Here is a 55,157-nt window from a genome sequence, read left to right on the forward strand (position 1 = left end):
TGAGGGGCGGCGCGGACCCGCGAGGAAAGCATGTTCACTCCCCTGCCGCCGGCTGCGACAGCGGCGCGTTGAGAACACCCGGCAGCGGCGAGGTGTCGCCATCCTTGGCCGCCTTCAGCGCCAGATGCACCAGCACGCCGAGATAGGCGATCAGCAACAGCAGGTAGAGAATGAGATAGATGGCGAGCGTCAGCGCGACATGGCTGCCCGCCACCGGGCCGACGGCGTCGGCGGTCTTCAGCACACCCGTCACCAGCCAGGGCTGGCGGCCGATCTCGGTCGTGTACCAGCCGGCCAGCGTCGCCAGCCAGCCCGACAGCGCCATCGGCACCATCAGCAGGGCGAGCGGCTTCGGCAAGCGGTGCCGGCGCTTGAGGAAGAAGGCCGCCGACCAGGAAACGGCAAGCATCAGAAGGCCGGTTCCGACCATGATGCGGAAACTCCAAAAGATGGGGAAGACCGGCGGATGGTTGCCCGGAAAATCGTTCAGCCCCGGCACGACGCCACTGGCGCTGTGCCGCAGGATCAAGCTTGCCCCGTCGGGAATGGTCACCTCGAACCTGTTCTCCTTCGCCGCCTCGTCGGGCAGGGCGAAGAGCACCAGCGGCACGTTGGGGCCGGTGTTCCAGTTGGCCTCCATGGCGGCGATCTTCTGCGGCTGGTGCTCCAGCGTGTTCAGCCCGTGCTGGTCGCCGGCCAAGATCTGGATCGGGATCAGGATCGCGGCGGTGAAGACGCCGGTGCGCAGCGCCTTCCCCATCGATTCCGAGCGGTCGCCATTGAGATAGCGCAGCGCCGACAGTCCCGCGATCAGGAACGAAACCGTCAGGCCTGAGGCGAGCAGCATGTGGACCAGGCGATAGGGCATCGAGGGGTTGAAGACGACGGCCCACCAGTCGACGGCATGCGCCTTGCCGTCGATCATCACGAAGCCGGCCGGCGTCTGCATCCAGGAATTCAGCGCGATGATCCAGAAGGCCGAGACCGTGGTGCCGCCGGCCACCAGCACGGTGGCCAGCGTGTGGATGCGGTTCGACACGCGGCGGAAACCGAACAGCATGATGCCGAGGAAGGCCGCCTCGAGGAAGAAGGCGGTCAGGATCTCGTAGGCGAGCAGCGGCCCGGCGATGTTGCCGACATGCTCCATGTAGCCCGGCCAGTTGGTGCCGAACTGGAAGCTCATGGTGACACCCGAGACCACGCCCATGGCGAAGGACAGAGCGAACACCTTCACCCAGGTGAAATAGGCACGCATCCAAGCGGAATCGTTGGTCGCGTTGTAGCGCAGCTTGAAGAACAGCAGCACCCAACCCAGCGCAATGGTGATCGTCGGAAACAATATATGGAACGAAATATTCGCGCCGAACTGCATGCGCGAAAGTATGAGCGGGTCCATGATGGGCTCCGGCTGCTGCAAGTATTCGCGAAGGATAGGCCCGAAGCGGGTTCAGGTCAAAGCGGCGTCCTGCCGCGAGGCCGAACGCCACAGGACAATTTTGCCGGTTGCAAGTGGCGCATTTTCGGCCGGTCCCCAAGCCTCGATGTCGAGAACTGTCAGCAGCGCCATTGACTTCCGGTTGCATGCGACGACAACAGGCCTATATCAGGGGACCTCTTTCAGGCAGCCGTTTCAGCCATGCCCTCCATCCTGTCCATTTCCGGGGTCTCCAAGACCTACGCCACCGGTTTCACGGCACTCAAGCAAGTCAATCTCGACATCCAGCGCGGCGAGATCTTCGCGCTGCTCGGTCCCAACGGCGCCGGCAAGACGACGCTGATCTCGATCGTCTGCGGCATCGTCAACCGCTCGTCGGGCACCGTCACCGTCGACGGCCACGACATCGGCCGCGATTATCGCGCCGCGCGCAGCCTGATCGGGCTGGTGCCGCAGGAGCTGACCATCGATGCCTTCGAGACGGTCTGGGCAACGGTCAACTACAGCCGCGGCCTGTTCGGCAAGCCGGCCAACCCGGCCTTTGTCGAGAAGGTGCTGCGCGACCTGTCGCTGTGGGACAAGAAGGACGCCAAGGCGATCACCCTGTCGGGCGGCATGAAGCGGCGGCTGATGATCGCCAAGGCGCTGTCGCATGAGCCGCGCATCCTGTTCCTCGACGAGCCGACCGCCGGCGTCGACGTCGAGCTGCGCCAGGACATGTGGGCGATGGTGCGGCGGCTGCGCGAGGACGGCGTCACCATCATCCTCACCACCCACTACATCGAGGAAGCCGAGGCGATGGCCGACCGCGTCGGCGTCATCAATCGCGGCGAGATCATCCTGGTCGAGGGCAAGGCCGAACTGATGCGCAAGCTCGGCCGCAAGCAGATGACGCTGGAGCTACGCGCGCCGCTGGACAGTGTGCCCGACGGGCTCTCGCACTATGCGCTGGAGCTGGCTCCGGACGGCAACCAGCTCACCTATACCTATGACAACCAGAGCGACCGGCCGGGCGTCGCCTCGCTGATCCGCGATCTCGAGGCCGCGGGGGTCCAGTTCCGCGATCTGGACACCAAGAACAGCTCGCTGGAAGAGATCTTCGTCAATCTTCTGAGGCAAGAGCCATGAACCTGCGCGCTGCCATGAACCTTCGTGCGGCCCCCAATTTTCGTGCTGTCTGGGCGATCTACCGGGTGGAGATGGCGCGTGCCTTCCGCACCGTGCTGCAGAGCATCATCTCGCCGGTCATTTCGACATCGCTCTATTTCGTCGTCTTCGGCTCGGCCATCGGCTCACGCATCACCGAGATCGACGGCATCAGCTACGGCGCCTTCATCGTGCCGGGCCTGATGATGCTGTCGCTCCTGACGCAATCGATCTCGAATGCGTCGTTTGCCATCTACTTCCCGAAATTCGTCGGCTCGATCTATGAATTGTTGTCGGCGCCGGTCTCCTATCTGGAGATCATCATCGCCTATGTCGGGGGTGCTGCGACCAAGTCGATCCTGCTCGGCCTGATCATCCTGGCGACTGCGGCGCTGTTCGTGCCGCTCAGGATCGAGCATCCGTTCTGGATGGTCGCTTTCCTGGTGCTGACCGCGGTGACCTTCAGCCTGTTCGGCTTCATCATCGGCATCTGGGCCAAGACCTTCGAACAGCTGCAGCTGGTGCCGCTTCTGATCGTCACGCCGCTGACCTTCCTGGGCGGCAGCTTCTATTCGATCCACATGCTGCCCGGCATCTGGAAGACGATCACGCTGTTCAACCCGGTCGTGTACCTGATCAGCGGCTTCCGCTGGAGTTTCTACGGCAAGGCCGACGTCTCCGTCGGCGTCAGCCTGGGCATGACGCTGGTCTTCCTGGCCGTCTGCATCGCCATCGTCGCCTGGATCTTCCGGACCGGTTACCGGCTGCGGAACTGACGCGGCTTCGCAGAATCCAGCTTCAAATGGCCTTGACCAGCCGCAGCAACCCCAGCATCTCGATATATGTCCCCTTACGGAAGGCGATGTAGACCGGCTCTTCCGCGCCATGGAAGCGGCGCTTGAACGCCGCCTGGCCCTGCAGGTTGAACCTGCGGCGGTTGATCCAGGGCGACTCGTAGGCGCGCTGAAAGATGTTTCGCCAGAACGCGCTTTCGGCAAATCCACCTTGGCCTATGTCGACCAGTGGCGACAGGCCAAGCGTGACCACGGAAACACCCTCTTCGCGAAACCGGTCGACGGCGAATTTGGTCAGCCCGATCTCGGCATGCGGCGAGGCGTCGACATGCTTGCGCTTGAAGGCGGTGGTGTAGCCAATCACCTTGCCGTCGGCGAACAGCGGGTCGAAGTCGAGCAGCGCGATCAGTTCGCCATCGGGACCATGCAGGACGAACCGGCGCATGTCGGTGCCGAGCTGATCGTTGAAGGGGCGGTTGAGGAAGCCCATCTCCCAGCGCTTGACGATGCGGTCGCCGCGCCAATTCTGCGAGAGCCGGGCGATCTCGTCGAGAAAGATGGTGCGTTTGTCCTCGTCGAAGGAAAACCCCTTCTTCAACAGCCAACGCTCGGAATAGCGCACCGTTTCGTTGCGCTTGCCGGAAAAGTCATGATGGGGTAGCGGCAGGCGGGTGTCGATGCCCAGCCGATTGATCTTGTAACCGAGCCCGGCCAGCACGCGTGCGGTCTCCCCGCCGATCTGCACGAACCATGGGTCGCCGGCGGTCTCGACAAAGCGCCTGATGTAGTCGGGCCGCTTGGCCGGAGCCGCCACCGGGTCGCCAAGCGCGAAGTGATGCCTCATCTTGGTGCCGAAGGCGATGTAGCCGTCGGCGTCGCCGAAATAGGAAAGCTTGCCCTGCACGGCGGTGGAATAGGCGAGCGAGAAGTCGCCATGGCGGCGAACCATTGCCAGCCGTTCGACATGCGTCAGCGCCTGGCGCTCGACCTTCGGCGAGGCACCCTCGAGGATATTGTCGAAATAGATCCGCAAGGAGGGCATTGTCGAGATTCCGCGTGCCGCCTGTGGTTCGACGCGCCTGCCGACACACCACGGCGCCTTGATTTTCGCGGGAAACCGAAATCGGTTGCGGGTTTCGAATTCCTGCGTCGGTAACAAGATCCGCCAGCCCCCCGGCCTCGAATCAATCAATTTGCCGCGACCTGATTATCGCCGATGCCGCCGATATGCCATATAGGACTGCATGTATTCGGACAGAAGCGGGCAATCCGCTCCATGTCGTTGTTTTGGCCGCATTTTCGCAACCCCAGTCGTTTCAGCTTGGCGGCGGAACGCTCTGGAGCGCAAGCGCGGCTCGGCGCAGGACCTCGGCAATCGGCTCCGATCTGCCACGGAGGGTCTGCGCGCGATCAAACGGTTACAGCACCCTGCAATGCGTTGCGGGGTGCCGTGGCGGTTGAATGGGACGAGAGAGTGAATGGCTGATACGACGACCAGGGCGATGGTGGAGCAGTTGGCGGCGATCGAGCCGGCGATCGTCATTGGCGCCGGCGCCGCCGGACTGGCCGTCGCCCAGGCTTTGATCAAGGCCGGCGTGCCGACCGCGATCCTCGAAAAGGAGAGCCGGCTGGCCGAGCCCTGGCACCGGCGCCACCAGCAGCTGCATCTCAACACCCATCGCGATCTGTCGGCGCTGCCCGGCCTTGCCTTTCCCAAGGGTACCCCCGCCTTCCCTCCCAGGAATGTCGTTATCCGCCATATGAACGATTTCCGTGAGGCGAACCGGCTGCCGGTGGAGTTTGGCGTCGCCGTCGAGACCATCATGTTCATGGGCGACCACTGGGCGGTCCGCACCAGCACCGGCTCGCGCCTCGCGCGTCATGTCATTGTCGCCACCGGCCGCGACAGGGAGCCTTTCACGCCGCGGTGGACGGGCATGCAGGCGTTCACGGGCCGGATCATCCATTCGGCGGATTTTGGCGACGCCAACACCTATGCCGGCAAGAAGGTGCTGGTCGTCGGCGCCGGCAATTCGGGCTTCGACGCCCTCAATCATCTGGCGGGCGTGGATACGGCGGCTCTGTGGCTGTCGGCCCGCAACGGCCCCGCCCTTCTGCCCAAGCGGATCGGCAAGATCGCCGTGCACCGGCTCTCGCCGCTCATGGCGCGCTTGCCGCTGCGCGTCGCCGATGCGGTGATGGCGCTGACGCAGCGCCTGGTTTTCGGCGACCTCACCAAATTCGGCATGCCGCCCGCGCCGGCGGGCGGCGCCAGCCGCCTGACCTCGGACTACACCGCGATCGCCGCGGACGACGGCGCCGTCGGCGCCATCAAATCGGGCAAGATCGTCGTGGTGCCCCCGATACGGGAGTTCACCCGTGACGGCGTGGTCCTGGCCAATGGCAGCCTGGTCGATCCCGACATCGTCATCGCCGCGACGGGCTACCGCACCGGGCTGGAGCGCATGGTCGGCAGTCTTGACGTGCTCGACGGCAAGGGCGTTCCGCTCTTCAACGGCGGCGACGCCGACCCGAAACTGCCGGGCCTGTGGTTCACCGGCATGCGGCCGAGCATTCGCGGCTGCTTCGCCAATGCCGCCATATTGGCCAAGGCGATCGCCGGCCGGATCGCCGGTTCCCACCCTCCATCCGGCGCGTCGCGCTGATCCCGGCTCGAGGAGCCGGCAATCATGCGTCTACAGGCATGCCGGATTTGAACGACGCAGCGATCGGACTCCATGCGAAAAGGAGGGGCCTCGGGTCCCGAAACCCCTCCTTCAGAGTTTTCACCTGAACTCAGACGGCGATCTTGCCGCCGCCCTGTTTGGTGATGGCGACGACCGCCGGCCGCACCGGCATGTCGGGCTTGAAATCGGGCCAGCGTGTCGACGGATCCTCATAGTAGGAGGGGCGGCCAAAGGCTTCCCAGTCTTCGCCGCCGTCGCCCGGATGCTGGACGGCGACGAAGGCGGTCTGGTCGTCGGGCGAAAACAGCGGACCGCACATTTCAGCGCCGATCGGCACGCGGAAGAACAGTTTCGAGGTCGCGCGCGCCGCGCCTTCGGTGTCGACCGCCCACAGGCCGTCGGTGCGGCCGGTGGCCTCCGGCCCCTGGCCGTCGGTGGCGACCCACAGGCGTCCGGCCGAATCGACCGCGCAATTGTCGGGCATGCCGAACCAGCCGTTGGCCGTCGTGGCGGTCGAGAAGGTGGCGCCGACATCGGCGACGGAATGATCGCCGCATTTCAGCAGCACTTCCCACTTGCCCTTCGTGGCGGCGAAGTCGCCGTCGCTCTCCGATATCTCGATGATGTGGCCAAAGGCGTTCGCGGCGCGCGGGTTGGCGGCATCGACCTGGTCGCCCTTGCGCTTGGAATTGTTGGTCAGCATGACATAGACCTTGCCGTTGACGGCATTGGGCTGGATGTCTTCCGGCCGGTCCATCTTGGTTGCGCCGAGCAGGTCTGCCGCGCGGCGCGTCTCGATCAGCACGTCGGCCTGGCCGGCAAAGCCGTTTTCGGCCGTCAGCGGGCCCTGGCCGAAGACGATCGGCAGCCATTCCACCGTGCCGTCCTCGGCGAATTTGGCGACATGCAGCGTGCCGTCGTCGAGCAGGTCCTTGTTGGCCAAGCGGTCGCTGGCGTTGAAGGTCCCCTTGGTGACGAATTTGTAGACATAGTCGAAGCGCTCGTCGTCGCCGAGATAAAAGACCACGCGGCCGTCCTTGGCGACGATCGATTCGGCGCCCTCATGCTTGAAGCGGCCCATGGCGGTGCGCTTCTTCGGGGTCGAATTCGGATCGTCGACGTCGACCTCGACGATCCAGCCGAAACGGTTCGGTTCGTTCGGCTCCTTGGCGAGGTTGAAGCGGTCGTAATGCGCGCCCCACTCATAGGCGCCTTCCGGGATGCCGAGGCGCTTGTAGTTGGCCGATTCCTGGTGGCCCTCCGGCAGTTCGCCGGAGAAGTAGCCGTGGATGTTCTCCTCGGCCATCACATAGGTGCCCCAGGGCGTGACGCCGCCGGCGCAGTTGTTGACGGTGCCGAGAACCTTCGTGCCGGATGGGTCGGCATTGGTCTTGACGCGGTCATGACCGGCGACCGGTCCGGACAGCGCCATTTCGGTGTTGGAGGTGATGCGGCGGTTCAGCTTGCCGTCGCGCACCACTTGCCATTTGCCCGACACCTTGCGGATCTCGACGATCGTGCCGCCATGCGCCGCCATCTCGACATCGACCTGCTCCTTGCTCAGCGGTGCGACCTCGGCTGCCTTCTTGCCGTCCTTCTCGACGATCTTGACGATGCCGGGGAACATCAGATGCGGGTTGGTGTATTCGTGGTTGACCACCAGCAGACCATGCTCGGCGGAGCCCTGGATCGGGATATAGCCGACATAGTCGTTGTTGTAGCCGAACTGTTTTGCCTGGGCCTCGGCCGACTGTTTGGTCGGATCGAATTCCGGCGAATCGGCGAACAGCGGGTCGCCCCAGCGCAGCAGCACGTCGGCGTCATAGCCTGGCGCGACATGGTGCTTGTCGTCGATGCCGGCCTCGAGCTCGTCGAATTTGAAGGCGGAGCCTTCGGCGGCGCGGGCGTCGTCCGCGGCGATCATGGCCAGCGGGCTGACGGTGGCGGCGATCGCCGAGACCGCGAGCGATCCCTTCAGGAAACCCCGGCGCGAGAACCGCGCGGCAATGATCTCGCCCATGGTGCGGTTGTCGGTGGGGTTGATGGCCGGTCCTTCGTTTTCCTCAAGCAGGCTGGTGCGGAATCGGGCGTCGGAGGAACGCTGTTCGGTCATGGGGCTTGCCTCTGGCTGTTGGAGTTGCTGGAGCTTGGGTACCTGTTCAATCCCGTACAGTCGGCTGATCACATTTTCGTGACATTATGCCTGTTCTGTTGCTTGCATGGTGCAGGTTGCTCACCCGGAATCTCGGACTTTGGTCCAAGCTTGCGCTTGCAAAGGTCCTGGAGGACAAACGCAACGGTCGGAGGCCGCTTCCGGCTACTACGTCTTTCGGCGATGTTGGCTGCAACGTTGAGGGTGGGCGCGCCGGCTCAATCGACGGAGACTAGGATGCGAAGATCGATCACGACCCGTTGTTTCCGGTTGGCGCTCGGATCGGCATCCGCGCTGGCGCTGACCGTCGCTCCCTACCACATTGCCTTTCATGGCTTCGCTCCAGGCCTCTACGCTGCCAGCGCACAGGCCGGCAAGGGCGGCGGGAACAGTGGCGGCGGAAATAGCGGGAACGGCGGCGGCAACAGCAGCGGCGGAAATAGCGGGAATGGCGGCGGCAACAGCGGCGGCGGAAATAGCGGGAACGGCAACGGCAACAATCCAGGAACGGGTAGTGGTGACGACGGCAGCGGCAACCCGGGATCCAGCCCGGGCCAGAACAACAGCGGCGCCAGCAGTCACGTCAACGTGGCGACCGGCGACAAGGTCGAAGTGGATGGCAAGAAGATCACGGTCCAGCATCCGGACGGCCTGACGGAAAAGATCGAGAACGGTCGTTTCAGGATGGAGGATGCCCTCGGTCGCACGATCATCGACCGTCGGGTTACGCCGGCCGATATCAGCCGTCTCAAGGCCTTGTGAAGCTGGCCAACAGGCAACGGTCAGTTTCGCATGTCACCTCCGCCGCCCCCGGCGGAGGTGACCTCTTTTTTGACCGCGCCGCGCGGCTTCCCGCATCGCGATCGCTATGGACGGTTCCTGTCACGGTCGCGAAACTCGCGCATCATGAGGGCCGCTTCCGTGCGGTTTCGCACGTTGAGTTTCGACAGCACCCCGGTCATGTGGTGTTTGACTGTCTTTTCCTGCAGGTCCAGCCGCAAGGCGACTTCCTTGTTGCTGAGCCCCTCGGCCACCAGCCGCAGGATTTCCGTCTGCCTCCCGGTGAGTTGCCGCAGGCGGTCCGTCGTGCCGTCGGCCGGCTGCAGGGACTGGAGATCGGAAAGCAGCCGGGCCGACAGCGTCGGCGAAAGATAGCTCTCGCCGGCCGCAACATTGCGCAGGATATCGGCGAGCGCGCGCGATCCGATACCTTTGAGGACATAGCCGCGCACCCCCGCGTTCAGCGCCGTGGTCACATCGGCATTGGCCTCTGAGACGGTCAGCATGACGATCTTCTGGGCAGGATGGTCGGCGAGGATGTTTGCAACCGCCGCCAGCCCGCCGCCCGGCATGGAGATGTCGAGCAGCAATATGTCGGGCCGCACCGTCGAAGCGAGGCGTTCCGCATCCTGCGCGGTCGCGCCCTCGCCGACCATTTCGAAGCCTCCGATCTCCGACAGGCTGCGCGTCACACCTTCGCGAAAAAGCGGATGATCATCGACAATGGCAATGCGAATAGCGCCAATCATGCTTGCTCCTCGACAGACAAACTGATCACCAACCGCGTGCCTTGCGGCCCGCTCAAGGTCTCGAACTGGCCGCCAATGCTCTCGACCCGTTCCCGCAGGCCGGCGAGCCCTAGCCCCTCCGCCCGTGCCGGATCGAAGCCTGGTCCGCCATCCGAAACTTCCACGAAAAGCCTGCCATTTTTCATCTCGGCACGCACCACCTGATCTTTGCCCTGTCCGTGGCGATAGGCGTTGTTCAGCCCTTCCTGCACGAAACGGTAGATGCTGATCTTCTCAGAGGCGCCGGGCTCGGGCAAATGTCCAGGCAATGTGAGCGTCACCGAGGTTCCCGTCCGGCGCTCGTGTTCGTTGACGGCCAGCCGCAATATATCCGTGGTGGCGGCCGTTTCTATCTGCGGCAGCACGAGGCCGGTGCAGATGCCGCGTATTTCGCGCATCGCATCTTCCAGCGTCTTGCGTATCATCGCGACCTCGGTCGAGCGGCTTTCGCCCCAGTGGCCGTCGCCGGAAAACACCGGGCTGTCCATGCGCAGCGCCGCCAGGGCCACGAGCTGGGCCGGACCGTCATGGAGGTCGGCGCCGATCCGGCGCAGATATCTTTCGTTGAGTGCGGTCGCGCGGCGCGACGCCCGCTGCACGCGGTGGCGCAAGGCGCTGTTCTGCGCCACCAGGCCTTGCAGCTCCGACACCTGGCGGCGCAGCGCTCCGCGCTGATCGTCGATGGTGCGGCTGCCGCGCAGGACGATGCCCGACAACAGCAGGAATGCCGTCAAGGTGGTGCCGGCCACGACAAGCCAGCTCGACAGCAGGGCCGAAGCCAGCGTGGCTTTGAAATCGCCGGCGACCTCGAAGAATTCGGTGACGGCCACCACGTCGCCGGACCAGGGTTCGCGCACCGGATTGTAGATCTCCAGCAGCGGTACGCCGACAGCCTGCTCCTTGCTTTCATTGCCGTCGAACGTGTCGAGTTGGGCGGTGACGCTGCCTTGGAATGCGGAACGCAGATTGTCGCTCAGATCGAAGCGGCGGCCGATCAAGGCCGCGTCCTTCGCATAGAGCACGGTGCCGTCGTGCCGCCAGAGCCTGAACGACACAAGGCGTTTGCCGAGCGCGCCCTGGCCAAGCGTCTCGTCGAGCGCCTGTTTGACGGACTCGCTCAGCTCCTCGCTCTTGCGCAGGTCCGGCAGCAGTGGTGCAATCACGCTGTCGACATAAAGTGCGGTCGTGGCGGCCGAATTGCGGATGACGCCGTCCCTGATCTGCATCGTCACCCAGAAGCCTACCACCAGCATGATGGCCAGAAGGCCAAAGCCGCCGGCAACGAGGAATTGCACGGCAAGGGAAAGCTCGCTCCAGCGCCGCGTCAAGTTCTGAAGAATACGAATCATCGGCTCCTGGCCAACCCCCTCTGTCAACAGGCCGGGCGGTGGCTGCACATTGAGCTTCAGTCTTGCCCTTGCCAAGACCTTCGTTCGAACGACGTCGCTTGACGTCCCGGCGTGCTTCGGAAACAAGAGCCGCGACACACATGGCGGGCACCGCTTCGAGGGGGATGGGACGTGAGCTTTTCGGGACTGCTCCAGCTTGGCTTTTCAACGGTGATCTTCCTTTTGGCGGCAACCGCCGCCAAGCAATGGGGATTGGCGCCGAGCCTGGGCAAGATCCTGCTGACCCTCGCGCTCTATTCGCTAGGCAACCTGATCATGCTGCGGCTGATCCGCGAATTCGGCATGTCGGTGTCGTTCAGCCTGTCGGCCGTCATCCAGCTGGTCTCGGTCAACGTCGTGGCGCTGCTGTTCTTTGGCGAGCGCGTCAACGCGTTGCAGGCGACCGGCATCGTGCTGGCGGTCGCCGCCGTGGCGCTGATCACGCTCGGGCCCTATCTGCAGGGGCGATAATCGAGATGAAGACTGCGACACCGGCCCGATGAAAGATACCGCCAACACCCTGCTCAACCGAATCGAATTCCCGGTCCTCCTGGCCGGCCTTGTCATCGCCGGTGGGCTGTGGGGCTTCGTGGAGTTGATGGAGGTGGCGCGGGCGACCGCGCCGCACGGCTTCGACACGGAAATCCTGCTTGCTTTCCGCCAGGCGGGCCAGCCCGGCGTTCCGGTCGGTCCGCCGTGGCTGGAAGGGGCGATGCGCGACATAACCAGCCTTGGCAGCCCCAGCGTGTTGGTGCTGATCACCACGGCGGCGATCATCTACCTGCTGTTGATCCGCAGGCCGGGAACCGCACTTCTCATTTTCGTCGCCGTGGCGGGGGGACAGGTTCTGTCGAGCCTTTTGAAGGTCGGCGTCGACCGGCCGCGGCCCGAGCTCGTCTCGCATCTGGTCAGCGAAACGTCGCTTTCCTTCCCCAGTGGCCACGCCTTGCTGTCGGCGGTGACCTACCTCACGCTCGGTTCGCTCGCGGCGCGTTTCCTGCATGGCCGCGCGACGAAGGTCTATGTCCTGGCACTCGCCGTGCTGACGACGGTGCTGGTCGGCGTCAGCCGCGTCTATCTCGGCGTCCACTGGCCGTCGGATGTGCTGGCAGGCTGGTGCGCGGGCTTCGCCTGGGCGATGTTGTGCTGGTTGGCCGCGCGGCTCCTGCAGCGGCGCAGTGTGGTCGGCGAAAGCGAGTGATTTCATATGTTTGAACCATGCCTGATGATGCTTGAAACGTCAGAATGATAGTATTATACGTTATGTCTGCAGACTCAGACATGGGTTCCGGCCGATGATCACTGCCGCGCAGATGCGTGCCGCAAGGGCGTTGGCCGGCATCGACCAGAAGACACTCGCCGAGCGCGCCGGCGTCTCGCTTCCGACCATCCAGCGCATGGAAGCGAGCGACGGCGTGGTCAGGGGCGTGGTCGATACGCTGATGAAGGTCATCCAGGCTCTCGACGAGGCCGGGGTGGAGTTGATCGGCGAGAACCAGGCCAGCGAACGCGGCGGCAGGGGCGTGCGCCTCAAGCCCGCCGTGCCGCCAGGTCCCAAGGCTGAGCCGGCATAAGTCGCGACGGCGACCGCCGACAGTCCTGCCGACGATCCCGCCGCCTTTCAGGTGCGGAAGGCAGTCCATGGATCAGATACGGCGGGCAGGGCATCAATCGGCCCATAAGGCGGCCCATAGGCCGGCAAAGCCGACATTTTCCGAATTGTTCACGCCGAAACTCGTGACGGTCTGGCGGGAGGGTTACCACCTGCCGCAATTCAAGGCCGACTTCATGTCCGGCCTGACGGTCGCCATCGTTGCGCTGCCGCTGTCGATGGCAATCGCGATCGCATCGGGCGTGACGCCGGAGCGTGGCCTCTACACCTCCATCGTCGGCGGCTTCATCATCTCGGCATTGGGCGGCAGCCGCTTCCAGATCGGTGGGCCGGCCGGCGCTTTCATCGTGCTGGTGGCGGCCACGGTTGCCCGCGTCGGCGTTGACGGCCTGCTGCTGGCGACGATGATGGCCGGTGTGTTCCTGCTCGCCATCGGCTACCTCCGGCTCGGCACCTACATCAAGTTCATCCCCTATCCGGTCACCGTCGGCTTCACTGCCGGCATTGCCGTCATCATCTTCTCCGGCCAGATCGTCGAACTGTTCGGATTGACCCTGCCGGGCAAGGAGCCCGGACCGTTCGTGCCAAAACTGATCGCGCTTGGCGAGGCGGCCAGCACGATCAACCCCGCCGCGACCTTCGTGGCGGTGCTGACCATCGCGACCATCGCCTTGCTGAAGCGCTGGCGGCCGAAATGGCCGGCCATGCTGATCGCCATCGGGCTCGCCTCGCTCGTCGTGGCGCTGCTTGCGCTGCCGGCCGAGACGATCGGCACGCGCTATGGCGGCATCCCGCGCAGCCTGCAATGGCCGGCCCTGCCGCCGGTCGGCCTCGGCAGGATGATAGAGGTCCTGCCGGACGCCATCGCCTTCGCGCTGCTCGGCGCCATCGAGTCGCTGCTGTCGGCCGTCGTCGCCGACGGCATGACGGGCCGGCGGCACCGGTCGAATTGCGAGCTGGTGGCGCAGGGCTTCGCCAACATCGCCTCTGCCCTGTTCGGCGGCATCTGCGCCACCGGCACCATCGCCCGCACCGCCACCAATGTGCGGGCCGGCGCGCACGGGCCGTTCTCGGGAATGGTGCATTCGGCGATCCTGCTCGTGCTGATGCTGGTGGCGGCGCCGCTCGCCAGCTACATCCCGCTCTCGGCCCTTGCCGGCGTGCTGGCGGTGGTCTGCTGGAACATGTTCGAAAAACAGGCCTTCGCCACGCTGCTGCGCGCGTCGCGCGGCGATGCGCTGGTGCTGATGGCGACCTTTCTCATCGTCGTCTTCCGCGACCTGACCGAAGGCATCGTCGTCGGCTTCGCGCTCGGCTCGATCCTGTTCATCGACCGCATGGCCAAGTCGGTCGCGGTCGAGGCGGATCTGGTGCAGGACGACGTCGCCGACCGCATCAATGGCGCCGGCGCCTATGATTCCAGCGAGGCGAGCGACGCCGACACCGTCGTCTACCGTATCTCGGGCGCTTTCTTCTTCGGCGCCGCCTCCACCGTCGGCAGCGTGCTCGACCGCATCGCCGATCAGCGTCGCAACTTCATCCTCGACTGTTCCGCCGTGCCGCTCTTCGATTCGACGGCGGCCAATGTCATCGAAAGCGCGGCCCACAAGGCCAGGCGCGCCGGTGTGCGCTTCATCATATCAGGTGCGTCGCCGCAGATACGGCGCATGCTGATCAACCACGGCGTCAAGCGGCCGCTGGTGACCTACGCCGCCTCGATCCGCGACGCGCGGGCACAGCTGGCGGGAGAACGAGAGGCACAGTAGCTCTCGCTCGAGGCGCGGCGTCGGCCGACTCCTATCTGTTCAGCGATCCCGGACCGCTGACGAAGGGGCTGCCCCTGAGATAGAATCGCAGCAGGCGGTCGGCATCCTTCGAAATGCCGATCCTGGTGCTCTGCCCGATTTCGCCGGGCTCGTGGTCATCGCTTGCCAGCCATAGAGGGCCTTCCCGGCACAGGTCGAGGCCATCGAGCGACCGGTCGACCCGTAACGCCGCGGCCAGCCGTCCCGGCCCACGCGTCAGGTCACGCAAGCGCTCTGTGCCCCGGTTCAGCCGCATGATCGCGATACCTTCCAGCGGCTCGAGGGCCCGGATCAGCACGCCGGTACCGATCCCCGGCATGTCGCTCGAGACATTTAGCATGTAGGAGACGCCATAGGCGAGATAGACATAGGCGTGCCCCCGCTCGAGGAACAGCGAGCGGTTGCGCGGGGTCATCCCCCGATAGCCGTGCCCGGCGGCATCGCCGGCGACATAGGCTTCGGTCTCGACGATGCGGCCGCTGACCCTGCCTTCCGGCAAGTCGCGCACCACCACCTTGCCGATGAGAGTACGGGCGAGGGACACGGTATCGTTCGGCAAGTCCTCGCGGCCGATCGGCCGGTGACTATCCCTGTGCTTCACGGTCGCCACAACCCGACGGATCGAAGTCCTTCCGCAGTCAACCCGCGGCGGCCAAATCCTCCGGCGACGGAGCGCCGGCAAGATCGTCGCGCGCCTTGCGGGCTAGTTTCTTCGTCGAGTGCTTGGGGCTGTCGCCAAACAGTTCGGTGGCCTCGGCGAGACAGGTTTTCCTCAGGCTCTTTTCCGAACGCTTCAGCAGCTTGCTAAGAAGCTTTGTATCCGACGGCGGCCCAAGCGGCTCGCCGTCGGTCTCGAGCAGTGCGCGCATGACGAACACATCATGCAACTCGCCGAGCCGCTCGCCCAGCGTATCGACGGCCTTGCGCCGCGCCTTGATCGGCGCCGGCCAAAGCCTGCCCAGCAGCGAGAGATGCATGCCATGTGTCTTGGCCGCCTTGCGCAGGTCGTGGAAGTCGTCGGCTTCGCCGCGCGAGCCGGCCTTGTCGAGCGCCTTCCTGGCGCGGCGCAAGATGGCACGGGCGCCTTCGGCAAGCACGTCGGCGGCCTGTTCCGGCTGGTCGGGCAAGGCAAGACTTTCGATCCGCTTCATGCCGTCCTCGCAGGCCGCGGTCGCCGCGCCGATTGCTGCCCGAAGGCCGGCGCCCTCAAGCAGATCATGCTGGCGGGCGACCAGCCTGTCGCGTACGGCATCAAGCCCGCCATCGGCGCTTTCCTTGCGAAAATCCGCCGCCAGCCGGTCGATGGTCTCGATCAGCGCCGTCGCCTCACGGGGGCCGGCAAGCAGCGCCGCCACATTCCTGTAGCAATGGTTCTCGGTCGTGCAGAATGTATCGTCTCCGGAATGAACCAGCCGCAGCAAGGCGCGCGCGCTCTTGAGCCGCTTGCGGCACTTATGCACTCCCTGTTCCGGCCGGCTGCGCGCCGTGTCCAGATGCTGGAGGGCCTTGCCAATTTCCTCGGCAAGGATGCGCCTGACCTCACCGGTCAACGGCAGGCGCGGGTCGATGCGAAAGCTCATGCGGCGATCTCCGGAATCCCCCCGAGGGCGAGCGACGCGTTGTAAAACTTCTGCTCGCCGGTGACTTCTCGGCCGAGCCAGTCTGGCAGCATTTCGTCCGGCACGTCCTCCGGCGTCTCGAGTTCGGCCACCACAAGTCCCGCGAGCCCGCCGCCAAAAACGTCGACTTCATAGAGATAGCCGCGATGCCTAACATGGTGACGTGTCTTCTCGATGACACGTCCGATGGCGAAGGCCAGCATCTCCAGAGCGTCGGCCAACGGGATCGGGTATTCGAATTCGTCACGCTCACGCGCCGCGTGCCCGAATTTGAGCGTCAGCTTGGCGGCGGCGCCGTCACTGATGCGGATGCGGACGGTTCGCCCAGGCGCGGTGGCGAGGTAGAACTGGAGAATGCGGATATCCGCCTCGACCAGTTCCCGCCACGCGGTGCTGGAGACCAGGAACTTGCGCTCGACTTCCTTGCCCATGGCCGCGCACTAAAGCGTCTGCCGCGGGCGATGGCAAGACGGCTATGTCCACAAGTTGACTTTAATCAATCGATTGATTAAAGTTCGGCATGACCAGATCGCCAATCACGGGAACTCCGCGCCGCCAACCAGCCCCGGCGGAGCTGACGCGCGCCGCGCTTGTTCGCGCGGCGTTGAAACTGTTCGGCCGGCAGGGTTTCGATGGCACCTCGACCCGCGAGATCGCGGCGGAAGCGCAAGCCAATATCGGCTCGATCGCCTATCATTTCGGCGGCAAGGAAGGCCTTCGCACTGCCGCCGCCGACTATATCGTCGAAACCATCCAGACGATCGCCGGCCAGGCGCTCGGCAGCGGCCAGCCGGGAGCGGCAAGCGATCCGGAAGCGGCGCGCGCGCAGCTTTTCGTGGCGTTGGAGCGGATGGTCGGTTTCATCGTGGCGCAGCCGCAGGCCGGCGAGATCGTGCAATTCGTTCTGCGTGAGCTGTCGCATCCGACGGCGGCGCTCGACCGCATCTATGATGGCGTCTTCGAGCCGACGCATCGCCGGCTGTGCGTGATCTGGGAGCAGGCGACCGGCGAGCCGGCTGAAAGCGAACGGACCCGGCTGACCGTGTTCACGCTGATCGGCCAGGTCATCTATTTCCGCATCGGCCGCGAAGCGGTGATGCGCCGCATGGGCTGGCATGACATCGGCGCCGCCGAGGCCGCCAAGGTCGTTGCGGTCACCACGGACAACCTCAGCGCCATACTGGCCGCCAGAAAAGGGACGGGGATGAAGGGGCAAAGACCATGAGCTTGCTGTGTTCGCTGCCGCTCGCCGCGCAGCTTTTCGGGGCCTGTGCGCCCACCGCCCCGCTGGCCGTCGGCTATGTCGAAGGCGACTATGTGCTGCTGGCGCCGATCGAGGTGGCGCAGGTCGAGGCAGTTGCCGTGAAGCGCGGCGATCGCGTCACGCCCGGCACGACGGTGGTGACGCTGGAAAGCGCCGACGCAAAGATCGCGGTGGCGCAGGCCGAGGCAAGCCTCGCCCAGGCGCAGGCACAGCTTGCCGACCTGCAGGTCGGCAAGCGGCCGGAGGAAATCGCCGCGCTCAAGGCTCAGGTCGACATGGCCAAGGCGCAGGCCGATGACGCAAAGCGAAAATACGACCGCGCCGCCGATCTGTTCAAGCGCGGCACCGGCACCCAGGCCGATTACGACACGGCTTCGGCGACGCTGGAGACCGCCAACGCCCAGGTCGGGCAGGCTGAGGCCAATCTCGCCGTCGGCGGCCTGCCGGCGCGCGCCGAGACGATCAAGGCCGCCGACAATCAGGTCAAGCAGGCGCGGGCCGCGTTGCAGCAGGCCGAGTGGCGGCTGTCGAAACGGGTGCTGGCGGCGCCGTCGCCCGGCCGCGTCAACGATGTCATTCGCAATCCAGGCGATACAGCCGGGCCGACGGCGCCTGTCATCTCCATGCTGCCCGACGGCGCGGTCAAGCTCACCGTCTATATACCGGAAACCGCCTTCGCTTCCGTCAAGGTGGGCAGCCTGCTCAAAGTTCGTTGCGACGGTTGCGGCCCGGACGTGAAGGCGCGCGTCAGCTATGTCTCGCCCGACCCCGAATTCACGCCGCCGGTGATCTATTCGCTCGAGAACCGGCAGAAGCTGGTCTATCTCGTCGAGGCGCGGCCGGAGGGCGATGCGGGTCTGCTGCAGCCCGGCCAGATTGTCGACGTCGATCTCGCGGAAACGGCGAAATGAACGTCATCGACGTTCATGGCCTGGTCAAGCGGTTCGGCGACAAGACCGTCGTCGACCATGTGACGATGGCGGTCGCCGAAGGCGAGATCGTCGGCTTCCTCGGCCCCAATGGTTCGGGCAAGACCACCACCATCCGCATCATGTGCGGCCTGCTGACGCCGGATGAGGGCGAAGGCACGGTGCTGGGGTTCAACATCCGCACCGACTCGCTCCGGATCAAGCGCGAAGTCGGCTACATGACGCAGAAATTCTCGTTCTACGAGGATCTGACGATCGGCGAGAACCTCGAATTCGTGGCGCGGCTCTACCAATTGAAGCCGGTCGAAGAGTACGTGGCCAAGACACTCGATGAGCTTGGGCTGGCCAGCCGCCGCAACCAGTTGGCCGGCACCTTGTCCGGCGGCTGGAAGCAGCGGCTGGCGCTGGCCGCCTGCATCATGCACAAGCCGAGGCTGCTTTTGCTCGACGAGCCGACGGCCGGCGTCGACCCGAAGGCGCGGCGCGAATTCTGGGACGAGATCCATCACCTCGCCAGCGGCGGTCTCACCGTGCTGGTCTCCACCCACTACATGGATGAAGCCGAGCGTTGCCACCGCATCAGCTACATCTCCTACGGCAAGATGCTGGCCACCGGCACCGTCGCCGAGGTGGTGCAGAATGCCGGGCTGACCACGTTCGTTGTCCAGGGCCCACGTCTCGACAAGCTGGCCGAAACGCTGCAGGGCCGCCCCGGCGTCGACCAGGTGGCGCCGTTCGGCGCGACGCTGCATGTCGTCGGCTCCGACAAGAAGAAGCTCGAAACGGCCCTCGCCGATGTCGAGAAGCAATACAAGGGCGTGACGGTGGCACCAGGTGAGACCAGCCTCGAGGACGTCTTCATCCAGTTCATGTCGGGTTCGAAGGACAACATGGCATGAGCAGCGTCTTTTCCTTTGCCCGGCTCGGCGCGCTGCTGATCAAGGAATTCATCCAGATGCGGCGCGACCGCATCACCTTCGCCATGATGCTCGGCGTGCCCCTGGTGCAGCTGGTGCTGTTCGGCTTCGCCATCAACAATGATCCGAAGGGCTTGCCGACGGCCCTGGTGGCGATGAGCAACGACCAGTATACGCGCGCCATGGTCTCCGCGCTGCAGGTGACGGGCTACTATCGTTTCGACCATGTGGCCCAGAGCGCCGAAGAGGCGGAGTTCCTGATGGCGCGCGGCGACGTGTCCTTCGTCGTCACGATCCCGGCCGACTTCGCCAGGCGCGTCGAGCGCGGCGACAATCCGCGGATCCTGATCGAGGCGGACGCGACCGATCCCTCGGCCGCGAGCGGCGCCATTTCCACGCTGAGCACGATCGCCGGCCAGGCGCTGCTGCGCGCCCAGGGCATGCAGGCCGCCGCCGCCGAGAACGCCAGACAGCAGCTCCAGGTGGTGGTGCATCAGCGCTACAATCCGGAAGGCATCTCGCAGTACAACATCGTGCCCGGCCTGCTCGGCGTCATCCTGCAGATGACCATGGTGATGATGACGGCCATGGCGCTGACCCGCGAAACCGAGCGCGGCACGATGGAAAACCTGCTCGCCATGCCGTCGAGCCCCGCCGAGATCATGCTGGGCAAGGTGCTGCCCTTCCTTGTCGTCGGCGCGGTGCAGGTTGCGGTGGTGCTGGTGGCGGCGAAGCTCCTGTTCGATATCCCGTTCGTCGGCAGCCTGACACTGCTCTTGTCGTCGGTGCTTGTCTTCGTGCTTTCGCTGGTGCTGCTCGGCTATACCATCTCGACCATGGCCCGCTCGCAGATGCAGGCGATGCAGCTCACCTTCTTTTTCTTCCTGCCCTCGCTGCTGCTGTCGGGCTTCATGTTCCCCTACCGCGGCATGCCGGGCTGGGCCCAGGCGCTGGGCGAAATCTTCCCGCTGACGCATTTCCTGCGCATCACCCGGTCGGTCATGCTCAAGGGGGCCGATTTCCATGCAATCGCGGTCGAGATCGGCTGGCTCGCCGTGTTCGTGCTGGTGTTCGCGGGCACTGCGCTGTTGCGGTTCAGGCGCACGCTGGATTAAAGTTGATTGGAATACAACGCTCGGAAGAAACTATCCCCGTATCGGCTGAACTTGACCTTGGCCCAAGCAGCGATAGCGATCTCTTCGTCCGTGACCGCTCGCCTGTATTCCATTGTTATCCTCATGCCTCCGCCCTCTAAGCCATTGTCAATTATGGTCATTCTCGGGCTTCCATCCGAGAAATAGATATACCAATATGCAAAAAGGACGAGATATCGCTTGCCGATGGAGGTTGCGTAACTCTCGATGGCCTGAACTGCCGCCTGAACGGCGTCAAAAGATTTCGAGCGCAGTGCTCGCTCAAGCGTGACGAACAGTAGGAATAGATCTTTGTCGATAAGGATGGGGTTGCCATCCCCTGTATTCTTTACGCCACGGAGTGTCAGTTTCCGCCTCGTGGCAAGGTAGATCGAAAGGGCCATAATTACTCGAAAACCGTGTTCGCTGCGCTGAACATCGCAGCAATTCTAGCACCTGCCAAAGTAATCGAGCGCCCTCAGCTTGTCCAATCGCAGATGAAGCCGACTTACGCGGCGGCCATGATTTCGGCATAGGTGCCAAAATCGACATTGCCGCCGGACAGCACCACGGCGACGCATTTGCCCGCGAGTTCGATCCCGCCCGAAGACAGCGCCGCCAGTCCGACACAGCCGCCCGGTTCGACCACCAGCTTGAGATGGGCCATCGCGTCACGCATCGCCTGTGCCGTCGCCTTGTCGGAAACGGCGATGGCGCCGGCGAGGTTCCTGCGGTTGATCTCGAAAGTGATGGCGCCCGGCTCGGCGGTGAGGATCGCGTCGCAGATCGAGCTGTAGCCGGGTTCGTTCGAAACCCGGGCGCCGGCGGCAAGCGAGCGGCGCGTGTCGTCGAAATGCTCCGGCTCCACCGCCCAGACCGCAGTGCCGGGCGAGGCATCCTTGACCGCGACGGAGATGCCGCTGGTCAGGCCGCCGCCGCCGCAGGGAACGATGACCGCGTCGAGGCTGACGCCGAGCGCCCTGGCCTGCCTCACGAGTTCCAGGCCGATCGTGCCCTGGCCGGCGATGATGGCCGGATCGTCGAAGGGCGGCACCAGCACCATGCCCTTGTCTAGATAGGGGCGAACCACGCTCATGCGGTCGTCGCGGAAGCGATCGAACGGCACCACCTCGGCGCCCATCCTGCGGACATTGCCGATCTTCATCGCCGGTGCGTCAGCCGGCATGGCGATGACCGCCTTGACGCCGAACATGGCGGCGGAAGCGGCGACCCCTTGCGCATGATTGCCCGAGGAAAAGGCGACGACGCCACGGCTGCGTTCTTCTTCACTGAGCGATGACAGCTTGTTGTGGGCGCCGCGGAACTTGAACGAGCCGGTGCGCTGCAGCGTCTCGGGCTTGAACAGGATACGGCCGCCAAAGCGCTTGTTCAGCTCCTGCGATTCGATCAAGGGGGTTTCGACAATCAGGCCCGAAAGCCGGATAGCGGCGGCGCGGATGTCGGCGATGCCGGGAAGGGTGAGGGTGGTCATGCGAATTCCAGCAAGAGAGATGATGTCTCTCATGATGCCCGCAAAGGCACGTGGCGTGCCATTGAAAAAATGTGACCGTTACAAAGTTGGCGAGTCATGAACGGCGTTTGCACCGCCCCTCACTGTCCTGCCGGCAGGGCAATGAGGGGCGGCGCCGAGACCGGCAATTGAGCGCTCCTAACCCAGCAGCGTCCTTTGCCTCTTGGTGCCGCCCAGCTTGCGCCAATTGTTGAAGCGGTGGGTGGCGGCGGCAAACGAGATCTTCATCTGCTGTGAGACCGAATAGCGCGACTTGCCCTCGTCGAACATGCGGTAGCAGCACTCGACGCCTTCCTCGGTCAGCTTGCCATCTGGAGCCTTGTTGTGCGGATTGGCGGGGTCGAACTTCTCGACCTCCTGCTCGACCAGGCCCTTCAGCCTCTGCAGGTCCGCCTCGATGCTGGCGATAAGATCGAGGACAGGCTTCGGGTCGAAATGCTGTGCGGGATGCTTTGTCGTCATCTGCTGGATCCTCATTCTTGTCTTAGGTTCAGCTATATAGGCGAATCTTTGCCGATAACAAAGGACCAACCGCCCTCGAGCGCTTCAACAATTCTTGACCTCGCGGCCAAGCATGCGATTGACCGGAGACACTTCCAACCCTAGTTTAGAACCATTCTAAACTAGGGTGATTTCCTCATGCTTTCCCGTGTTTTCGGCTTCGGCCGCCGCTCCTTCGAGTCACTCTCCGAACAGGAGATCCTGGCGCTGGCAATTTCGTCCGAGGAGGACGATGGCCGCATCTACCGGGCCTATGCCGACGGGCTGATGGAAAGCTTTCCGCAATCGGCAAAAGTGTTCGAGGAGATGGCCGAGGAAGAGGATGGCCATCGCGACTCACTGATCGAGCTTTTCCGCAAGCGTTTCGGCGAACGCATTCCGCTGATCCGGCGCGAGCATGTGAAAGGCTATTTCGAGCGCAAACCCGACTGGCTGGTGAGGCCACTCGGCATCGAGCATGTGCGCAACCAGGCCGAGGCAATGGAGCGGCGGGCCTACCTGTTCTACGTTGAAGCGGCAAAGCGAACGACGGATGCCTCGACGCGCAAACTGCTCAACGATCTGGCGGTGGCCGAACAGGGCCACGAGACGCTGGCGCAGCGGTTGGAGCAGAAGCACGTGCCGGGCGCGGTCAAGGCCGAGGAAGCCACGGCCGAGCAGCGTCAGTTCATTCTCACCTATGTGCAGCCGGGGCTGGCCGGGCTGATGGACGGATCGGTGTCGACGCTGGCGCCGATCTTCGCCGCCGCCTTCGCCACGCATGACACCTGGCAGACGCTCCTGGTCGGGCTTGCCGCCTCGATCGGCGCCGGCATTTCGATGGGTTTTACCGAGGTCGCCTCGGACGATGGCAAACTGTCTGGCCGCGGTTCACCGATCAAGCGCGGCCTGACCGTCGGCATCATGACGACGCTGGGCGGTCTCGGGCACGCGCTGCCCTATCTCATCCCGCATTTCTGGACGGCGACCGCCGTCGCCGCCGTGGTGGTGTTCTTCGAATTGTGGGCGATCGCCTTCGTCCAGAACCGCTACATGCAGACCCCCTTCCTGCGCGCCGCCTTCCAGGTGGTGCTGGGCGGCGCGCTGGTCTTCGCGGCCGGCGTGCTGATCGGGAATGCATGAGCGCCTTTTTACCTTCTCCCCTTGTGGGAGAAGGTGGATCGGTGCGCAGCGCCGAGACGGATGAGGGGTGTTGGACGGAGTGAGACGTTGGCAGCCTTGTCACCATGCACCCGCATTGGACGCGTTAAGCTGGAGCACCCCTCATCCGACCGAGCTTCGCTCGGCCACCTTCTCCCACAAGGGGAGAAGGAAGAACCAGCACTCATCCATTCACCGCCCGGCTGTCCGCCGGCACCTGTTCCCTCTCCGTCAGCCCATAGTCGCGCACGACATGCGCGATGCGCAGACGATAGCCGGCAAAGATGCCGCCACGGCCGGCTTGCTGCGCCTGCCGGTGCTCCTCGGTGTTGCGCCAGGCTTTCACCGCGTCCTCGTCGCGCCAGAATGACAGCGACAGGATGCGGCTCGGGTCGGCCAGGCTCTGGAAGCGCTCGATCGAGATGAAGCCATCGATGCCGTCGAGCAGAGGGCGCAGATTGGCGGCGATGCCGAGATAGGCATCGCGTTTGCCCGCCGCCGGTTCGACCTCGAAGATGACGGCGATCATGCTTTCACCAATGGCGCGTGCGGACCGGAGACGTGCCTCAGGAACATGCGGTCCTCCTTGAGGATGAAACGTTCACGGCGGGCGAATTCATAATTTGCCTTGCCGGCGGGATCGGCGGCAAGCCGGGCGCGATAGGCTTCGTAGGCCGCCAGGCTGTCGATATTGTAGGCGGCATAGGCTGTCGTGGCCGAACCCTCATGCGGGGCATAATAGCCGATCAGGTCGGCGCCGCAGCGCGGAATGGCCTGGCCCCAGTTGCGGGCATATTCCTCGAAGGCAGCCTTGCCGAACGGGTCGATCTCGTAGCGGATGAAGCAGGTCATGGTCATGGTCGGCTCCCTGGTTTTTTGCATCGATGGTTCGAGCGCGGTCGAACCGTTATGCGCATCGGTGTGCTAGGCAGTTTCGTGTCAGGAGCCGCCGGCGCTTGCGTCGCCGGCTCCTTGAGCTGAAGCCAGAATAATGGTTACCTCACTGGGATGCTTCGACAAGGATCAAACTATGCGTGAAGGACCCGACATTGCCCGTATCGCCAGCCTGGTCGGCGACCCGGCCCGCGCCAACATGCTCTCCGCACTGATGGGCGGCACGGCACTGACGGCGAGCGAGCTTGCGCTGGAAGCCGGCGTCTCCCTGCCGACCGCCAGCTCGCATCTGTCGAAATTGATGGAGGGCGGACTGCTGACCCTGGCCAGTCAGGGCCGGCATCGCTATTACGGCCTTGCCGGGCCGCAGGTGGCGGGCATGATCGAGGCCATCACCGGCGTTGCGGAAGCCGTTGGCCCCAAGCGCGTTCGGCCAGGCCCGCGTGACGCCGCGATGCGCGTCGCCCGCGTCTGTTACGACCACCTCGCCGGCGAGCAGGCGGTGGCGATGCTGGACCGTCTGGTCGAGAAGGACATCCTGCTGCGCGACGACAATGAGATCAGGCTTGGCCCGTCGGCGGCATCGCATTTCGCGGCCATCGGCATCGATGTCGACGCCAGGCCGCGCCGGCCAGTCTGCCGCGCCTGCCTCGACTGGAGCGTGCGGCGCTCGCACCTCGCGGGCACGCTCGGGGCCGCCATTCTCGACAAGATCCTTGCCGAGAAATGGGCACGGCGGGAGAAGGACAGCCGGGCGGTCATTTTCTCGCCGCCGGGCAAGGCGGCATTCGAGAGGGTGTTTCTAGCCTGAGCCGGCTACCCCCGCTTCAACACCTTGCCCTTTTTGAAAAAATCCGCCCACGGATCGGCTTTCGCCAGCTGCTTCAGCGTCGTCTTGTCGCCGATCGGGAACGCGTTTGGCGCCAGCCCGGCCTCGATCTCGGCCCAGGTCACCGGCATCGACACGGTGGCGCCCTTCTTGGCCCGTGAGGAATAGGGTGCGACGGTGGTCGCGCCGCTGCCATTGCGCAGATAGTCGACGAAGATCTTGCCGGTGCGCGCCTTCTTCGACAACGTCGCGGTGTAGCGGTCGGGTGCTCCCTGTTCCAGCGCGCGGGCGAAATCATGGGCGAAGCTCTTGACCTCGGCCCAATCCGCCGACGGTTTCAGCGGCACGACGACATGAAAGCCTTTGCCGCCCGACGTCTTGACGAAATTGGGCAGCGACAGCTCGTCGAGCTTGCCCCGTATGTCGAGGGCGGCCGCGCGCACCGCCTCGACGTCAACGCCCTCGTCCGGGTCAAGATCGAAGACGATCTGGTCGGGCCTTGCCAGATCATCGATGGTGCAGCCCCAGATGTGGATTTCGACCACGCCGAGCTGGACCAGGGCCGCAATGCCGTCGAAATCGCGGATGAACAGGATTTCCTCGCCATCGGTGGGATCGTTCGTCTTCCCGATCTTCTCGTGCATGCCGGCCGACGCATGCTTCTGGAAGAAGCGCTGGCCGTGGACGCCATCCGGCGCCCTGACCAGGCTGAGCGGGCGGTCGACCACGAACGGCTTCATGCGCGGCCATACCAGTGCATAGTGATCGAGCAGGGCCTGCTTCGATATCTTTTCGTCGGGCCATAAAAGCTTGTCGGGATGGGAGAGCTTCACGGTGGTTCTAGCGGTTCCGGCAGCCTTGGCGGCGCTTGAAGCCGGCTTGGCTTCGACCGCGCTCTTGGCTGTCGGTGCTGCCTTGGGCTTTTCCTGCACGACTTCCTCCGCCGGCTTGTCCTCGCGCAATCCCTGGAACGAAGCATGGCGTATAATACGGTCCGAGGTCCAGCTGCGAAACTCCACTTCACCGACAAGCTCCGGCTTGACCCAGACCAGGCCCTTGCCCTTCGGCACGGCCGCATTGAACGGTGAAGCCGTGGCTTTCAGCGCATCGAGTTTCTTCTTCAACTCGTTGGCGCCCTTGGTGGAGAAGCCGGTGCCGACGCGGCCGGCATAGTGCAGTTTGCCGCCCTCGTAATAGCCGACCAGCAGCGAGCGCAGCCCGCGCCCGGTCTTGTCCGACGGCAAATAGCCGCCAATGACGAATTCCTGCCGTGCCGTGCATTTCGACTTCACCCAGGTCGGACCGCGCCCGCTGCGGTAGGGCGCATCGGCGCGTTTGGAGACGACGCCTTCCAGCCCCATGCGGCAGGCATGCTCCAGCATGATCTTGCCGGGCTCGGCGAAATGGTCGGAGAAACGGACCGCCGGATTCTCGGATTGCTTGCCGAGCAGTTCCTGCAGGGCCTGCTTGCGCTCGACCAGCGGCTCGCCGCGCAAATCCTTGCCGTCGAGCCGCATCAGGTCGAACACATAATACATGAAGCGGTGTGTCCGCTTCGCCGACAAATCCTGCTGCAGCAACGCGAAGGAGGAGACGCCGCTGTCGGCCAGCACGACGACCTCGCCGTCGATGATGGCGTCGTTGCATTTCAGTCCGGCGAGCTCGGCAACGATCTCGCCGCCGAATTTCTCCGTCCAGTCGAGGCCGGTGCGGGTCAGAAGCCGCACGTCGGTGCCGGCGATCTGCGCCTGCATGCGATAGCCGTCGAACTTCACCTCGTGCAGCCAGTCCTCGCCGGACGGTGCATCCCGCTCTAGCGTGGCAAGCTGCGGCTCGACGAACTCGAGTTTGTGACCAGAAGCCTTCGCCGTGCCGGCGGCCGGCTTGTTCGAATGCCAGACCTTTGGCTTCTCACCCCTGGCGGTCTTACCCTCGCCGACTTCTTCGATCGTCAGGCCGGACTTCACCGATCTGGGCTCGTCCTTCAGAATATCCTCGCCCGGCCGCGCCGCCGCATCGTCCGACTTGATCAGCAACCAATTGTCGCGCTTCTCGCCGGGGCGCGGTCTCAGCCTCACCAGATGCCAGCGGCCGTGCAGCTTGTGGCCGTTGAGTTCGAAATCGATATGCCCCTTCTTCATCGCCTTGGCCGGGTCGCCGTCGGGCGTCCACGTGCCTTCGTCCCAGACGATGACCGAGCCGCCGCCATATTCGCCCTTCGGAATGGTGCCTTCGAACGGCGCGTAATCGATCGGATGATCCTCGACATGCACGGCCAGCCGTTTCTCATGCGGGTCGAGGCTGGGCCCGCGCGTCACCGCCCAGCTCCACAACACGCCTGCGTGTTCCAGGCGCAGGTCGTAGTGCAGCCTTGTCGCGGCATGCTTGTGGATGACGAAGATGCCGCCTGCCTCGCCCTTCTTGCGGACCACCTTGCCGGCCGGCTCCGCGGTTTTCTTGAAATCGCGTTTGGCATGATACTGTTCGAGGCTAGCCATCTGTTCGCATCCTCACGCCGACTTGCGCTTGGTCGCGGCTTCTTTCGGCTTGCCGCGCTTGGTCGCCGCTTTTGCCTTCGCCGCGGCCTTTGCGCGGCCGGTGCCGGAACCACCTTCGGACGAAAGACTCTTCTTCAGCGCATCGAACAAGTTCACGACATTGGAGGGCTTGGGCGGCGCCTTGGCCTTCGGCGCCTTGCGGCCCGCCTTCTTGGCACGAATGAGCTCGAGCAGCGCGTCCTCGTATTTATCCTCGAACTTCGAGGGATCGAACTTCGCCTTCTTCTTGTCGATGATGAGCTCGGCCAGATCGGTCATTTCCTGATCCGTCTTCACCGCCTCGATGTCGCCGAAGACGGTGTCAGGCTGGCGCACGGTGTTGTCGTAGCGCAACGTCGTCAGCAACATGCCCCTGCCGAGCGGCTCGATGACCACGGGACGTTCGCGCCGATAGAGCACGATACGGGCCAGCCCCGCCATCTTCTTGCCGGCCATGGCGTCGCGGATGACGGCGAAGGCTTCCTGCGAGACTTTATCGGCCGGTGTGACATAGTAGGGAGTATCCAGGTAGATCTGCTCGATGGAGGATTTGTCGACGAAACCGTCGAGCCCCATCGTATGCGACGACTCGATCTGTACGGCCTCGATCTCGTCTTCCTCGATGTGGATGAAGTCGCCATTGTCGTCTTCGTAACCCTTGATCTCGTCGTCGTCCCCAAGCGGCTTGCCGGTTTCGGCGTCGACATAGATACGCTTGACCGTGTTGCCGGTCTGGCGGTTGAGAATGCGAAACGAGACTTTCTCGGCATGAGTGACGACGTTGGTCAGTTCGATGGCGCAGGTGACCAGCGAAAGCTTCAGGTAGCCTCTCCAGGCCGGACGCGGCGCCATGACGATTCCTGTTGAGAAAGACGATTCCTGTTAAGAAAGATGAGGTGCAACGGACGACGGCGCAACCGGTTCCAATCCGGTCGGACCAAGGCCGGCGCGACTGCCTCCGGCCTTGGCCGTCAGCCCCTTACTCGGCGGCCTGCAGGTTGATCTTGCTTTCCGCCATTTCGGTCAGCTTGCGATCCGTCGCCTGCTCTTCCTTGAGGTTCCTGGCCAGCAGATCGGCGCAGTCGCTGCGGCCAAGCTGCTTGGCCCAGGCGATCAGCGTGCCGTAGCGGGTCATCTCGTAGTGCTCGACCGCCTGCGCCGATGCGATCAATGCGGCGTCGAGAACCTCCTTGTCGTCGATATCGCCGCTTACCTCGTCGGCCTCCTCCAGGATGCCGTCAATGGCCGGGCAGTTGACCGTCTTTGCCTTGACGCCACGCAGTTCGAACACCTCCTCGACGCGTTCGACATGGCCCCTTGTCTGCTCGAGATGTTTTTCGAAGCCGGCCTTCAGCTGCGCGTCGGTGGCTTTGTCGATCATTTTCGGCAACGCCTTCTCGATTTGTTTTTCGGCATAATAGATGTCGCGCAGAGTATGCACGAACAGCTCGTCCAGCGTTTTGATATCCTTCGAAAAGAAGCCCATGGTTTCAGCCTTTCCATTGCTCTTGCGGTTTCGGGATTGTTGGCCTGCCCTTGGCAGTGCCCGTCAAGCCGGCATCCCGGCTCCAAGGGTCAACGTCCGGTGCATGGGCCGGTTCCGGTCCCATTGGCAGGAGGCAAATGAAATTCCGGCGGCCGTCTGGAAGTTGAAACAAAACCGCGCGCGGGCGACATTCAAACGAAACATATGTGATGCAAAAGTCACACCGGCGAAAATGGCGACAAAAGGCGTCGAAACACCCCGAATCGGCCGCATTCCGGCCACGAAGCAACGGGTTTTCGACCAGAAATTAACATCACGTTCACCGACTATTCACGCCTCGATGCTATCATTCCCGCAAATCGGAAAGGACATCCGAAAACGGGACAGGGACAGGTAAAATGAACTTCCTCACGCACCTCATCGGCTATGCCGCCGCCATCCGCGAGTTCGTCGCGCCGACCTATCGGCCCGAGCGCTATTACATGCGCGGCCCCGGTCCGGCTTGCGCCCGCCGCGGCACGTCGCTGGGCGCGCACTGACCATGACGTTCGAGAGCCGCCACAACAGCCGCATCTGCAGGCCGGGTGCCGACTCCCGCGCCACGACCTATCGCGCCGAGCGTCCGATTTTCGCCGACAGGCGGCGTGCGACATCGCCACGTCTTTGATGCCGCCTCCGGCTGGCTTGGTGTCGCAGGACACGAGCAGCCGAGGCACCCGTGACCGATTCTCCCCAGTCAAGCCGTACCAAGCCAGGCCATCCACCTGAATCCTTCGACGCAAGCCATCCGCTGATCGTTTTCGATGGCGTCTGCGTGCTGTGCTCGGGTTTCGTGCGCCTCGTGGTCAGGCTCGACCGTCAGGAACCGATTCCGCTTCGCCACCGCGCTTCGGCGAAGCGCGTTCCGGAGACACGGGCCGCGTACCGACAGCTACGAAACCAATCTCGTTCTTGTTGATGGCGCCGCCTTCACGCGGCTCGACAGCTGCGCCGCGGTCATTGGCTGAAGACCATCCAGTGTTCAGCGGACGAAACGACATAGCCGGCTAACGGCATGGCTGGCTGGGTTTTGAGATGGAAGGTCTGCCGGATTCACACCCGCTCGTCGGGACGATCACGGGCCGCCGCGACTGGCGGGTTCGCACGGCTCCAGCACGATCGCCCCGCCCGCTGTCTTGCCAAGTTCCCGGCAGCCCTGAGGGGTGCACAGCGTCCACCCATCGCCAGTCGCCCCGGAGGCGGCTAGCACGACGCGGCGCTGCGTGCCGATCCTGGGCGCGTAGACCCACCAGCCGCCGCGAAGCACCGCGCCCTCGGGTGGCTCCATGCCGGCGCCCGAGCCTTCGATGCGCGCCTCGACGACCTGCAGGCCGGAAGGCGTCACCCTCCAGTCTTCCTCCCAGCGCGTCCGTTCGACCGAATGCGTCCACGACAGGGTAAAGGCGGCGGCAGCCAGCGCCACTGTCTTGCCGGCGGCCAGGATGCAGAGGCTCAAGGAATCGTCGGCCCGGGAGCGCCGGACACGGTGCGGGTGCGGTACCAGTGCGCGCCCACCACCAGCAGCGACAGGACGAAGCCGGCCTCGTCGGTCAACGGCACCGCCGCCACCAACAGGAAGGCTGCGGCGGCGGCCGCGAACCGTTCCCATACGGTCAGCCGCGTGCGCAGGAAGCCGATCACGGCCGCCCCCCAGAGACCGATCGCCAGCACGGCCTTGACGACGATATAGGCGACCGCGGGCCAATACCCGACCGCCGCCGACAGTGGGCCGCCGTCCTGCAGCATGAGAGCCGGCGTGTAGACGGCCATGAACGGCACGACAAAACCGGCGGCGGCGACCTTTATTGCCTCGAAGGCGATTTTCAATCCGCTTTCCCGGGCGATCGGCGCGGCGGCGAAACAGGCAAGCGCCACCGGCGGCGTCAGATCCGCCAGGATGCCGAAATAGAACACGAACATGTGGCCGACCAGCAGCGGCACGCCAAGCTGGAGCAGCGCCGGCCCTGCGATCGAGGCCGTGATGATGTAGTTTGGAATGGTCGGAATGCCCATACCCAGCACGACGCAAGTAACCATCGTCAGGACAAGCGACAGGAACAGGCTGGACTGGCCGATGGAGACGATGAAGGCACCGAAGGTCGTCGCGACGCCGGTCAGCGTCATGGTGCCGACAATGACGCCGACCACGGCGCAGGCAATGCCGACCGGCAGCGCCGTGCGGGCGCCTTCGGCCAGCGAATCCCGGCAGGCGATCAGCGTGTCGCGCCCGCCCGAGACGAAGAGGTTTGCCACGATCAGCACGGCGGCGGCGATGAGAATGGCGTTGATGCCCATCTTGAAGAAGCTGGCGGCGACCAGACCCAGACCGATCCAGAAGGCGGCGCGCAGGATAGGCGAGGGTAGCCCGAGCGCCACCGAGCCGCCGAGGATCAGCAGCACCGTCATGGCGAGTCCGATCGTGCCGGCATAGAGCGGCGTGTAGCCCGAGAACAGCAGATAGATGAGGACGGCCAGTGGCAGGATCAGGTACCAGCCCCGGCGGAAGGCCGCGAGCGGCGAAGGCAATTCGGCCCGGGACAGGCCAAGCAGATTGTGTTTCCCGGCTTCGAGATGCACCATCCAGAATGCCGAAGCGAAATAGAGCAAGGCGGGAATGATCGCCGCCTTGACGATTTCGGAGTATTCGACGCCGAGCGTCTCGGCCATGATGAAGGCGACCGCGCCCATCACCGGTGGCATGATCTGTCCGCCCATCGAGGCCGTGGCCTCGACGCCGCCCGCAAAGGCGGCGCGGTAGCCGAAGCGCTTCATCAGCGGAATGGTGAACTGGCCCGTGGTGACCACATTGGCGACGCCGGATCCTGAGATCGTGCCCATGAGCCCCGATGCGATCACCGCCACCTTGGCCGCGCCGCCGCGTGCATGGCCGACGAAACCCAGCGAAACGTCCGTGAAAAGCTTGATCATGCCGGCGCGTTCCAGGAACGAGCCGAACAGGATGAACAGGAAGATGTAGGTGGCCGAAACATAGATCGGGATGCCATAGATGCCTTCCGTGCCATAGGCCATCTGGTCGACGACTTGCGAAAAGTCGTAGCCGCGATGGTTCAGCGGCGACGGCAGATGCTGGCCGAACAGCCCATAGAGAAGAAAACACCCGGAGATGACCGGCAAGGCCGGCCCCATCATCGCGTAGGCAGCAGCGAAGACGGTGACCAGCGCGATGACGCCGAAGATCAGGTCGGCCGTGTTCAGGTCGCCGGCGCGCAGGATCAGCGCCTGGTATTCGAGATACTGGTAGGCGGCGACAGCGACACCGGCCAGGGCCAGCGCCCAGGCGAGCGTCCGTCCGGCGGCGCCCAGCTTGCGCGCGGACGCGACGAGCGGGAAAGCCAGCAGCATCAGGAAGCCGACATGGGAGGCGCGCAGCACCTGACTCGGGATGCTGAGGATGTGGGCGGCCGTGGCAATCTGGAACAGCGAGAAGATGACCGCGATCCAGAACAGCAGCCTGCCTTCCCGCGACGGCGCGAAACCGCCACCGGTCGGGTCGTGGAAATCTTCCGCCGTGGCCTCTGTTCTTGTCTCGGTGCCGGCCGCCGTCTGAGCCATGGGACTTGCGCCTTCAATCGGCCGGGAGCCGGCCGCCCGGTTCCCGGCCATAGCCCCTTGTCACATCATGCCCTTTTCCTTGTAGTAGCGCGCGGCGCCCGGATGCAGCGGGATGGGCAGCCCCTTGATCGCGTCCTCGAGCTTGATCGACTTGGCGGCATTGTGCGCGGCAACCATCTGGTCGAGGTGCTCGAACAACTGTTTGGTCATCTGATAGGCTTCCTCATCCGACAGGTCGGAGCGGGTCACCAGGATGTTCGTGACGGCCAGCGTCGGGATGTCCTGCTTCTGGCCCTGGTAGGTGCCGGCGGGAATGGTCGCCGCCTGGAACGGCGCGCCCAGCTTCTGGGCGACCTCGGCCGGAACCGCCACCACGGTGATCGGCAGCGATGAAGCAAGGTCCTTGATCGACGCGACGCCGAGCCCCGCCGACTGCAGCGTGGCGTCGAGCTGGCGGTTCTTGATCAGTTCGACCGATTCGCCGAACGGCAGGTATTCGGTCCTCGACAGATCGCTGTAGCTCATGCCCAGCGCCCCGAAGATGGCGCGCGCGTTGAGTTCGGTCCCGGATTTCGGTGCGCCAACCGACAGGCTCTTGCCCTTCAAGTCGGCGAAGGACTTGATCCCGGACTCCTGGCTGGCGACGATCTGGACGTAGTTCGGGTATATGGCCGCGATCGCGCGCAGCTTTTCGAGCTTTTGCGGGAAACCGGCATCGGCGTCGCCTTCGGCGGCGGCTTTCACCGAATCGCCGAGCGCGAAGGCGATCTCGCCCTTGCCCTGCTCCAGAAGGTTCAGGTTCTCCACCGAAGCCTTTGTCGCCTGGACCTGGGTACGCACGCCCGGAATGGTCTTGCCGTAGATTTCCGAAAGCGCGACGCCGAGCGGGTAGTAGACTCCGGACGTGCCGCCGGTCAGCACATTGATGAACTCGTCGGCCCTGGCACCGCAGATACCCACGCCCAGCGAAAGGGCCACCATGCCAGCCGCGATGAACTTCGTTCTGAAAAAGAGCACGTGTTTTCCTCCCTGGAATAGCGACAACCGCATCACCTCCTCGACGCGGACCGGCCCGAGTTTAGACGGCGGGCCGCAAATGCCAACCCGCAAATGTGCCACTAGACGAACGGTTGAGTGGATCCGGAACGTCTGCCGGCTTGCGCAAGGCGCGACCGCGGCCGAAAGTTTTCCGCAGCCTGTCGAAATCGGTCGCCGCCGCGCGACATACGTTCGGCCCGCAACGGAGCGGCCTTCGAAACCACGGGAGAAGACCCATGCGATACATGCTTTTGATCTACAATGACGAAGCCGCGATGGCGAATACGCCGAAAGAACAGACCCAGCAGGCCCTCGCGGCCTACGGTGCCTATACCGAAGCTTTGAAGAAATCCGGCGCGTGGCTGGCTGGCGAACGGCTGCGCCCGACCCAGGCGGCCACTGCGGTGCGGATGGCCGGCGCCAAGACCAACGTGCTCGACGGCCCCTATGCCGACACCAAGGAGCAGCTTGCCGGGTTCTATATGATCGAGGCGGCCGACATCGATACGGCCATCGAATGGGCGGCGCGCTGTCCCGCCGCCAGCACCGGCACGGTCGAGGTACGGCCCATCTGGGAAATGACCGAGTACATCACCGAGCAATGAGAGTGTGATGGACGATCGTTCTGAGAAGGCATGGGCGGCGGCCGAAGCAGCCGCCCGGCAGAGCTACGGCAAGCTGGTCGCCTGGCTCGCGGCGCGCACGCGGGACGTCGCCGGCGCCGAGGACGTGCTGGCTGATGCGTTCGCGGCCGCGCTCGAACGCTGGCCGCGAACCGGTGTGCCCGCGCAGCCGGAAGCCTGGCTGCTTGCCGTGGCGCGGCGGCGCCGCGTCGATGCGGTGCGCCGGCGGCTCACCCGGGAGGCTGGCCGCGAGCATCTCAAGCTGATTGCCGAAGAGATGGAGGCGCGCATGACCGACGAAGACCTGCCCGACGAGCGGCTGCGCCTGATGTTTGCTTGCGCGCATCCGGCGATCGAATCGGGCGTGCGCGCACCGCTGATCCTGCAGACCATCCTCGGCTTCGATGCCGCGACGATCGCTTCGGCGTTTCTCGTCTCACCGGCAACGATGAGCCAACGCCTGGTACGCGCCAAGGCCCGTATCCGCGAAACCGGCATTCCGCTCCGCGTGCCGGAGCGGACCGAGCTTGGCGAACGGCTGGACGCCGTGCTGGAAGCGATCTACGCGGCTTTCGCCGAAGGCTGGTCCGATCCGGCCGGCACCGAGACGCGGCGCCGCAATTTGGCGAGCGAAGGCATCTGGCTTGGCCGGCTGGTGGCCTCGCTTCTGCCTGACGAGCCGGAGGCGCTTGGCCTGCTTGCATTGATGCTGTTTGCCGAGGCGCGCCGGCCCGCCCGACGCGGTGCCGCCGGCGATTATGTGCCGCTGACCGCGCAGGATTGCGCGCTGTGGGACGATGTCTTGATCGACGAGGCCGAGGCCCTGCTTGGCCATGCCGCGACCAAGGGCGTCATCGGCCGCTATCAGCTCGAGGCAGCGGTGCAGTCGGCCCATACGACGCGACGGCTGAGCGGCCGCATCGACTGGGCCGCGATCAGGCAGCTCTACGATGCGCTGTCGATGATATCAGGTTCGCCTGTCGTGGCGATCAACCGCGCGGTGGCGATCGCCGAGACAGACGGGGCGACGGCAGGGCTGGCCGCGCTCTACGTGCTGGGTGATGACAAGCGCCTCGCCGACTATCAACCCTACTGGGCCGCCCGCGCAGGTCTGCTGGCCAGGCTCGGCAATGTGGTGCATGCGGCCGAAGCCTATGACCGGGCCATCGGCCTCGAACGTGATCCGGCGCTGCGCCGCTTCCTGCAGGCAAAAAGGGCAGCACTTCCCAAAAACTGAAGGGCGATGCCGCTGGCCTGCTCAGGCCGGCCACATCTGGTGCGAGGCGTTGAGTTTCCGCATCAGCGCATGTCCGCGCAATTCGCCCCACAGGCGTTCGATGTTCGGCCAGGCCACGCGTGCCTTGCCTATGTCGGGATGCCAGGCCACCAGCATCACCAGATGGATGTCGGCCACCGACATCGCCTCGCCGGCCAGCCAGTCACGGCCGCGCAAGGCGACGTCGATGACGGCAAAGCCGCGATCCATCTCGGCGACGGCGGCCTGCTTGACGGCTTTGGCGCCGTCGGCATCGGCCGTGTAGCGCGGCGCGTAATAGAAGCGCAACATCGCCGGGTAGATCACCGACGACATGAAGGCCATCCAGCGCAGGAACTCGGCGCGCGCGGGCGCGTCGATCACCGGTGCCAGGCCAGCCTCGGGGTGGCGCTCTGCAAGCAGGATGCAGATCGCCGCCGATTCGGTGATCGAGCGGCCGTCCGGCAAGGTCAGCACCGGTACCTGGTTCAGCGGGCTGATCTCCAGGAAAGCCGGATCGGGCCGGTCGGTCTTCGGCACGTCGATCTGCTCGAAGGGTGCGTTCGCCAGCGCCAGCGCCGCCTCGATGACAAAGCCGCCGCTGCCGGGACGCGTATAGAGCTTGTACATGAAATCCTCCCCCGGCCGGAAACAGGCCGCCAGAGATTTGCACCGGAAGCGGTGTTCCGCTCAAGGCGGCAAGGAATGCCACGGCCGGTTTTTTCAGCGGGCCAGGCTCACCAGGTGTTTGCGGGACAGCACCCCCCTCTGGCCTGCCGGCCATCTCCCCCGCAAGGGGGGAGATCAGATGTACGACTGCCTTTCGCCAATTTTCAGCGCTGACGAAAACGCGGCAGGATCGAAGCTGCCGATCTCCCCCCTTGCGGGGGAGATGCCCAGCAGGGCAGAGGGGGTGGGACGGAACTCGACCGACCAAGGTCTACGCCACTACATGGCTCCTACAATCCGCGCTCCGCAACGCTTGGGATGATGAAAGAGGGGTCGACCCTAAGCCCCCAGCCCCTCAAACAGGATCGTCGACAAATAGCGCTCGGCGAAGTCGGGGATGACCACGACGAGGGTCTTGCCCTTGTTCTCCGGCCGCGAGCCGATGACGATTGCCGCCTGCAGGGCCGCGCCCGACGAAATGCCGACCGGCACGCCCTCGAGGCGGGCGACGAGACGCGCATTGGCGACGGAATCCTCATTGGAAACCTTGACGATCTCGTCATAGATGGTGGTGTCGAGGATCTTTGGCGCGAAGCCGGCGCCGATACCCTGGATCTTGTGCGGGCCTGGCTGGCCGCCAGACAGCACCGGCGAGGCTTCCGGCTCGACGGCGACGACATGCAGCGAGGGCTTGCGCTTCTTCAAGACCTGGCCGACGCCGGTGATGGTGCCGCCAGTGCCGATGCCGGCAACGAAGATGTCGATCTCGCCCTGCGTGTCGTTCCAGATTTCCTCCGCTGTCGTCTTGCGGTGGATTTCCGGATTGGCGGGGTTTTCGAACTGCTGCGGGATGACGGCATTGGGGATGGTCGCGGCCAGCTCGTCGGCCTTGGCGATGGCGCCCTTCATGCCTTTTGGCCCTTCGGTCAGCACCAGCTCCGCGCCAAGCAACGCCAGCATCTTGCGGCGCTCGACCGACATCGTCTCGGGCATGGTCAGGATCAGTTTGTAACCTTTGGCGGCGGCGGCGAAGGCGAGCGCGATACCGGTGTTGCCCGAGGTCGGTTCGATCAGCGTCGTCTTGCCGGGCGAGATCTTGCCCGCCGCTTCCAGCGCCTCGATCATCGCCACGCCGATGCGGTCCTTGACCGAGGCGATCGGATTGAAGAATTCGAGCTTGGCGACGAGATTGGCAACGATGCCCTTCTCCTTGGCGAACTTGTCGAGCCGTACCAGGGGCGTGTCGCCGATCGTGTCGGTGACGGAATTGTAGATGCGGCCGCGGCCGGGGACGCGGGCGGAGGTGACGGGCTTGTTCATTGGTTTCGCTCCCAGGATTTCAGGCAATTGGCACCAGCCGGCAAGATAGGGCCTTCGGCCGCGCAAGATAGACTGTCGGCCGAAAATATCCGAGTAGGGCTTGTGTCTAAAACGCTTCCGCCTTGGAAAAGCGTTTCGGGGCGACGCCTGTTTCTGGAATGGATTCGCTGAAAGCGCCCTATTGACGGGCGGCGATCGCTGCCGCGGCGCCAATCATGAACCCCGCCGCCGTGCGGTTCAGGGTCTTCAGCGCGCGTGGCGATTTCAGGAACCAGCGCGCCTTGGCGGCGAGCGCCAGGTAAGGCACCAGCACGGCGAACAGGACGACGACCGTCAGCGCCGCGAGGATACCATAATCGGCAAGCGTGATCGTCTTCAGGTCGACGATGGTCGGCGTGATGGCGAGGTAGAAGATCATCGTCTTCGGATACCGAGCGTCACGGTAAGGCCGGCGGCGAAGCTCGACAGCAATCCGGCCTTGCCGTTTTTCGCTTCGACGGTTTCGGGTGTGATGCCGGCGGTCCAGAAGCGCCAGCCGAGGAAAGCCAGATAGGCGATGCCGGCCCATTTGATCGCCAGGAACACCATGCCGAAAGTCTGCGCGACGAAGGCGAGGCCCAGCACCACGGCGGTCAGATAGGTGAGATCGCCAACCATCAGGCCAAACGACATGGCGAGCGACGAGCGAAAGCCGGAGCCCAGCGCACGCGCGACAAGCGCCGTGATGCCGGGGCCGGGAATGGCGGCGGCGATGCCGAGAGCGGCGCTATAGGCGAGGAAGCCGGTGAGGGTCATGACATGTGTCTCAAATCAGCATGTCTTGTCGCATGGTATGGACCGCAGTTGAATTTCCTGGAGCTGGAATCCATTGCACCAGACATCGCGGTCTTCGCCTTATGAAGCCCCCTCATCCGGCCGCTTCGCGGCCACCTTCTCCCCGAGGGGAGAAGAGCCGGGCCTCAAGGTTGGTGACCTCCTCTCCCCACGGGGAGAGGTCGGATTGTCCCGAATTGCTCTTCGCAATTCGGCTGGCAATCCGGGTGAGGGGGACTGCTCTGCTCAAGCAAGACTCCTCAGGAACGGTCGCCCCCGTAGGTCACGCGCCAGATCGTGCCGTTGCCGTCCTCGGTCACGATCAGCGCGCCGTCGCTCGCCACCGCCACGCCCACCGGCCGGCCCCAGACCTCACCGTTGGAGATGACGAAGCCGGTCATGAAATCCTCGTACTCGCCGGTCGGCTTGCCGTCCTTGAACTTGAGCCGGACGACCTTGTAGCCGGTCCTGTTGCCGCGGTTCCATGAACCATGCAGGGCCACGAAGGCGTCGCCCCTGTATTCCTTGGGAAACGCCGTGTCGGCAGGCAAATCCTTGCCGTCGTAGAAGGCGATGTTGAGCGGCGCCGAATGCGCCTGCATCAGCACGTCGGGAATATCGGTCTTGCCGGCAATATCGGGGCGCGCGCCCTTGTGGCGCGGATCTTCGTTGTTGCCGATATAATACCAAGGCCAGCCATAGAAGGCACCCTCCCTGACAGCGGTTGCATATTCGAACGGCACATTGTCGCCGAGCGCGTCGCGCTCATTGACGACGCACCACAGCGCGCCGGTCGCCGGCTGCACCGTCATGCCGGAACAGTTGCGCAGGCCGGTGGCGACGATGCGGCCATTCTTGCCGTCCGGGTCGAAGGCCCGCACGTCGGCGCGGCCTTCCTCGGCGCCCCAGGTGGCGCCGAGCGGCTTCGACCTCACCCACGCTTCGAGGCCGCCATCCGGCTTCCTGCTCATATCCTCTGCGACGTTCGAGCCGGAGCCGACCGAGAGATAAAGTGTCTTGCCGTCGGGCGAAAAGGCGATGTCGCGCGTCCAGTGGTGGTTCGAGGGAATGTTGTCGACAATGATCTGCGGCTTGCCGGAGGCCTTCAGCGCGCCCTTGCGGTAGGCAAAGCGCACGATGCTGTCGCTGTTGGCTACATAGACCCATTGCGGGTCGTCGCCCGGCGGATAGAAAGCAATCCCATAGGGCTGGTTGAGATTGCCGGCAAAGATGCTTTTCTCGGCGGCTTTCGCGCTGCCCTCGGTCAGGCGGTAGACACGAAGCTGGTTGGCTTCGCTGTCGGCGACGAACAGGTCGCCATTCGGCGCGATGCGCACGACGCGCGGATTGTCGATGCCGGACGCAATCAGCTCGGCCGAGAATCCGGGCGGCAGCCGTGGCTTTGTATCGGCCGGCATGTCGGCAAGGCCGGCGCTGTTCGAGGCCGATTTGGTGGCATAGGGTTTCGGCAGGTCTTCCGGCCTGATCAGCCGGCGCACCCCGGGTTCGTCGGCGCGCCAGTCGCCGAAGGCGGCGGCGCCTCTTAGGACGGGTTGGTCGGCGGCCAGGACCGAACTGGCAATCACAAGGCCAACCGGGATGGCGGCCATTGAAGCAAATCGGATCATGGGATCCTCCGCAACGTGTCGGCAATCGGTTGCCACGGCCAGCGGCAACGGCTGACCATCGCGATTGTTCCACGCCACACGCCGAGTTGAAGCGGCGCGAGCGGCGGTCAGGCCTCCGTGGCGTCGAGGTCGCTGTCGAGGCGCCTTTCCAGTTCGACGAGATCGGCCGGCAGCGGCAGGCCCATGGCGCGCATCTCGCGCAGTTTTTCGCGCAGCTGCTCCTGCACTTCATGCGCGTCTTCCGGCTGGTTGACCATCTCCTCCAGCAGCAGGCTGATCTGGGCCTTGAACGATTCGAGCGCCATTGTTTTTCTCCTTGCGGCCTGTTCGTTCGGTATCGCACTCGAAAGTGCGTCGACATCCCGGTCAGGTCGGGCCGAAATACCTTACCGCAGCATGCGGGAAATTAACTGCGCGGTATAGTCGACCATCGGCACGATGCGGGCATAATTCAGCCGGGTCGGGCCGATGACGCCGAGCGCGCCGACCACGCGGGCATCCTTGTCCCGGTAGGGCGCGACCACCAGCGATGAGCCCGACAGCGAAAACAGCTTGTTCTCCGAGCCGATGAAGATGCGTACGCCCGATCCCTGCTCGGCAAGGTCGAGCAGCTGGATCAACCCGTCCTGCGTCTCCATATCCTCGAAAAGATGCCGCAGCAGTTCGATGTCGGCCTGCGCGGTGACGTTTTCGAGCAGATTGGCGCGGCCGCGCACGATAAGCCGCGCCGGCAGACCGCTTTCCGCGCCCGCCCATACCGCCAGGCCCTTCTCGACGAGGTCCTGCGACAGCGTGTCGAGAGCTGCCTTGGTCTCTTCCTTGATGCGTGCGATCTCGGTGCGCGCCTCGGCCAGCGTGCGCCCGCGAATATGCGCGTTGAGGAAATTCGAGGCTTCGTGCAGTTGCGAGACGGTGATGCCTGCCGGCAGCTCGACGACACGGTTCTCGACGTCGCCATTCTGCGAAACCAGCACGGCAAGCGCCTTGGTCGGCTCCAGCTGGATGAACTCGATGTGCTTCAGCGCCACCTCGTTCTTGGCGGCCAGCACCAGGCCGGCGCCGCGCGACATGCCCGACAGCATCTGGCTGGCCTCGGTCAGCATCTGCTCCAGCGTCGCGCCCGAGCCCGATGCCCGCACCTGTGCCTCGATGGTGCGGCGCTCCTCGTCGGAGAGGTCGCCAAGCTCCATGAAGGCGTCGACGAAGAAGCGCAGGCCGGCTTGCGTCGGCAAGCGGCCGGCCGAGATGTGCGGCGCGTAGATCAGCCCGAGATGTTCGAGGTCGCTCATCACATTGCGGATGGTGGCCGGCGACAGCGAGGAGGGCAGGATGCGCGACAGGCTGCGCGAGCCCACGGGCTCGCCGTCCCTGAGATAGGAATCGACGATGCGCCGGAAGATGTCGCGTGAGCGCATGTCGAGTGATTGAAGCGCAAGCGTTTGCGAACCGGGATCGATTGCCTTGGTCATTCGGCCAAAAACCTCCTTGTCGAGGATATAGACTTCGGCGCGGCGCGCGCAACCCGGTGTCTGTGTCGGATCACCCGGTCCGTTTTCCTTTGCGTGCTGCCCCCCATGCGTCTAAAAGCCGGCCACGATTTCAAAAAACTGACAGAAGGCAGGCCGAATGCGCCCCTCCAAACGCCAATTCGACGAAATGCGCGCCATCTCCTTCGAGCGCGGCGTCTCCAAGCACGCCGAAGGCTCGTGCCTGGTGAAGTTCGGCGACACCCATGTGCTGTGCACGGCAAGCCTCGAGGAGAAGGTTCCCGGCTGGATGCGCAATTCGGGCAAGGGCTGGGTGACGGCCGAATACGGCATGCTGCCGCGCTCCACCGGCGAGCGCATGCGCCGCGAAGCCTCCGCCGGCAAGCAAGGCGGCCGCACGCTGGAGATCCAGCGCCTGATCGGCCGTTCATTGCGCGCCGTGGTCGATTTGCAGGCGCTGGGCGAACAGCAGATCACCGTCGACTGCGACGTCATCCAGGCCGATGGCGGCACCCGCACCGCCTCGATCACCGGCGGCTGGGTGGCGCTGTACGACTGCCTGCGCTGGATGGAAGCCCGGCAGATGGCCAGTGTCTCGAAGGTGCTGAAGGACCATGTCGCGGCGATTTCCTGCGGCATCCATGACGGCCAGCCGGTCATAGATCTCGACTATCTCGAGGATTCCTCGGCCGGCACCGACGCCAATTTCGTCATGACCGGCAAGGGCGGCATCGTCGAGATCCAGGGCACCGCCGAGGGCGAGCCTTTCTCCGAGGACCAGTTCGCCGCCCTGATGGGCTTGGCCAAGAAAGGTATTTCGCGGCTGGTGAGTTTGCAGCAGATGGCGGTGGCGTAAGATTTTTGGACGATTAAGGTTGGCGATCCTTCCCACCCCCCTCTGTCCTGCCGGACATCTCCCCCGCAAGGGGGGAGATTGGCAGTTTCGCTGGCCGTGCCTACCCGTCAACGTTGAAAATTGGCGGAAGCAGTCAATACCGCTGATCTCCTCCCTTGAGGGGGGTGAGGAGTGGTCCGCGCAGCGGACGGGAAGCCAATTGCTTGGCTTTCCGAACAACAAACGCCCGGAGCGACAGCGTAGGGCCGGGTCCGGCAGGCCAGAGGGGGGCGCCTCGTGACACCCTCCGCGATCTTGGAATCGGCCCTCTACGTCACCGACCTGGCCGCCGCCGAAGCCTTCTACACCGATATCCTCGGCCTTGACCTGCTCGGCAAGGTCGACGGCCGCCACCTCTTCTTCCGCTGCGGACCGGGCGTGCTGCTCATCTTCAACGCCGAGGCGACCAGGATCCCGCCGTCGCCCGATGCCAAGCTGAAAGTGCCGCCGCACGGCACGGTCGGCGAAGGTCATCTCTGCTTCGCGGCAACCGCCGACGAGATCATCCGCTGGAGAGCGCATCTCGAGGCGAAAAACATTGCCATCGAAAGCGAATTCGAATGGCCGCAAGGTGGCCGTTCGATCTATATACGCGACCCCTCGGGCAATTCGATCGAGTTCGCCGAGCCAAGAATCTGGGGCCTTTGATGCATTCGCCAACTGTTCATACGCTTGACGGCAAGAAGATCGTCGTTGCCAGCCACAATGCCGGCAAGCTGCGCGAATTCGCCGATCTGATGGAGCCGTTCGGCTTCGAAGCGAAGTCGGCCAAGGACTATGGCCTGGCCGAGCCTGACGAAACCGGCACCACCTTCGAGGAGAACGCCTACATCAAGGCGCTGGCCGCCGCAAAGGCGACCGGCCTGCCGGCGCTGTCGGACGATTCTGGCCTCTGCGTCGACGCGCTCGACGGCGCGCCGGGCGTCTACACCGCAAACTGGGCCGAAACCCCTGAGGGATCTCGCGATTTCGGCATGGCCATGCAGCGCACGGAAGTGGCGTTGCAGGAAGTCGGCGCGGCCGAGGCGGCACAGCGCACGGGCCGCTTCGTCGCCGTCATTTGTCTGGCCTTTCCTGATGGCGAGGCGGAATATTATCGCGGCGAGGTCGAAGGCACGCTGGTCTGGCCGCCGCGCGGCGAGCTCGGCTTCGGCTACGATCCGGTGTTCCTGCCCAATGGCTTCGAGAAAACCTTTGGCGAGATGAGCGCCGAGGAAAAACACGGCTGGAAGCCTGGCCAGACGACCGCCCTGTCGCACCGCGCCCGGGCTTTCCAGAAATTCGCCCGTGCCAGGCTGGGCGCGCAATGATCGGAACCGGCATGAGCATGCCGCTCGACCGGACGCCCGGTTTCGGCGTCTATGTCCACTGGCCGTTCTGCGCGGCCAAATGCCCCTATTGCGACTTCAACAGCCATGTCCGCCACCAGCCGGTGGATCAGGAGCGCTTCGCCGTCGCCTTCGAGGCGGAGCTGGCAACGATGCGTCAGCGCACCGGCTCGCATGAGGTGACCAGCATTTTCCTCGGCGGCGGCACGCCGTCGCTGATGAAGCCCGAGACGGTGGGCAGGGTTCTGGATGCCGTGGCGAAGAACTGGACGGTGCCGGAAGGCATCGAGGTGACGCTGGAGGCCAATCCGTCCTCGGTCGAGGCCGAGCGTTTCCGTGGCTACCGCACCGCCGGCGTCAATCGCGTCTCGCTCGGCGTGCAGGCGCTGAACGACAGGGATTTGCGTTTCCTCGGCCGGCTGCACAATGTCGAGGAAGCACTGCATGCGATCGGCCTGGCCAGAGAAATCTTTCCGCGCCTGTCCTTCGACCTGATCTATGCCCGGCCCGGACAGACGCCGGAGGCTTGGGCATACGAGCTCGAACAAGCGATCGGCCATGCCGCCGACCATCTGTCGCTCTATCAATTGACCATCGAGGAAGGCACGCCCTTCCACGCGCTGCACGCGGCGAAGAAATTCATCATTCCCGACAACGACCATGCCGCCGATCTCTACGCGTTGACGCAGGAGATCACCACGGCGCATGGTTTGCCCGCCTACGAGATTTCCAACCACGCTCGGCCGGGCGCCGAAAGCCGGCATAATCTGACCTACTGGCGCTATGGCGAATATGTCGGCGTCGGCCCCGGAGCGCATGGCCGCTTCGTCGAGAATGGCCGCCGGATCGTGACCATCGCCGAAAGGATGCCGGAAACCTGGGCCAATCTGGTCGAGGCCAAGGGCCATGGCGTCACCGGGGGCGAGGTGCTGACCCGCTCGGAAGAGGCCGACGAATTCCTGCTGATGGGGCTGAGGCTCGCCGAAGGCATCGACCTGTCGCGCTACGAGGCGTTCTCCGGGCGCGGCCTGTCGAGCGCGCGGCTGTCGGTGCTGCAGGGCGAGGGGCTGGTGGCGCCGATCGGCAATTCCCGGCTGCGCGCCACGCCGGCCGGCATGATCGTGCTGGATGCCGTGGTGGCCGATCTGGCGCGGTAGGACATGATCCCGAAAAGTGGGAACCGGTTTTCGGACAAGATCAGAGAATGTCCCGGTGAAGAACGTCCTCTTCGTCTGCAGCCAAAATCGCCTGCGCAGCCCGACCGCCGAGCAGGTGTTTTCCAAGCGCGGGGATATCGAGGTTGAATCGGCGGGCACCAATCACGATGCCGATACGCCGCTGACGCATGAACTCGTCGCATGGGCCGATATCATCTTCGTCATGGAAAAGGCGCACCGCGCCAAGTTGCAGAAGAAATTCAAGTCCAGCCTGAAGAAGGCCAGGGTCATCTGCCTCGACATCCCGGACAATTATGAATTCATGGATCCGGAGCTGGTGCGGATTCTGGAGGGCAAGGTGCCGCGGTATCTCGGCTGAAGAAATGGGGCGGCCGATCATAGGTGTCTTCGTCATCCTCGGGCTTGACCCGAGGATCCATGCCGCGACCCTTGTCGAGGGATGCGACGGGCCAGATTTCTGCACCGTTGCAACGCATTGATGTCATGGCATGGATCCCAGGGTCTGCGCCGCGTCGCTGCGCTCCTTGCTTCGCCCTAGGACGACGAAGTTAGGCGGTCTTCGCGCTCACCGCGAAGGTTATTCAGGCGTCGTGCTTGTGGCGGTGTTTGGCGCGCTCTTTTTCGGCGTGCGACTCCCCAGCGCGAACCGGCTTGGCGTCGGCCTTGTCGCGGCGGGCGCGGTGCTGGTCGCCTATCGGATGCGGGGGCACGCCCTCTCTGGCGCTTTTCGTTTCAAGACGGGTGATGAAAATATCGAAGCGATTGGGCATCGTTCGGTCAGTGCTCCGTCGTGCTGTCTGGTTTGTCGTTGGAATGCCTGGCGTCTGTCGGCAAGGCCCCGGCGGCCCGCTTGCTCAGGCTGGCTTCGTCTTCGGCAGGCAGGCGCTTGTCCCTGGTCGGGGAGGCGCTTTTGCGGCCGGCATAGTAGGGCGCGAAAACGTCCTGTATCATCAGGCAATCCATCCTGTCCTCCCTTGGGAATCAGGGGCTAAATCCGCCAAATCCGGTTTCGTTCCCTACTGTGGCGAAGGAATGGCGGCTACCTTACATCGACGTGAGTTTTGCAAGCCCGCGCCAGCCATGCCAAGTATGATTTTGGCAGGCCAAACAGGGCTGAACGGAGACGGCATCATTGACTGGCGAGATGGGCAAGCGCAGCTATGTGGTCGGGCAGACCGAGATCGCGGCCCGTCCGCTCGAGCCGGCGCTCTATCTGGTGGCGACGCCGATCGGCAACCTTGCCGACATCACGCTGCGCGCGCTGGAGACGCTGGCCGCCGCCGACATCATCGCCTGCGAGGACACGCGGGTGTCGCGCGTGCTGCTCGACCGTTACGGCATTCGCCGCCGCACCACCGCCTATCACGAGCACAATGCCGGCGAGGCCGGGCCGAAGCTGATCGCAGCCCTTGAGAGCGGCCAGAGCGTCGCGCTGATTTCCGACGCCGGCACGCCGCTCGTTTCCGACCCCGGCTACAGACTGGTCGGCCAGGCGCTCGACCATGGCATCCGCGTCGTGCCGATCCCCGGTCCGTCCGCGCCGCTTGCAGCACTCACGGCATCCGGCCTGCCATCGGATGCCTTCCTGTTCGCCGGCTTCCTGCCGGTGAAATCAGGGCAGCGGCTGACGCGGCTGGAAGCGCTGAGGGCCGTGCCGGCGACGCTGATCTTCTTCGAATCGCCGCGCCGGCTGGCCGAGTCGCTCGGCGCCATGGCCGAAGCGCTTGGCGGCGAACGCAAAGCCGCGATTGGCCGGGAATTGACCAAGACTTTCGAGGAAATGCGCATCGGCACGCTGAGGGCGCTGGCCGATCACTACGCGGCGGCCGACACGCCGAAGGGCGAGATCGTCGTCTGCGTCGGCCCCGCCGAGGCCAAGGCTGACGAGCCCGAGGACATCGACCGCCTGCTGCTCTCGCTCGCCGCCGAAATGCCGGCCTCAAAGGCCGCGGCGGAAGCCGCGAAGATGACCGGCGGCCAGAAACAGATGCTCTACCGGCGGCTGCTGGAGCTTAGGGATGCCCATGCCGATGGCTGAGCGCCCGAGCGCCAGCCGCCAGAAAGCCTATCGGCGCGGCCATCGCGGCGAATGGCTGGCGGCCGCCGCCCTGCTGCTGAAGGGCTACAGGATCCTGGCGCGCCGCCATCGCACCCGCTTCGGCGAGATCGACCTGATCGCGCGGCGCGGCGACCTGGTGCTGTTCGTAGAGGTCAAGGCCCGCCGCACGCTGATGGAAGCCATGGAGGCGATCGGCCATGAATCGGAGCGCCGCATCGAGGCGGCCGCCGACATCTGGCTCTCGCGCCAGTCCGACTATGGCAGGCTGTCGATGCGCTTCGACATGGTCGCGGTGCTGCCTTGGCGCTGGCCGGTGCATGTCGAGAACGCGTTTTATGGGCGGAATTGAGGGCCATCCAGGAAAAGTGCGTAGCGGTTTTCCGTCCGGGATTGCGTCAAAACAAACAGTTAGAGGGAGCCACCTACGAGCGTTGCTCGCCCTTCGCTGGCTCAGGGCGTTCGTCGCTCAGGAAGCCAAGCAATTGGCTTCCTGTCCGCTTCGCGGATCGCTCCTCACCCCCAGATCATCAACGCCAGCAGCCCGACGATGCCCACCACCAGCCGCCACCAGCCGAACAGCGAATAGCCGTTGCGCGAAACGTAATCGAGCAGGAAGCGCACCACGAACAGCGCCGTGACGAAGGCGGCGACGAAGCCGATGGCGATGATAGGCAGGTCGGCTGACGACAGCACGTTGCGGTTCTTGAACAGGTCGAAGGCGAAGGCACCGACCATGGTCGGAATGGCGAGGAAGAAAGAAAACTCCGCCGCCGCCCGCTTGTCGACGCCCAGGAGCAGCGCGCCGACGATGGTCGAACCCGAGCGCGAGGTGCCCGGGATCAGCGACAGGCACTGGAACAACCCGATCTGCAGGTAAAGCCGGGTCGGGAAGCGTTCGACGTCGCGATAGACCGGTTTGAGATTCATGCGGTCGACGGCCAAAAGGATGACGCCGCCGATGATCAGCATGATGCAGATCAGCCTCGGCGATTCGAACAGCACCGTCTTGATGAAATCGTGCGCCAGCGCGCCGATGATCGCGGCCGGCAGGAAGGCGATGAGGATGCCGATGACGAAATGCCGCGTCAGCCGGTCATGCGGCAGGTCGAGCAGCATCTGCCACAGGCGCCGGAAATAGACGCTGAGGATGGCCAGGATGGCACCGAGCTGGATCAGGATCTCGAAGGCCTTGCCGGTGGAATTGAAACCGAGGAAATGCCCCGCGAGCAGGATATGGCCGGTCGAGGACACCGGAATGAATTCGGTCAACCCTTCCAGCAGGCCGAGCAGCAGGGCTTCGACGATGGTCTGGCTTTCCATTTCTACCTCGGCATTGGGGAAGACGGCGAGAGAACAGGGCTTGCTTGTCATGGCGCCGAAGTCCCCCTATAGGTCGCAGCACCGTGACGGCCCGAATTGCGGGCCGCCAAGACTTACCGGCGCAGCCGGCGATTCGCCAGTGCGCCCTATCATCGCGGAACCATGCTGACGCTTTTCCACCATCCCATGTTCGCAACCTGCCGCTTTGTCCGCCTCGCCTTCGGCGAGTACGGCGAGGAGCTGGCGTTGATCGAGGAAAAGCCTTGGACGCGGCGCAAGGAGTTTTTGGCGCTGAACCCGGCCGGCACCTTGCCGATCCTGCTGGCCGAAGGCGACGTGCCGATCGTCGGCGCGACGGTGATCTCGGAATATCTCGATGAGACGCGCGGCGTCCTCAAGCGCGACAAGCGGCTGTTTGCCGAGGACCCGATGCAGCGCGCCGAAATCCGCCGGCTGATCGACTGGTACCTGAACAAGGCCGAAAGCGAGATCACCCGGCATCTGGTGCGCGAGCGCGTGCTGAAGCCGATCATGCCGGAAACGGCGGGCGGCGGGTCACCGGATTCGGGCGCGATCCGTGCGGCGCGCGCCAACATCCGCCAGCACATGAAATACACCAACTGGCTGGCCGGGACCCGCCATTGGCTGGCCGGCGGCAGGGTCACCTATGCCGATCTCGCGGCGGCCGCGACGCTTTCGGTGCTCGACTATCTCGGCGAGATCGACTGGCGCGAACACGCCGCGGCGCGCGAATGGTATACGCGCGTGAAGTCGCGGCCCTCCTTCCGGCCGCTCCTGACCGATCGCGTGCGCGGCCTGTCACCGGTGTCGCATTATGCGGACCTCGATTTCTAGGAAAGAACCCCTGCGTGCGCTGATCGACCGCGAGGCGCGGCGCGCCGGCTTCGATGCCGTCGCGGTCACCACTCCAAATGCCATCCCGCTGGCGCCAGCACGCCTTGCCGAGTTCGTCGCGGACGGTTTTCACGGCTCGATGAATTGGATCGCCGAGACTTTGCAACGGCGCAGCGAGCCTTCGACGCTTTGGCCCGAAGTGCGCTCGATCATCGTGCTGGCGATGAATTACGGCCCGGATCATGATCCGCGCGACGTGCTGGCCAAGCGCGATCGGGGCGCCATCTCCGTCTATGCCAGGAACCGCGACTATCACGAGGTGATGAAGGGCCGGCTGAAGGAAATCGCTGGGAAGATCGTGGCGCGCGCCGGCGGCGACGTGAAGGTCTTCGTCGACACCGCGCCGGTCATGGAAAAGCCGCTGGCGGAGGCCGCCGGGCTCGGCTGGCAGGGCAAGCACACCAATCTGGTCAGCCGCCAACACGGCTCCTGGCTATTCCTTGGCACCATCTTCACCACGGCCGAACTCGCACCGGACCGGGCTGAAACAGACCATTGCGGCTCCTGCCGCGCCTGCCTCGACGCCTGCCCGACCGACGCCTTCCCGGCGCCCTACCGGCTCGATGCGCGGCGCTGCATCTCCTATCTCACCATCGAGAACAAGGGGCCGATCCCGCACGAATTCCGCGAGGCGATCGGCAACCGCATCTATGGCTGCGACGACTGCCTCGCCGCTTGCCCGTGGAACAAGTTCGCCCGCGCGGCTTCGGAGGCCAAGCTCGCCGCCCGCGACGATCTGCGCGAGCCGCCGCTCGCCGAACTGCTCGAACTGGACGATGCGGCGTTCCGCGCCTTCTTCTCCGGTTCTCCGGTAAAGCGCATCGGCCGCGACCGGTTCGTCCGCAACGTGCTGATCGCCGCCGGCAATTCAGGTGAGGCCGCACTTGCCGGCCCCGTGCGCGCGCTGCTCGGCGATGCCTCGCCACTGGTGCGGGGCGCGGCAATATGGGCGCTGGCGCGGCTTGTCTCCGAGGCCGAATATTCCGAGCGGGCCGCAACCGGCCTGAAGACGGAAAGCGATGGCGCCGTGCGCGACGAATGGCGTCTGGCGCGGCCACACGGGACTCAGGCATGAGCGAACAGCGGATCTTCATCTTTGGCGCCGGCTATTCGGGCAAGGCTTTTGCCCGCGCCGGCACGCAAGGGTTGCGCCCTACGAATACCCCCACCCCTAACCCCTCCCAACAAGGGGGAGGGGGATTTCTGTCGGTGCCGACCTCAGACTCGCCTGACCTTATGGAAAATTGCGCGCGGCAGCATTCCCTCCCCCTTGTGGGGAGGGTTAGGGTGGGGGTCCCAGTTCGTAAGAATCTTGTTTCCGATGACCCAAGCGCCGACACCGGGACAGCCACGATTATCGGCACGACGCGCTCGGCCGATAAATTCGAAGCGCTGCGCCAGGCCGGCATCGTCCCGCTGTTGTTCGATGGCGTCTTGACCGCTGAAATCGCAGAGGCGCTGGAGAAAACCACGCATCTGGTGATTTCGATCGCGCCGGAAGCGGACGGCGATCCCATATTGAAAGCCGCCCGCGTGGCAATCGCCCGAATGCCCGCGCTGCAATGGATCGGCTATCTCTCCACGGTCGGCGTCTATGGCGATCATGGCGGGGCCTGGGTCGATGAAACGGCAGCCTGCCGCCCGGTATCGAAGCGCTCGGTGATGCGGGTGGCGGCCGAGCAGGACTGGCTGCAACTGGGCAAGGAGATCAGTCGGCCCGTTGCGATCCTGCGACTGTCCGGCATTTATGGCCCGGGCCGCAACGCGCTGGTCAACCTGGAAAACGGCACCGCCAGGCGGCTGGTCAAGCCGGACCAGGTGTTCAACCGCATCCATTGCGACGACATTGCCGGCGCGCTGTGGCAGCTGATCGAAGCCGGCAAAGGGGGCATCTTCAACGTCACCGACGACCTGCCGGCGCCGCCGCAGGATGTCGTCGCCTATGCTGCTTCGCTGATGGGTATCGAGCCGCCGCCCGAAATTCCCTTCGAGACCGCCCAACTTTCGCCCATGGCGCGGTCCTTCTATGGCGAGAACAAGCGCGTCGCCAATGCGGCGATCAAGGCGGCTGGCTACCGCTTTCGTTTTCCCGATTACCGCGCCGCCTTCGACCATATGTGGGCAAGCGGCGACTGGCGCGACGGCGAGCCGCGCAGCCTGATGAAGGGCTAGGGCAATTCCAGGAAAAGTGTGAAAACGGTTTTCCGTCCGGAATTGCGCCAAGAGGTAGAGCGATCGAAACCCCGAGCGCGGCGTGCTATGATTCGGGCTTGGGATGTGGTGGGATCCGGTTTCATGAAGACAGCGACGCGGTCGTCCCTGGGCAAAAAATCACTGCTGGCGGCTGCGTTTGGCTTGCTTGTCCTGACGGCCCTCACCGTGAAACCGGCCTTCGCCGAGGAGCGCGCGAAAGACCTGTTCGGCGCCGAGAAACTGCCCACAGTGACCGCCCCGCAATCCTTCGGCTTCTATTCCAAGGGCTGCTTTGCCGGCGGCGTCGCGCTGCCCATGGACGGCATGCACTGGGAGGTGATGCGGCCGTCGCGCAACCGCCGCTGGGGCCATCCGGCGATGATCGCGCTGATCGAGAAATTGTCGCGCGACGCGGCGTCCGACGGCTGGCCGGGCCTGTTGATCGGCGACATTTCGCAGCCGCGCGGCGGCCCGATGCTGAGCGGCCATGCCTCGCACCAGATCGGCCTTGACGCCGACATCTGGCTGACGCCGATGCCGGACCGCAAGCTCACCACCAGCGAGCGCGAGAATATCAGCGCCACCTTGATGGTCGATGAAAAGACCCATCTGGTGAACGACGCGCTGTGGAAGCCGATGCATACGCGGCTTTTGAAGCGCGCCGCGAGCTACCCGGAAGTCGAGCGCATCCTGGTCAATCCGGGCATCAAGAAGAAACTCTGCGACACCGTTACCGGTGACCGCTCCTGGCTGCGCAAGATCAGGCCGTTCTGGGGCCACGACTACCACTTCCACATCCGCATCGGCTGCCAACCGGGCTCGCCCGCTTGCAAGGGGCAGGAAGCGGCGCCGGCCGACGACGGCTGCGGCAAGCCATTGGCCTGGTGGTTCACGCAGGAGCCATGGCGGCCCAACAAGAATCCGGATGCGCCGAAAGCCCGCGACCTGATGACGATGGCGAACCTGCCCAAGCAATGCCAGTTCGTGCTCGACGCGCCGGGGCCGGAATCGGCCGAGGCGGCGACCTACCGCGGCGGCGCCGTCGCGGTCGCGGCGCCCGAACCGGAAGCGCCTTCACCGCCCGCCACCACGGCCAGCGGCACGGCCGGCTTGTCAGGCGCGGTGAACGCTTTCACGACCCCCGAGGTCGGCGTGCCGGTGCCACGGCCACGACCGCCCGCGAACTGATTGTCGCGTCGCTCAATCGGTTTAGGGTGCCGTTTTCCGCGAAAGAGTGGCTGTTTGGCCGCAGAAACTCTCTCAGCGCATTGCCGGGTTCGAAAACCGTTTCCCTTTTCAAACTCATGCGCTAGTCAACGGAGAACGGCACATGCCGTCAGGGGCGCCGGAGACGGACGAGAGCATGCCAAGCGTAAGCGATATCGACACGTCGTTGCGGTTTCCGATCCTGATCGGTGACATTGGCGGCACCAATGCGCGCTTCTCGATCGTGCTCGACGCCAATTCCGAGGCCGGCGAGCCGACCATCGTCCAGACCGCCAATTACAACACCATCGACGAGGCGATCCAGGCGGCCGTGCTCGACCGCTCATCCATTCGCCCGAATTCGGCGGTTCTGGCGGTGGCCGGCCCCGTCGACGGCGACGAGATCGAGCTCACCAACTGCCCGTGGATCGTCAAACCGAGGCAGATGTTTTCGAGCCTCGGGCTGAGCGACATCGTCGTGCTCAACGATTTCGAGGCACAGGCGCTGGCCGTCGTGGCGCTGGGCGAAGAGCACATGGAAAAGATTGGCGGCGGCACGCCTGAGCCAAATGCCGGACGCGTCGTTCTTGGTCCGGGAACCGGGCTCGGCGTTGCCGGCCTGGTCTACGCGCTGCACCATTGGATCCCGGTGCCGGGCGAGGGCGGCCACATGGATATCGGCCCGCGCTCACCCCGCGATTTCGAGGTGTTCCCGCATATCGAGAAGCTCGAGGGCCGCATTTCGGGCGAGCAGATCCTGAGTGGGCGTGGCCTCGTCAATGCCTACCGGGCGGTGGCCAGGGCGGACGGCAAACCGGCGCCCTTCACCACGCCGGCGGAGATCACGGCGGCGGCGCTGGCCAAGACCGATCCGGTCGCCGAGGAAGCGCTGTCGATGTTCGTCACCTGCCTAGGCCGCACGGCCGGCGATCTCGCAATGGTGTTCATGAGCCGTGGCGGCGTGTTCCTCACCGGCGGCATCGCGCAGAAAATCGTGCCGGCGCTGAAGGCCGGCAATTTCCGCGCCGCCTTCGAGGACAAGGCGCCGCACAGCGAATTGATGCGCTCCATGCCTGTCTATGTCATCACCCATCCGCTGGCGGCACTTCTCGGCCTTGCCGCCTATGCCAGGAACCCGTCGCTGTTCGGCGTTCAGACGGAGGGCCGGCGCTGGCAGGCCTAGTGGCATCGCCTCGAGAACGCGCTGCCCGCGACGAAGTTAATCAGCCGCGGGCATAGGCAAGCCGGCCGCATGGCGCTAAGAGGAGTGCCGAATTGCAGCCCGGCCCAGGCGGAAAACCACGAAGCTCCCGATTTGACTTTTCAAGCTCCAAACAAGCAGAAGGCCACTCCCGGTCAGGTCACAGCGGTGCTCCGCCGCATTCTCGCGGAAAACAGCCGTGACTACCGCTGGACCTATGCCATGGTCATCGCGTGCTCGCTGATCGTTTCGGGTACGACCGCCTTCACCGCCTGGATCATGGCCCCGATGGTCAACCAGATCTTCTACGAACGGCGTGGCGACGCGATCGTATGGATCTGCGCCGGCTTCATGGCGGCTTTCCTGCTGCGCGGCTTCGCCGGCTATGGCCAGGCGGTCGCGCTGGCCAAGATCGGCAACAATCTGGTGGCGCGCTACCAGAAGCGCATCTTCGACCATCTGATGAAGCTCGGTGTCGGCTTCTTCAACGACACGCGTTCAGGCCGGCTGGCGGCGCAGGTCAATGAAAACGTCGGCGGCATCCGCGACCTGTTGTCGTTGACCCTGACATCCATCAGCCGTGACGCGGTCACGCTGGTCGGCCTTGTCGGCGTCATGGTCTATCAGGATCCGGTGCTGTCGCTCAGTTCGCTGCTGATCGGACCGCCGCTGATCTGGGCCGTTGTCTATCTCACCCGTCGCGTGCGGCGCATCACCCGGGAATCCGTGCTGATCAATTCCCGGCTGATCGGGGCCGTGCAGGAAGCCACGCAAGGCATCGCCATCGTCAAGGCTTTCACCATGGAGGACGCGCTTGCGCGCCACATCGGCGCCATGGCCGACACGGCCGAGCAGCGCAACAACAAGATCGCCCGCGTGTCTGAACGGCTGGCGCCGATTTCCGACATGCTTGCCGGCCTCGCCGTCACCTCCGTCATCGCCTATTCCGGTTACCGGGCACTCGTTCTTGGTCAGCCGCCGGGCGCGGTCTTCTCGTTCATCACCGCGCTGATCCTGGCCTATGACCCGGCGCGACGCCTGGCGCGCATG

The 55,157-nt window shown here is 64.5% G+C and carries 56 protein-coding genes and 2 pseudogenes (1 of these 58 running past the window's edge); 31 read left to right on the plus strand and 27 right to left on the minus strand.

Annotated features, from left to right (window positions below; genetic code table 11):
• Positions 1–34: 34 nt before the first annotated feature.
• A complete protein-coding gene (locus FJ930_RS21090; protein ID WP_141839959.1) occupies positions 35–1,396 on the minus strand; it encodes a cytochrome ubiquinol oxidase subunit I in 1,362 nt (453 codons plus the stop codon).
• Positions 1,397–1,636: 240 nt separating this feature from the next.
• Between FJ930_RS21090 and FJ930_RS21095 the strand changes: the two genes are divergently transcribed.
• Complete coding sequence (locus FJ930_RS21095; protein WP_140740652.1) at positions 1,637–2,563, plus strand: ABC transporter ATP-binding protein; 927 nt, start codon at positions 1,637–1,639, stop codon at positions 2,561–2,563.
• A gap of 14 nt (positions 2,564–2,577) precedes the next feature.
• The gene (locus tag FJ930_RS21100; protein ID WP_140740816.1) at positions 2,578–3,357 is read left to right on the plus strand and encodes an ABC transporter permease; all 780 of its coding nucleotides are present in this window, start codon (positions 2,578–2,580) and stop codon (positions 3,355–3,357) included.
• 22 nt (positions 3,358–3,379) lie between these two features.
• Here FJ930_RS21100 and FJ930_RS21105 read toward each other — a convergent pair whose 3' ends face one another.
• Positions 3,380–4,417, minus strand: a complete 1,038-nt coding sequence (locus tag FJ930_RS21105) for a phosphatidylglycerol lysyltransferase domain-containing protein (RefSeq protein WP_141839960.1) — start codon at positions 4,415–4,417, stop codon at positions 3,380–3,382.
• Between the two features lie 436 nt (positions 4,418–4,853).
• On the opposite strand from FJ930_RS21105, the gene FJ930_RS21110 reads away from it, so the two are divergent.
• A complete protein-coding gene (locus FJ930_RS21110) occupies positions 4,854–6,041 on the plus strand; it encodes an NAD(P)/FAD-dependent oxidoreductase (protein WP_141839961.1) in 1,188 nt (395 codons plus the stop codon).
• Between the two features lie 130 nt (positions 6,042–6,171).
• On the opposite strand, the gene FJ930_RS21115 is transcribed toward FJ930_RS21110, so the two are convergent.
• Positions 6,172–8,175, minus strand: coding sequence for a PhoX family phosphatase (locus FJ930_RS21115; protein WP_141839962.1), 2,004 nt, complete (start codon positions 8,173–8,175; stop codon positions 6,172–6,174).
• A gap of 276 nt (positions 8,176–8,451) precedes the next feature.
• Between FJ930_RS21115 and FJ930_RS21120 the strand changes: the two genes are divergently transcribed.
• Entirely contained in the window at positions 8,452–8,976 is a 525-nt protein-coding gene (locus tag FJ930_RS21120) for a hypothetical protein (protein WP_141840037.1), read from the plus strand.
• Positions 8,977–9,080: 104 nt separating this feature from the next.
• On the opposite strand, the gene FJ930_RS21125 is transcribed toward FJ930_RS21120, so the two are convergent.
• Both FJ930_RS21125 and FJ930_RS21130 read right to left on the minus strand, forming a co-directional pair.
• Positions 9,081–9,743: a response regulator transcription factor gene (locus FJ930_RS21125; protein WP_140740667.1), complete on the minus strand. Its 663-nt coding sequence runs from the start codon at positions 9,741–9,743 to the stop codon at positions 9,081–9,083.
• Positions 9,740–11,131: a sensor histidine kinase gene (locus FJ930_RS21130; RefSeq protein WP_141839963.1), complete on the minus strand. Its 1,392-nt coding sequence runs from the start codon at positions 11,129–11,131 to the stop codon at positions 9,740–9,742. Before FJ930_RS21130 ends, FJ930_RS21125 begins: the two co-directional genes overlap by 4 nt.
• Positions 11,132–11,302: 171 nt before the next feature.
• Here FJ930_RS21130 and FJ930_RS21135 point away from each other — a divergent pair, with 171 nt between their 5' ends.
• The 4 genes from FJ930_RS21135 to FJ930_RS21150 all read left to right on the plus strand — a co-directional run bounded on the left by FJ930_RS21135 (position 11,303) and on the right by FJ930_RS21150 (position 14,548).
• The gene (locus FJ930_RS21135) at positions 11,303–11,641 is read left to right on the plus strand and encodes a hypothetical protein (RefSeq protein ID WP_140699180.1); all 339 of its coding nucleotides are present in this window, start codon (positions 11,303–11,305) and stop codon (positions 11,639–11,641) included.
• 28 nt (positions 11,642–11,669) lie between these two features.
• Entirely contained in the window at positions 11,670–12,371 is a 702-nt protein-coding gene (locus FJ930_RS21140; RefSeq protein WP_141839964.1) for a phosphatase PAP2 family protein, read from the plus strand.
• 94 nt (positions 12,372–12,465) lie between these two features.
• Positions 12,466–12,744, plus strand: coding sequence for a helix-turn-helix transcriptional regulator (locus FJ930_RS21145; RefSeq protein WP_140740676.1), 279 nt, complete (start codon positions 12,466–12,468; stop codon positions 12,742–12,744).
• Positions 12,745–12,811: 67 nt separating this feature from the next.
• Positions 12,812–14,548 (plus strand): SulP family inorganic anion transporter, encoded by a 1,737-nt coding sequence (locus FJ930_RS21150; protein WP_140740679.1) that lies wholly within the window; start codon positions 12,812–12,814, stop codon positions 14,546–14,548.
• Between the two features lie 31 nt (positions 14,549–14,579).
• Here the strand turns inward: FJ930_RS21150 and FJ930_RS21155 are convergent, their stop codons facing one another.
• From FJ930_RS21155 to FJ930_RS21165, 3 genes are read right to left on the minus strand one after another with little or no spacing between them, the layout of a single operon-like run.
• On the minus strand, positions 14,580–15,197 hold the full coding sequence (locus FJ930_RS21155; protein WP_246676975.1) for a DNA-3-methyladenine glycosylase: 618 nt from the start codon (positions 15,195–15,197) through the stop codon (positions 14,580–14,582).
• A 28-nt stretch (positions 15,198–15,225) separates the two neighbouring features.
• Positions 15,226–16,167 carry a CHAD domain-containing protein gene (locus FJ930_RS21160; protein WP_140740683.1) on the minus strand — a complete coding sequence of 314 codons (942 nt, stop codon included), beginning with the start codon at positions 16,165–16,167 and terminating at the stop codon, positions 15,226–15,228.
• Entirely contained in the window at positions 16,164–16,637 is a 474-nt protein-coding gene (locus FJ930_RS21165; protein ID WP_141839966.1) for a CYTH domain-containing protein, read from the minus strand. Before FJ930_RS21165 ends, FJ930_RS21160 begins: the two co-directional genes overlap by 4 nt.
• An 89-nt stretch (positions 16,638–16,726) precedes the next feature.
• On the opposite strand from FJ930_RS21165, the gene FJ930_RS21170 reads away from it, so the two are divergent.
• Genes FJ930_RS21170 through FJ930_RS21185 form a run of 4 tightly spaced genes read left to right on the plus strand, consistent with a single transcriptional unit; the run spans position 16,727 to position 20,431 of the window.
• Positions 16,727–17,431, plus strand: a complete 705-nt coding sequence (locus FJ930_RS21170) for a CerR family C-terminal domain-containing protein (protein ID WP_141839967.1) — start codon at positions 16,727–16,729, stop codon at positions 17,429–17,431.
• On the plus strand, positions 17,428–18,381 hold the full coding sequence (locus FJ930_RS21175) for an HlyD family efflux transporter periplasmic adaptor subunit (RefSeq protein WP_140740689.1): 954 nt from the start codon (positions 17,428–17,430) through the stop codon (positions 18,379–18,381). Before FJ930_RS21170 ends, FJ930_RS21175 begins: the two co-directional genes overlap by 4 nt.
• Positions 18,378–19,298: an ABC transporter ATP-binding protein gene (locus FJ930_RS21180; protein WP_141839968.1), complete on the plus strand. Its 921-nt coding sequence runs from the start codon at positions 18,378–18,380 to the stop codon at positions 19,296–19,298. The genes FJ930_RS21175 and FJ930_RS21180 overlap by 4 nt, the downstream gene beginning before the upstream one ends.
• Positions 19,295–20,431, plus strand: coding sequence for an ABC transporter permease (locus tag FJ930_RS21185; RefSeq protein WP_141839969.1), 1,137 nt, complete (start codon positions 19,295–19,297; stop codon positions 20,429–20,431). Before FJ930_RS21180 ends, FJ930_RS21185 begins: the two co-directional genes overlap by 4 nt.
• Here the strand turns inward: FJ930_RS21185 and FJ930_RS21190 are convergent.
• The 3 genes from FJ930_RS21190 to FJ930_RS21200 all read right to left on the minus strand — a co-directional run bounded on the left by FJ930_RS21190 (position 20,428) and on the right by FJ930_RS21200 (position 22,442).
• The gene (locus FJ930_RS21190; RefSeq protein WP_141839970.1) at positions 20,428–20,853 is read right to left on the minus strand and encodes a hypothetical protein; all 426 of its coding nucleotides are present in this window, start codon (positions 20,851–20,853) and stop codon (positions 20,428–20,430) included. The two genes, FJ930_RS21185 and FJ930_RS21190, sit on opposite strands and share 4 nt — an antisense overlap.
• A gap of 104 nt (positions 20,854–20,957) precedes the next feature.
• Positions 20,958–21,941, minus strand: coding sequence for a threonine/serine dehydratase (locus FJ930_RS21195; protein ID WP_141839971.1), 984 nt, complete (start codon positions 21,939–21,941; stop codon positions 20,958–20,960).
• A 177-nt stretch (positions 21,942–22,118) separates the two neighbouring features.
• Complete coding sequence (locus FJ930_RS21200) at positions 22,119–22,442, minus strand: hypothetical protein (RefSeq protein ID WP_140610601.1); 324 nt, start codon at positions 22,440–22,442, stop codon at positions 22,119–22,121.
• 177 nt (positions 22,443–22,619) lie between these two features.
• Between FJ930_RS21200 and mbfA the strand changes: the two genes are divergently transcribed.
• Positions 22,620–23,603: an iron exporter MbfA gene (gene mbfA / locus FJ930_RS21205; RefSeq protein WP_141839972.1), complete on the plus strand. Its 984-nt coding sequence runs from the start codon at positions 22,620–22,622 to the stop codon at positions 23,601–23,603.
• A 202-nt stretch (positions 23,604–23,805) separates the two neighbouring features.
• On the opposite strand, the gene FJ930_RS21210 is transcribed toward mbfA, so the two are convergent.
• Together FJ930_RS21210 and FJ930_RS21215 are read right to left on the minus strand one after the other, a co-directional pair.
• Entirely contained in the window at positions 23,806–24,150 is a 345-nt protein-coding gene (locus FJ930_RS21210; protein ID WP_141839973.1) for an antibiotic biosynthesis monooxygenase, read from the minus strand.
• Complete coding sequence (locus FJ930_RS21215) at positions 24,147–24,479, minus strand: NIPSNAP family protein (RefSeq protein WP_141839974.1); 333 nt, start codon at positions 24,477–24,479, stop codon at positions 24,147–24,149. Before FJ930_RS21215 ends, FJ930_RS21210 begins: the two co-directional genes overlap by 4 nt.
• 172 nt (positions 24,480–24,651) lie before the next feature.
• Between FJ930_RS21215 and FJ930_RS21220 the strand changes: the two genes are divergently transcribed.
• Complete coding sequence (locus FJ930_RS21220) at positions 24,652–25,326, plus strand: winged helix-turn-helix domain-containing protein (RefSeq protein WP_141839975.1); 675 nt, start codon at positions 24,652–24,654, stop codon at positions 25,324–25,326.
• A 5-nt stretch (positions 25,327–25,331) separates the two neighbouring features.
• Here FJ930_RS21220 and ligD read toward each other — a convergent pair whose 3' ends face one another.
• The 3 genes from ligD to FJ930_RS21235 form a co-directional block, all read right to left on the minus strand.
• Entirely contained in the window at positions 25,332–27,842 is a 2,511-nt protein-coding gene (ligD, locus tag FJ930_RS21225; RefSeq protein ID WP_141839976.1) for a DNA ligase D, read from the minus strand.
• Between the two features lie 12 nt (positions 27,843–27,854).
• On the minus strand, positions 27,855–28,733 hold the full coding sequence (locus FJ930_RS21230) for a Ku protein (protein ID WP_141839977.1): 879 nt from the start codon (positions 28,731–28,733) through the stop codon (positions 27,855–27,857).
• Between the two features lie 127 nt (positions 28,734–28,860).
• The gene (locus FJ930_RS21235) at positions 28,861–29,367 is read right to left on the minus strand and encodes a ferritin-like domain-containing protein (protein WP_141839978.1); all 507 of its coding nucleotides are present in this window, start codon (positions 29,365–29,367) and stop codon (positions 28,861–28,863) included.
• A 398-nt stretch (positions 29,368–29,765) separates the two neighbouring features.
• Between FJ930_RS21235 and FJ930_RS21240 the strand changes: the two genes are divergently transcribed.
• A complete protein-coding gene (locus tag FJ930_RS21240; RefSeq protein ID WP_013892047.1) occupies positions 29,766–29,906 on the plus strand; it encodes a hypothetical protein in 141 nt (46 codons plus the stop codon).
• A 575-nt stretch (positions 29,907–30,481) separates the two neighbouring features.
• Here the strand turns inward: FJ930_RS21240 and FJ930_RS21250 are convergent.
• From FJ930_RS21250 to FJ930_RS21260, 3 genes are read right to left on the minus strand one after another with little or no spacing between them, the layout of a single operon-like run.
• On the minus strand, positions 30,482–30,862 hold the full coding sequence (locus FJ930_RS21250; protein ID WP_141839979.1) for a DUF1850 domain-containing protein: 381 nt from the start codon (positions 30,860–30,862) through the stop codon (positions 30,482–30,484).
• Positions 30,859–32,979: a TRAP transporter permease gene (locus FJ930_RS21255; RefSeq protein ID WP_141839980.1), complete on the minus strand. Its 2,121-nt coding sequence runs from the start codon at positions 32,977–32,979 to the stop codon at positions 30,859–30,861. The genes FJ930_RS21250 and FJ930_RS21255 overlap by 4 nt, the downstream gene beginning before the upstream one ends.
• Before the next feature lie 60 nt (positions 32,980–33,039).
• Positions 33,040–33,996, minus strand: coding sequence for a TAXI family TRAP transporter solute-binding subunit (locus tag FJ930_RS21260; RefSeq protein WP_246676976.1), 957 nt, complete (start codon positions 33,994–33,996; stop codon positions 33,040–33,042).
• Between the two features lie 257 nt (positions 33,997–34,253).
• On the opposite strand from FJ930_RS21260, the gene FJ930_RS21265 reads away from it, so the two are divergent.
• Positions 34,254–34,622 (plus strand): YciI family protein, encoded by a 369-nt coding sequence (locus tag FJ930_RS21265; RefSeq protein ID WP_140740716.1) that lies wholly within the window; start codon positions 34,254–34,256, stop codon positions 34,620–34,622.
• Positions 34,623–34,629: 7 nt separating this feature from the next.
• Positions 34,630–35,877 (plus strand): RNA polymerase sigma factor, encoded by a 1,248-nt coding sequence (locus FJ930_RS21270; RefSeq protein ID WP_141839982.1) that lies wholly within the window; start codon positions 34,630–34,632, stop codon positions 35,875–35,877.
• Positions 35,878–35,898: 21 nt separating this feature from the next.
• On the opposite strand, the gene FJ930_RS21275 is transcribed toward FJ930_RS21270, so the two are convergent.
• From FJ930_RS21275 to hrcA, 6 genes and pseudogenes are all read right to left on the minus strand, one after another.
• Entirely contained in the window at positions 35,899–36,525 is a 627-nt protein-coding gene (locus FJ930_RS21275) for a glutathione S-transferase family protein (RefSeq protein WP_141839983.1), read from the minus strand.
• Positions 36,526–36,903: 378 nt separating this feature from the next.
• Positions 36,904–37,884 carry a cysteine synthase A gene (gene cysK / locus FJ930_RS21285; RefSeq protein ID WP_140740721.1) on the minus strand — a complete coding sequence of 327 codons (981 nt, stop codon included), beginning with the start codon at positions 37,882–37,884 and terminating at the stop codon, positions 36,904–36,906.
• A 178-nt stretch (positions 37,885–38,062) separates the two neighbouring features.
• A pseudogene (locus FJ930_RS21290) lies at positions 38,063–38,679 on the minus strand (LysE family translocator).
• Positions 38,680–38,957: 278 nt separating this feature from the next.
• On the minus strand, positions 38,958–40,307 hold the full coding sequence (locus FJ930_RS21295) for a sorbosone dehydrogenase family protein (protein WP_246676983.1): 1,350 nt from the start codon (positions 40,305–40,307) through the stop codon (positions 38,958–38,960).
• Positions 40,308–40,432: 125 nt separating this feature from the next.
• Entirely contained in the window at positions 40,433–40,630 is a 198-nt protein-coding gene (locus tag FJ930_RS21300) for a hypothetical protein (protein WP_140610618.1), read from the minus strand.
• An 81-nt stretch (positions 40,631–40,711) separates the two neighbouring features.
• On the minus strand, positions 40,712–41,794 hold the full coding sequence (hrcA, locus tag FJ930_RS21305; RefSeq protein ID WP_141839985.1) for a heat-inducible transcriptional repressor HrcA: 1,083 nt from the start codon (positions 41,792–41,794) through the stop codon (positions 40,712–40,714).
• A 157-nt stretch (positions 41,795–41,951) separates the two neighbouring features.
• On the opposite strand from hrcA, the gene rph reads away from it, so the two are divergent.
• The 6 genes and pseudogenes from rph to FJ930_RS30545 all read left to right on the plus strand — a co-directional run.
• Positions 41,952–42,668: a ribonuclease PH gene (rph, locus tag FJ930_RS21310; RefSeq protein ID WP_140610620.1), complete on the plus strand. Its 717-nt coding sequence runs from the start codon at positions 41,952–41,954 to the stop codon at positions 42,666–42,668.
• Positions 42,669–42,944: 276 nt separating this feature from the next.
• Positions 42,945–43,355, plus strand: coding sequence for a VOC family protein (locus FJ930_RS21320; protein ID WP_141839986.1), 411 nt, complete (start codon positions 42,945–42,947; stop codon positions 43,353–43,355).
• Positions 43,355–44,017, plus strand: coding sequence for an RdgB/HAM1 family non-canonical purine NTP pyrophosphatase (gene rdgB, locus FJ930_RS21325; protein ID WP_141839987.1), 663 nt, complete (start codon positions 43,355–43,357; stop codon positions 44,015–44,017). Before FJ930_RS21320 ends, rdgB begins: the two co-directional genes overlap by 1 nt.
• Before the next feature lie 11 nt (positions 44,018–44,028).
• Positions 44,029–45,192 carry a radical SAM family heme chaperone HemW gene (gene hemW, locus FJ930_RS21330; protein WP_141839988.1) on the plus strand — a complete coding sequence of 388 codons (1,164 nt, stop codon included), beginning with the start codon at positions 44,029–44,031 and terminating at the stop codon, positions 45,190–45,192.
• A gap of 55 nt (positions 45,193–45,247) precedes the next feature.
• The gene (locus FJ930_RS21335; protein WP_140740734.1) at positions 45,248–45,571 is read left to right on the plus strand and encodes a low molecular weight protein tyrosine phosphatase family protein; all 324 of its coding nucleotides are present in this window, start codon (positions 45,248–45,250) and stop codon (positions 45,569–45,571) included.
• Between the two features lie 229 nt (positions 45,572–45,800).
• Positions 45,801–45,911: pseudogene (locus tag FJ930_RS30545) on the plus strand (transporter); the annotation flags it as partial.
• Between the two features lie 79 nt (positions 45,912–45,990).
• Here the strand turns inward: FJ930_RS30545 and FJ930_RS21345 are convergent.
• Positions 45,991–46,164: a hypothetical protein gene (locus FJ930_RS21345; protein WP_246676977.1), complete on the minus strand. Its 174-nt coding sequence runs from the start codon at positions 46,162–46,164 to the stop codon at positions 45,991–45,993.
• Between the two features lie 181 nt (positions 46,165–46,345).
• Here FJ930_RS21345 and rsmI point away from each other — a divergent pair, with 181 nt between their 5' ends.
• Both rsmI and FJ930_RS21355 read left to right on the plus strand, forming a co-directional pair.
• Positions 46,346–47,251, plus strand: coding sequence for a 16S rRNA (cytidine(1402)-2'-O)-methyltransferase (gene rsmI, locus FJ930_RS21350; protein ID WP_181763439.1), 906 nt, complete (start codon positions 46,346–46,348; stop codon positions 47,249–47,251).
• The gene (locus tag FJ930_RS21355; protein ID WP_140740740.1) at positions 47,244–47,621 is read left to right on the plus strand and encodes a YraN family protein; all 378 of its coding nucleotides are present in this window, start codon (positions 47,244–47,246) and stop codon (positions 47,619–47,621) included. Before rsmI ends, FJ930_RS21355 begins: the two co-directional genes overlap by 8 nt.
• A gap of 164 nt (positions 47,622–47,785) precedes the next feature.
• On the opposite strand, the gene FJ930_RS21360 is transcribed toward FJ930_RS21355, so the two are convergent.
• A complete protein-coding gene (locus FJ930_RS21360) occupies positions 47,786–48,592 on the minus strand; it encodes an undecaprenyl-diphosphate phosphatase (RefSeq protein ID WP_140740818.1) in 807 nt (268 codons plus the stop codon).
• 162 nt (positions 48,593–48,754) lie between these two features.
• On the opposite strand from FJ930_RS21360, the gene FJ930_RS21365 reads away from it, so the two are divergent.
• The 6 genes from FJ930_RS21365 to FJ930_RS21390 form a co-directional block, all read left to right on the plus strand.
• Positions 48,755–49,447 (plus strand): glutathione S-transferase family protein, encoded by a 693-nt coding sequence (locus FJ930_RS21365; RefSeq protein ID WP_140610628.1) that lies wholly within the window; start codon positions 48,755–48,757, stop codon positions 49,445–49,447.
• A complete protein-coding gene (gene queG / locus FJ930_RS21370; protein ID WP_141839990.1) occupies positions 49,428–50,582 on the plus strand; it encodes a tRNA epoxyqueuosine(34) reductase QueG in 1,155 nt (384 codons plus the stop codon). Before FJ930_RS21365 ends, queG begins: the two co-directional genes overlap by 20 nt.
• Positions 50,583–50,794: 212 nt before the next feature.
• Positions 50,795–51,679, plus strand: coding sequence for an SDR family oxidoreductase (locus FJ930_RS21375; protein ID WP_246676978.1), 885 nt, complete (start codon positions 50,795–50,797; stop codon positions 51,677–51,679).
• A gap of 123 nt (positions 51,680–51,802) precedes the next feature.
• Positions 51,803–52,888: a penicillin-insensitive murein endopeptidase gene (mepA, locus tag FJ930_RS21380; protein ID WP_141839991.1), complete on the plus strand. Its 1,086-nt coding sequence runs from the start codon at positions 51,803–51,805 to the stop codon at positions 52,886–52,888.
• Positions 52,889–53,063: 175 nt separating this feature from the next.
• Positions 53,064–54,089: a glucokinase gene (locus FJ930_RS21385; RefSeq protein WP_141839992.1), complete on the plus strand. Its 1,026-nt coding sequence runs from the start codon at positions 53,064–53,066 to the stop codon at positions 54,087–54,089.
• 132 nt (positions 54,090–54,221) lie between these two features.
• Positions 54,222–55,157: the 5' portion of an ABC transporter ATP-binding protein gene (locus FJ930_RS21390; protein WP_141839993.1), read on the plus strand. It continues 924 nt past the right edge of the window; the window shows 936 of its 1,860 coding nt (coding positions 1–936); its start codon is at positions 54,222–54,224; its stop codon lies beyond the right edge, outside the window.

Origin of the sequence: Mesorhizobium sp. B2-4-15, from assembly GCF_006658505.1 — a bacterium.
GTDB lineage: Bacteria > Pseudomonadota > Alphaproteobacteria > Rhizobiales > Rhizobiaceae > Mesorhizobium.

Excerpts from the sequence above, each read along its gene's own strand:
- FJ930_RS21355 (WP_140740740.1), top strand. The coding sequence starts at position 47,244 with ATGGCTGAGCGCCCGAGCGCCAGCCGCCAGAAAGCCTATCGGCGCGGC.
- FJ930_RS21295 (WP_246676983.1), bottom strand. The coding sequence starts at position 40,307 with ATGGCCGCCATCCCGGTTGGCCTTGTGATTGCCAGTTCGGTCCTGGCC.
- FJ930_RS21300 (WP_140610618.1), bottom strand. The coding sequence starts at position 40,630 with ATGGCGCTCGAATCGTTCAAGGCCCAGATCAGCCTGCTGCTGGAGGAG.
- FJ930_RS21230 (WP_141839977.1), bottom strand. The coding sequence starts at position 28,733 with ATGGCGCCGCGTCCGGCCTGGAGAGGCTACCTGAAGCTTTCGCTGGTC.
- mbfA (WP_141839972.1), top strand. The coding sequence starts at position 22,620 with ATGCTTTCCCGTGTTTTCGGCTTCGGCCGCCGCTCCTTCGAGTCACTC.
- hemW (WP_141839988.1), top strand. The coding sequence starts at position 44,029 with ATGAGCATGCCGCTCGACCGGACGCCCGGTTTCGGCGTCTATGTCCAC.
- FJ930_RS21185 (WP_141839969.1), top strand. The coding sequence starts at position 19,295 with ATGAGCAGCGTCTTTTCCTTTGCCCGGCTCGGCGCGCTGCTGATCAAG.
- FJ930_RS21200 (WP_140610601.1), bottom strand. The coding sequence starts at position 22,442 with ATGACGACAAAGCATCCCGCACAGCATTTCGACCCGAAGCCTGTCCTC.
- FJ930_RS21105 (WP_141839960.1), bottom strand. The coding sequence starts at position 4,417 with ATGCCCTCCTTGCGGATCTATTTCGACAATATCCTCGAGGGTGCCTCG.
- rph (WP_140610620.1), top strand. The coding sequence starts at position 41,952 with ATGCGCCCCTCCAAACGCCAATTCGACGAAATGCGCGCCATCTCCTTC.
- FJ930_RS21180 (WP_141839968.1), top strand. The coding sequence starts at position 18,378 with ATGAACGTCATCGACGTTCATGGCCTGGTCAAGCGGTTCGGCGACAAG.
- FJ930_RS21125 (WP_140740667.1), bottom strand. The coding sequence starts at position 9,743 with ATGATTGGCGCTATTCGCATTGCCATTGTCGATGATCATCCGCTTTTT.
- FJ930_RS21120 (WP_141840037.1), top strand. The coding sequence starts at position 8,452 with ATGCGAAGATCGATCACGACCCGTTGTTTCCGGTTGGCGCTCGGATCG.
- FJ930_RS21240 (WP_013892047.1), top strand. The coding sequence starts at position 29,766 with ATGAACTTCCTCACGCACCTCATCGGCTATGCCGCCGCCATCCGCGAG.
- FJ930_RS21130 (WP_141839963.1), bottom strand. The coding sequence starts at position 11,131 with ATGATTCGTATTCTTCAGAACTTGACGCGGCGCTGGAGCGAGCTTTCC.
- FJ930_RS21110 (WP_141839961.1), top strand. The coding sequence starts at position 4,854 with ATGGCTGATACGACGACCAGGGCGATGGTGGAGCAGTTGGCGGCGATC.
- ligD (WP_141839976.1), bottom strand. The coding sequence starts at position 27,842 with ATGGCTAGCCTCGAACAGTATCATGCCAAACGCGATTTCAAGAAAACC.
- FJ930_RS21265 (WP_140740716.1), top strand. The coding sequence starts at position 34,254 with ATGCGATACATGCTTTTGATCTACAATGACGAAGCCGCGATGGCGAAT.
- FJ930_RS21175 (WP_140740689.1), top strand. The coding sequence starts at position 17,428 with ATGAGCTTGCTGTGTTCGCTGCCGCTCGCCGCGCAGCTTTTCGGGGCC.
- FJ930_RS21270 (WP_141839982.1), top strand. The coding sequence starts at position 34,630 with ATGGACGATCGTTCTGAGAAGGCATGGGCGGCGGCCGAAGCAGCCGCC.
- FJ930_RS21100 (WP_140740816.1), top strand. The coding sequence starts at position 2,578 with ATGAACCTTCGTGCGGCCCCCAATTTTCGTGCTGTCTGGGCGATCTAC.
- FJ930_RS21215 (WP_141839974.1), bottom strand. The coding sequence starts at position 24,479 with ATGACCATGACCTGCTTCATCCGCTACGAGATCGACCCGTTCGGCAAG.
- cysK (WP_140740721.1), bottom strand. The coding sequence starts at position 37,884 with ATGAACAAGCCCGTCACCTCCGCCCGCGTCCCCGGCCGCGGCCGCATC.
- FJ930_RS21210 (WP_141839973.1), bottom strand. The coding sequence starts at position 24,150 with ATGATCGCCGTCATCTTCGAGGTCGAACCGGCGGCGGGCAAACGCGAT.
- FJ930_RS21165 (WP_141839966.1), bottom strand. The coding sequence starts at position 16,637 with ATGGGCAAGGAAGTCGAGCGCAAGTTCCTGGTCTCCAGCACCGCGTGG.
- FJ930_RS21095 (WP_140740652.1), top strand. The coding sequence starts at position 1,637 with ATGCCCTCCATCCTGTCCATTTCCGGGGTCTCCAAGACCTACGCCACC.
- queG (WP_141839990.1), top strand. The coding sequence starts at position 49,428 with ATGCGGACCTCGATTTCTAGGAAAGAACCCCTGCGTGCGCTGATCGAC.
- FJ930_RS21235 (WP_141839978.1), bottom strand. The coding sequence starts at position 29,367 with ATGGGCTTCTTTTCGAAGGATATCAAAACGCTGGACGAGCTGTTCGTG.
- hrcA (WP_141839985.1), bottom strand. The coding sequence starts at position 41,794 with ATGACCAAGGCAATCGATCCCGGTTCGCAAACGCTTGCGCTTCAATCA.
- FJ930_RS21170 (WP_141839967.1), top strand. The coding sequence starts at position 16,727 with ATGACCAGATCGCCAATCACGGGAACTCCGCGCCGCCAACCAGCCCCG.
- mepA (WP_141839991.1), top strand. The coding sequence starts at position 51,803 with ATGAAGACAGCGACGCGGTCGTCCCTGGGCAAAAAATCACTGCTGGCG.
- FJ930_RS21140 (WP_141839964.1), top strand. The coding sequence starts at position 11,670 with ATGAAAGATACCGCCAACACCCTGCTCAACCGAATCGAATTCCCGGTC.
- FJ930_RS21145 (WP_140740676.1), top strand. The coding sequence starts at position 12,466 with ATGATCACTGCCGCGCAGATGCGTGCCGCAAGGGCGTTGGCCGGCATC.
- FJ930_RS21160 (WP_140740683.1), bottom strand. The coding sequence starts at position 16,167 with ATGAGCTTTCGCATCGACCCGCGCCTGCCGTTGACCGGTGAGGTCAGG.
- FJ930_RS21115 (WP_141839962.1), bottom strand. The coding sequence starts at position 8,175 with ATGACCGAACAGCGTTCCTCCGACGCCCGATTCCGCACCAGCCTGCTT.
- FJ930_RS21190 (WP_141839970.1), bottom strand. The coding sequence starts at position 20,853 with ATGGCCCTTTCGATCTACCTTGCCACGAGGCGGAAACTGACACTCCGT.
- FJ930_RS21365 (WP_140610628.1), top strand. The coding sequence starts at position 48,755 with ATGCTGACGCTTTTCCACCATCCCATGTTCGCAACCTGCCGCTTTGTC.
- rdgB (WP_141839987.1), top strand. The coding sequence starts at position 43,355 with ATGCATTCGCCAACTGTTCATACGCTTGACGGCAAGAAGATCGTCGTT.
- FJ930_RS21195 (WP_141839971.1), bottom strand. The coding sequence starts at position 21,941 with ATGACCACCCTCACCCTTCCCGGCATCGCCGACATCCGCGCCGCCGCT.
- FJ930_RS21345 (WP_246676977.1), bottom strand. The coding sequence starts at position 46,164 with ATGATACAGGACGTTTTCGCGCCCTACTATGCCGGCCGCAAAAGCGCC.
- FJ930_RS21255 (WP_141839980.1), bottom strand. The coding sequence starts at position 32,979 with ATGGCTCAGACGGCGGCCGGCACCGAGACAAGAACAGAGGCCACGGCG.
- FJ930_RS21150 (WP_140740679.1), top strand. The coding sequence starts at position 12,812 with ATGGATCAGATACGGCGGGCAGGGCATCAATCGGCCCATAAGGCGGCC.
- FJ930_RS21360 (WP_140740818.1), bottom strand. The coding sequence starts at position 48,592 with ATGGAAAGCCAGACCATCGTCGAAGCCCTGCTGCTCGGCCTGCTGGAA.
- FJ930_RS21385 (WP_141839992.1), top strand. The coding sequence starts at position 53,064 with ATGCCAAGCGTAAGCGATATCGACACGTCGTTGCGGTTTCCGATCCTG.
- FJ930_RS21090 (WP_141839959.1), bottom strand. The coding sequence starts at position 1,396 with ATGGACCCGCTCATACTTTCGCGCATGCAGTTCGGCGCGAATATTTCG.
- FJ930_RS21275 (WP_141839983.1), bottom strand. The coding sequence starts at position 36,525 with ATGTACAAGCTCTATACGCGTCCCGGCAGCGGCGGCTTTGTCATCGAG.
- FJ930_RS21220 (WP_141839975.1), top strand. The coding sequence starts at position 24,652 with ATGCGTGAAGGACCCGACATTGCCCGTATCGCCAGCCTGGTCGGCGAC.